At 68.6% G+C, this 57,027-nt stretch carries 55 protein-coding genes and 1 tRNA gene (2 of these 56 cut by a window edge); 30 read left to right on the plus strand and 26 right to left on the minus strand.

The window, feature by feature from the left end:
• From ABZX10_RS11420 to ABZX10_RS11450, 7 genes are all read left to right on the plus strand, one after another.
• Nucleotides 1-866: the 3' portion of a glycosyltransferase family 39 protein gene (locus ABZX10_RS11420; RefSeq protein ID WP_355538964.1), read on the plus strand. Its footprint begins 655 nt before the window's first position; only the last 866 of its 1,521 coding nucleotides appear in the window; its start codon lies off the left edge, out of view; its stop codon occupies nt 864-866.
• A 33-nt stretch (nt 867-899) separates the two neighbouring features.
• Entirely contained in the window at nt 900-1,913 is a 1,014-nt protein-coding gene (gene lgt, locus ABZX10_RS11425; protein WP_355538967.1) for a prolipoprotein diacylglyceryl transferase, read from the plus strand.
• 10 nt (nt 1,914-1,923) lie between these two features.
• A complete protein-coding gene (gene pyk, locus ABZX10_RS11430) occupies nt 1,924-3,345 on the plus strand; it encodes a pyruvate kinase (protein ID WP_355539319.1) in 1,422 nt (473 codons plus the stop codon).
• Nucleotides 3,346-3,369: 24 nt separating this feature from the next.
• On the plus strand, nt 3,370-4,260 hold the full coding sequence (locus ABZX10_RS11435; protein WP_355538970.1) for an acyl-CoA thioesterase domain-containing protein: 891 nt from the start codon (nt 3,370-3,372) through the stop codon (nt 4,258-4,260).
• The gene (locus tag ABZX10_RS11440; protein WP_355538973.1) at nt 4,257-4,817 is read left to right on the plus strand and encodes a hypothetical protein; all 561 of its coding nucleotides are present in this window, start codon (nt 4,257-4,259) and stop codon (nt 4,815-4,817) included. The genes ABZX10_RS11435 and ABZX10_RS11440 overlap by 4 nt, the downstream gene beginning before the upstream one ends.
• 80 nt (nt 4,818-4,897) lie before the next feature.
• On the plus strand, nt 4,898-7,636 hold the full coding sequence (locus tag ABZX10_RS11445; RefSeq protein ID WP_355538976.1) for an ATP-binding cassette domain-containing protein: 2,739 nt from the start codon (nt 4,898-4,900) through the stop codon (nt 7,634-7,636).
• 4 nt (nt 7,637-7,640) lie between these two features.
• A complete protein-coding gene (locus ABZX10_RS11450; protein WP_355538979.1) occupies nt 7,641-8,369 on the plus strand; it encodes a rhomboid family intramembrane serine protease in 729 nt (242 codons plus the stop codon).
• Here ABZX10_RS11450 and ABZX10_RS11455 read toward each other — a convergent pair whose 3' ends face one another.
• A complete protein-coding gene (locus ABZX10_RS11455; protein WP_355538982.1) occupies nt 8,370-9,341 on the minus strand; it encodes a cytochrome c oxidase assembly protein in 972 nt (323 codons plus the stop codon).
• A gap of 137 nt (nt 9,342-9,478) precedes the next feature.
• On the opposite strand from ABZX10_RS11455, the gene ABZX10_RS11460 reads away from it, so the two are divergent.
• Together ABZX10_RS11460 and ABZX10_RS11465 are read left to right on the plus strand one after the other, a co-directional pair.
• Nucleotides 9,479-9,787: a hypothetical protein gene (locus tag ABZX10_RS11460; RefSeq protein ID WP_355538985.1), complete on the plus strand. Its 309-nt coding sequence runs from the start codon at nt 9,479-9,481 to the stop codon at nt 9,785-9,787.
• 126 nt (nt 9,788-9,913) lie between these two features.
• Nucleotides 9,914-11,329, plus strand: a complete 1,416-nt coding sequence (locus ABZX10_RS11465; protein WP_355539322.1) for an alpha/beta hydrolase-fold protein — start codon at nt 9,914-9,916, stop codon at nt 11,327-11,329.
• Nucleotides 11,330-11,334: 5 nt separating this feature from the next.
• Here ABZX10_RS11465 and ABZX10_RS11470 read toward each other — a convergent pair whose 3' ends face one another.
• The gene (locus ABZX10_RS11470; protein ID WP_355538988.1) at nt 11,335-11,937 is read right to left on the minus strand and encodes a response regulator; all 603 of its coding nucleotides are present in this window, start codon (nt 11,935-11,937) and stop codon (nt 11,335-11,337) included.
• Between the two features lie 59 nt (nt 11,938-11,996).
• Here ABZX10_RS11470 and ABZX10_RS11475 point away from each other — a divergent pair, with 59 nt between their 5' ends.
• The 3 genes from ABZX10_RS11475 (at nt 11,997) to ABZX10_RS11485 (ending at nt 13,918) form a co-directional block, all read left to right on the plus strand.
• Nucleotides 11,997-13,112 carry an alpha/beta hydrolase gene (locus ABZX10_RS11475; RefSeq protein WP_355538991.1) on the plus strand — a complete coding sequence of 372 codons (1,116 nt, stop codon included), beginning with the start codon at nt 11,997-11,999 and terminating at the stop codon, nt 13,110-13,112.
• Nucleotides 13,113-13,149: 37 nt separating this feature from the next.
• A tRNA-Leu gene (locus ABZX10_RS11480) sits at nt 13,150-13,226 on the plus strand.
• 173 nt (nt 13,227-13,399) lie between these two features.
• Entirely contained in the window at nt 13,400-13,918 is a 519-nt protein-coding gene (locus ABZX10_RS11485) for a hypothetical protein (RefSeq protein WP_355538994.1), read from the plus strand.
• 112 nt (nt 13,919-14,030) lie between these two features.
• Here ABZX10_RS11485 and ABZX10_RS11490 read toward each other — a convergent pair whose 3' ends face one another.
• From ABZX10_RS11490 to ABZX10_RS11505, 4 genes are all read right to left on the minus strand, one after another.
• Entirely contained in the window at nt 14,031-14,264 is a 234-nt protein-coding gene (locus ABZX10_RS11490; protein WP_355538997.1) for a hypothetical protein, read from the minus strand.
• Between the two features lie 28 nt (nt 14,265-14,292).
• Complete coding sequence (locus ABZX10_RS11495) at nt 14,293-15,444, minus strand: phage integrase N-terminal SAM-like domain-containing protein (RefSeq protein WP_355539000.1); 1,152 nt, start codon at nt 15,442-15,444, stop codon at nt 14,293-14,295.
• 528 nt (nt 15,445-15,972) lie between these two features.
• Nucleotides 15,973-17,235: a hypothetical protein gene (locus tag ABZX10_RS11500; protein ID WP_355539002.1), complete on the minus strand. Its 1,263-nt coding sequence runs from the start codon at nt 17,233-17,235 to the stop codon at nt 15,973-15,975.
• Nucleotides 17,236-18,050: 815 nt separating this feature from the next.
• The gene (locus ABZX10_RS11505; protein ID WP_355539004.1) at nt 18,051-18,659 is read right to left on the minus strand and encodes a TetR family transcriptional regulator; all 609 of its coding nucleotides are present in this window, start codon (nt 18,657-18,659) and stop codon (nt 18,051-18,053) included.
• A 70-nt stretch (nt 18,660-18,729) separates the two neighbouring features.
• On the opposite strand from ABZX10_RS11505, the gene ABZX10_RS11510 reads away from it, so the two are divergent.
• Nucleotides 18,730-19,593, plus strand: a complete 864-nt coding sequence (locus tag ABZX10_RS11510) for an alpha/beta fold hydrolase (RefSeq protein ID WP_355539007.1) — start codon at nt 18,730-18,732, stop codon at nt 19,591-19,593.
• A gap of 66 nt (nt 19,594-19,659) precedes the next feature.
• Here the strand turns inward: ABZX10_RS11510 and ABZX10_RS11515 are convergent, their stop codons facing one another.
• From ABZX10_RS11515 to ABZX10_RS11525, 3 genes are all read right to left on the minus strand, one after another.
• Nucleotides 19,660-20,958: a KasA/KasB family beta-ketoacyl-ACP synthase gene (locus ABZX10_RS11515; protein ID WP_355539325.1), complete on the minus strand. Its 1,299-nt coding sequence runs from the start codon at nt 20,956-20,958 to the stop codon at nt 19,660-19,662.
• 139 nt (nt 20,959-21,097) lie between these two features.
• Nucleotides 21,098-22,234, minus strand: coding sequence for a hypothetical protein (locus ABZX10_RS11520; RefSeq protein WP_355539010.1), 1,137 nt, complete (start codon nt 22,232-22,234; stop codon nt 21,098-21,100).
• 4 nt (nt 22,235-22,238) lie between these two features.
• Nucleotides 22,239-23,162 carry a metal-dependent hydrolase gene (locus ABZX10_RS11525; protein WP_355539013.1) on the minus strand — a complete coding sequence of 308 codons (924 nt, stop codon included), beginning with the start codon at nt 23,160-23,162 and terminating at the stop codon, nt 22,239-22,241.
• Nucleotides 23,163-23,227: 65 nt separating this feature from the next.
• Between ABZX10_RS11525 and ABZX10_RS11530 the strand changes: the two genes are divergently transcribed.
• From ABZX10_RS11530 to ABZX10_RS11555, 6 genes are all read left to right on the plus strand, one after another.
• Complete coding sequence (locus tag ABZX10_RS11530; protein WP_355539016.1) at nt 23,228-23,845, plus strand: TetR/AcrR family transcriptional regulator; 618 nt, start codon at nt 23,228-23,230, stop codon at nt 23,843-23,845.
• Nucleotides 23,846-23,942: 97 nt separating this feature from the next.
• Entirely contained in the window at nt 23,943-25,388 is a 1,446-nt protein-coding gene (gene eat / locus ABZX10_RS11535; RefSeq protein ID WP_355539019.1) for an ethanolamine permease, read from the plus strand.
• A complete protein-coding gene (locus tag ABZX10_RS11540; RefSeq protein WP_355539022.1) occupies nt 25,385-26,800 on the plus strand; it encodes an ethanolamine ammonia-lyase subunit EutB in 1,416 nt (471 codons plus the stop codon). Before eat ends, ABZX10_RS11540 begins: the two co-directional genes overlap by 4 nt.
• A complete protein-coding gene (gene eutC, locus ABZX10_RS11545; protein WP_355539025.1) occupies nt 26,797-27,588 on the plus strand; it encodes an ethanolamine ammonia-lyase subunit EutC in 792 nt (263 codons plus the stop codon). The genes ABZX10_RS11540 and eutC overlap by 4 nt, the downstream gene beginning before the upstream one ends.
• Nucleotides 27,589-27,653: 65 nt before the next feature.
• Complete coding sequence (locus ABZX10_RS11550; protein WP_355539028.1) at nt 27,654-28,424, plus strand: hypothetical protein; 771 nt, start codon at nt 27,654-27,656, stop codon at nt 28,422-28,424.
• A gap of 94 nt (nt 28,425-28,518) precedes the next feature.
• On the plus strand, nt 28,519-28,785 hold the full coding sequence (locus tag ABZX10_RS11555; RefSeq protein WP_355539031.1) for a hypothetical protein: 267 nt from the start codon (nt 28,519-28,521) through the stop codon (nt 28,783-28,785).
• Here the strand turns inward: ABZX10_RS11555 and ABZX10_RS11560 are convergent.
• The gene (locus ABZX10_RS11560) at nt 28,782-29,546 is read right to left on the minus strand and encodes a helix-turn-helix transcriptional regulator (protein ID WP_355539034.1); all 765 of its coding nucleotides are present in this window, start codon (nt 29,544-29,546) and stop codon (nt 28,782-28,784) included. The genes ABZX10_RS11555 and ABZX10_RS11560 overlap by 4 nt on opposite strands.
• Nucleotides 29,547-29,623: 77 nt before the next feature.
• On the opposite strand from ABZX10_RS11560, the gene ABZX10_RS11565 reads away from it, so the two are divergent.
• Nucleotides 29,624-30,121, plus strand: coding sequence for a VOC family protein (locus ABZX10_RS11565; protein ID WP_355539037.1), 498 nt, complete (start codon nt 29,624-29,626; stop codon nt 30,119-30,121).
• Between the two features lie 16 nt (nt 30,122-30,137).
• Here ABZX10_RS11565 and ABZX10_RS11570 read toward each other — a convergent pair whose 3' ends face one another.
• Both ABZX10_RS11570 and ABZX10_RS11575 read right to left on the minus strand, forming a co-directional pair.
• Entirely contained in the window at nt 30,138-30,629 is a 492-nt protein-coding gene (locus ABZX10_RS11570; RefSeq protein ID WP_355539040.1) for a lipocalin-like domain-containing protein, read from the minus strand.
• Nucleotides 30,630-30,884: 255 nt separating this feature from the next.
• Nucleotides 30,885-31,385 (minus strand): LppP/LprE family lipoprotein, encoded by a 501-nt coding sequence (locus ABZX10_RS11575; RefSeq protein ID WP_355539043.1) that lies wholly within the window; start codon nt 31,383-31,385, stop codon nt 30,885-30,887.
• 128 nt (nt 31,386-31,513) lie between these two features.
• On the opposite strand from ABZX10_RS11575, the gene ABZX10_RS11580 reads away from it, so the two are divergent.
• Entirely contained in the window at nt 31,514-32,509 is a 996-nt protein-coding gene (locus tag ABZX10_RS11580; RefSeq protein WP_355539046.1) for a glutathione S-transferase C-terminal domain-containing protein, read from the plus strand.
• Between the two features lie 99 nt (nt 32,510-32,608).
• The gene (locus tag ABZX10_RS11585) at nt 32,609-33,022 is read left to right on the plus strand and encodes a hypothetical protein (RefSeq protein ID WP_355539335.1); all 414 of its coding nucleotides are present in this window, start codon (nt 32,609-32,611) and stop codon (nt 33,020-33,022) included.
• A 67-nt stretch (nt 33,023-33,089) separates the two neighbouring features.
• On the opposite strand, the gene ABZX10_RS11590 is transcribed toward ABZX10_RS11585, so the two are convergent.
• The 7 genes from ABZX10_RS11590 to ABZX10_RS11620 form a co-directional block, all read right to left on the minus strand.
• The gene (locus ABZX10_RS11590) at nt 33,090-33,881 is read right to left on the minus strand and encodes an SDR family oxidoreductase (protein WP_355539049.1); all 792 of its coding nucleotides are present in this window, start codon (nt 33,879-33,881) and stop codon (nt 33,090-33,092) included.
• A 115-nt stretch (nt 33,882-33,996) separates the two neighbouring features.
• Nucleotides 33,997-35,346 (minus strand): MFS transporter, encoded by a 1,350-nt coding sequence (locus ABZX10_RS11595; RefSeq protein ID WP_355539052.1) that lies wholly within the window; start codon nt 35,344-35,346, stop codon nt 33,997-33,999.
• A 542-nt stretch (nt 35,347-35,888) separates the two neighbouring features.
• Nucleotides 35,889-36,389, minus strand: coding sequence for a nuclear transport factor 2 family protein (locus ABZX10_RS11600; protein WP_355539055.1), 501 nt, complete (start codon nt 36,387-36,389; stop codon nt 35,889-35,891).
• Nucleotides 36,386-37,243: an alpha/beta fold hydrolase gene (locus ABZX10_RS11605; protein WP_355539058.1), complete on the minus strand. Its 858-nt coding sequence runs from the start codon at nt 37,241-37,243 to the stop codon at nt 36,386-36,388. The genes ABZX10_RS11600 and ABZX10_RS11605 overlap by 4 nt, the downstream gene beginning before the upstream one ends.
• A complete protein-coding gene (locus ABZX10_RS11610) occupies nt 37,240-38,700 on the minus strand; it encodes an MmgE/PrpD family protein (RefSeq protein ID WP_355539061.1) in 1,461 nt (486 codons plus the stop codon). The genes ABZX10_RS11605 and ABZX10_RS11610 overlap by 4 nt, the downstream gene beginning before the upstream one ends.
• A gap of 179 nt (nt 38,701-38,879) precedes the next feature.
• Nucleotides 38,880-39,707 (minus strand): IclR family transcriptional regulator, encoded by an 828-nt coding sequence (locus ABZX10_RS11615; RefSeq protein ID WP_355539064.1) that lies wholly within the window; start codon nt 39,705-39,707, stop codon nt 38,880-38,882.
• Nucleotides 39,708-39,936: 229 nt separating this feature from the next.
• On the minus strand, nt 39,937-40,755 hold the full coding sequence (locus tag ABZX10_RS11620) for an alpha/beta hydrolase (RefSeq protein ID WP_355539067.1): 819 nt from the start codon (nt 40,753-40,755) through the stop codon (nt 39,937-39,939).
• Nucleotides 40,756-40,852: 97 nt separating this feature from the next.
• Between ABZX10_RS11620 and ABZX10_RS11625 the strand changes: the two genes are divergently transcribed.
• Complete coding sequence (locus ABZX10_RS11625) at nt 40,853-41,275, plus strand: nitroreductase/quinone reductase family protein (protein WP_355539070.1); 423 nt, start codon at nt 40,853-40,855, stop codon at nt 41,273-41,275.
• Here the strand turns inward: ABZX10_RS11625 and ABZX10_RS11630 are convergent, their stop codons facing one another.
• On the minus strand, nt 41,276-42,754 hold the full coding sequence (locus ABZX10_RS11630) for an MFS transporter (protein WP_355539073.1): 1,479 nt from the start codon (nt 42,752-42,754) through the stop codon (nt 41,276-41,278).
• Nucleotides 42,755-42,858: 104 nt separating this feature from the next.
• Between ABZX10_RS11630 and ABZX10_RS11635 the strand changes: the two genes are divergently transcribed.
• Complete coding sequence (locus ABZX10_RS11635; RefSeq protein ID WP_355539076.1) at nt 42,859-43,521, plus strand: helix-turn-helix domain-containing protein; 663 nt, start codon at nt 42,859-42,861, stop codon at nt 43,519-43,521.
• On the opposite strand, the gene ABZX10_RS11640 is transcribed toward ABZX10_RS11635, so the two are convergent.
• From ABZX10_RS11640 to ABZX10_RS11655, 4 genes are all read right to left on the minus strand, one after another.
• Nucleotides 43,509-44,498 carry a HEAT repeat domain-containing protein gene (locus ABZX10_RS11640; RefSeq protein ID WP_355539080.1) on the minus strand — a complete coding sequence of 330 codons (990 nt, stop codon included), beginning with the start codon at nt 44,496-44,498 and terminating at the stop codon, nt 43,509-43,511. The two genes, ABZX10_RS11635 and ABZX10_RS11640, sit on opposite strands and share 13 nt — an antisense overlap.
• Before the next feature lie 20 nt (nt 44,499-44,518).
• Nucleotides 44,519-44,668 (minus strand): hypothetical protein, encoded by a 150-nt coding sequence (locus ABZX10_RS11645; protein WP_355539083.1) that lies wholly within the window; start codon nt 44,666-44,668, stop codon nt 44,519-44,521.
• 32 nt (nt 44,669-44,700) lie between these two features.
• Nucleotides 44,701-45,150: a hypothetical protein gene (locus ABZX10_RS11650; protein ID WP_355539086.1), complete on the minus strand. Its 450-nt coding sequence runs from the start codon at nt 45,148-45,150 to the stop codon at nt 44,701-44,703.
• Nucleotides 45,151-45,231: 81 nt separating this feature from the next.
• Nucleotides 45,232-45,417: a DUF1508 domain-containing protein gene (locus ABZX10_RS11655; protein WP_355539089.1), complete on the minus strand. Its 186-nt coding sequence runs from the start codon at nt 45,415-45,417 to the stop codon at nt 45,232-45,234.
• Nucleotides 45,418-45,562: 145 nt separating this feature from the next.
• Here ABZX10_RS11655 and ABZX10_RS11660 point away from each other — a divergent pair, with 145 nt between their 5' ends.
• From ABZX10_RS11660 to ABZX10_RS11675, 4 genes are read left to right on the plus strand one after another with little or no spacing between them, the layout of a single operon-like run.
• Nucleotides 45,563-46,678: an SPFH domain-containing protein gene (locus tag ABZX10_RS11660; RefSeq protein ID WP_355539092.1), complete on the plus strand. Its 1,116-nt coding sequence runs from the start codon at nt 45,563-45,565 to the stop codon at nt 46,676-46,678.
• A 2-nt stretch (nt 46,679-46,680) separates the two neighbouring features.
• Nucleotides 46,681-47,907, plus strand: a complete 1,227-nt coding sequence (locus ABZX10_RS11665; protein ID WP_355539095.1) for a hypothetical protein — start codon at nt 46,681-46,683, stop codon at nt 47,905-47,907.
• A 26-nt stretch (nt 47,908-47,933) separates the two neighbouring features.
• On the plus strand, nt 47,934-48,362 hold the full coding sequence (locus ABZX10_RS11670) for a hypothetical protein (RefSeq protein WP_355539098.1): 429 nt from the start codon (nt 47,934-47,936) through the stop codon (nt 48,360-48,362).
• A gap of 40 nt (nt 48,363-48,402) precedes the next feature.
• Entirely contained in the window at nt 48,403-50,343 is a 1,941-nt protein-coding gene (locus tag ABZX10_RS11675; RefSeq protein WP_355539101.1) for a glycosyltransferase family 39 protein, read from the plus strand.
• A gap of 101 nt (nt 50,344-50,444) precedes the next feature.
• On the opposite strand, the gene ABZX10_RS11680 is transcribed toward ABZX10_RS11675, so the two are convergent.
• Together ABZX10_RS11680 and ABZX10_RS11685 are read right to left on the minus strand one after the other, a co-directional pair.
• On the minus strand, nt 50,445-51,881 hold the full coding sequence (locus ABZX10_RS11680) for an amidohydrolase (protein ID WP_355539104.1): 1,437 nt from the start codon (nt 51,879-51,881) through the stop codon (nt 50,445-50,447).
• Nucleotide 51,882: 1 nt separating this feature from the next.
• Nucleotides 51,883-53,328, minus strand: a complete 1,446-nt coding sequence (locus ABZX10_RS11685) for an MFS transporter (RefSeq protein ID WP_355539108.1) — start codon at nt 53,326-53,328, stop codon at nt 51,883-51,885.
• A 112-nt stretch (nt 53,329-53,440) separates the two neighbouring features.
• Between ABZX10_RS11685 and ABZX10_RS11690 the strand changes: the two genes are divergently transcribed.
• Nucleotides 53,441-54,463, plus strand: a complete 1,023-nt coding sequence (locus tag ABZX10_RS11690; protein WP_355539111.1) for an Lrp/AsnC family transcriptional regulator — start codon at nt 53,441-53,443, stop codon at nt 54,461-54,463.
• Nucleotides 54,464-54,472: 9 nt separating this feature from the next.
• Nucleotides 54,473-57,027: the 5' portion of a DNA polymerase I gene (gene polA / locus ABZX10_RS11695; protein ID WP_355539114.1), read on the plus strand. Its footprint extends 196 nt past the window's final position; the window shows 2,555 of its 2,751 coding nt (coding positions 1-2,555); it begins with the start codon at nt 54,473-54,475; the stop codon falls past the right edge of the window.

Raw genomic sequence — 57,027 nt, forward strand, 5'->3', positions numbered from 1 at the left:
CCGCCGCGATCCTTCCGACCCTGTGGTGGCAGTCCGGCCACGACTGGGCGTACACCCGGATGGGCGCCGTGGTCCGGGCCGAATGGCCCGGCGGCACGGGCTTCGCGCTGGTCGGGCTGTTCGGGGCCGGCCTGCTCATCGGGCTGCCGCTCCTGCTGGTCGGCGTGGTCGCGCTGCTGCGCTCGCCCGCCCTGCGCCCGTACCGGTTCCTCGGCGTCGCGCTCGTGCTCGTCGCGGCCGCGATCGTGATCACCCACGGCCGCGCGTACTACCTGGCCTCCGTCTACGCGCTGCCGATGGCGGCGGGCGCGGTCGCCGTGGAGTCGTGGGCCGGCTGTCGCCGTCGCGGCGTGCGGAAGGCATGGCGGATCGTCGCGGTCCTGGCGCTCCTCGGCTCGGCCGCGAGCTGGATCGCGGCCGCGCCGGTGTGGCCGCCGGCGATGGCCGAACGCATCGGCACGCCGCCGTTCCGCGCTCCTGCGACGATGCTCATCGACGGTGACACCATGCTCAAGGGGCTGTCGGACACCGTCGTCGCGGCGTACCGGAGCCTGTCGCCCGCCGACCGCGACGGCCTGGTCATCGTCGCGGAGAGCTACCCCTTCGCCGCCGCGGTCGACTTCTACGGGCGCGACCAGGGCCTGCCGCGCGCCTACAGCGGTCACCGCGCCTACTACTACTTCGGCCGGCCGCCGGACGACGCTCGGTCCGTCCTCTGGATCGGCGACCCGTCGCCCGTGCTCGACGGGGCGTTCCGGCACCGTCGGGCGGTACCCGCGCCGGGCGAGGGCGACCCGGTGGTCCGGCTGTACACCGACCGGACAGTGGCGTGGCCCGTGCTGTGGCAGCGGCTCCGCTCGCAGTGACGCTCTCCGCCGCGGGTCAGTAGGGTGACGGGCGTGATCCTCGCGAGCATTCCGAGCCCCGCCCAGGGAGTGTGGCACCTCGGGCCCATCCCGATCCGCGCCTACGCCCTGTGCATCATCGTCGGCATCATCGTCGCCTGCTGGTGGGGTGATCGTCGGTGGGTCGCCCGCGGGGGCAGGCCCGGCCAGGTGATCGACGTAGCAGTGTGGGCCGTGCCCTTCGGCCTCGTCGGCGGCCGGCTCTACCACGTGATGACCGACTTCACGACGTACTTCGGCGAGGGTGGGCGCGGCTTCGGCGCGGTGTTCCGGATCTGGGACGGCGGCCTCGGGATCTGGGGCGCCGTCGCGCTCGGCGGCGTCGGCGCGTGGATCGGATGCCGGCAGATGGGCATCAAGCTTGGGCCCTTCGCCGACGCGATCGCGCCCGCGATCATCGTGGCGCAGGCCATCGGCCGCCTCGGTAACTGGTTCAACCAGGAGCTCTACGGCGCGCCGACCACGCTCCCGTGGGGGCTGAAGATCTTCGAACGGGCCAACACCGTCGGCGAGCGCGGCCCCGACGTGCTCGACGGGCACAGCACCGGTGTCGTCCTCGCCACGGTGCAGCCCACGTTCCTCTACGAGCTGGTGTGGAACCTGCTGGTCGCGGGCCTGCTGGTGATCGCCGACCGCCGCTTCCGCATCGGGCACGGCCGTCTCTTCGCGCTGTACGTCGCGGGGTACTGCCTGGGCCGCTTCTTCATCGAGCTCATGCGCGACGATCACGCCACCCACATCCTCGGCGTGCGGATCAACGTGTTCACCGCCGCGCTCGTGTTCGCCGGGGCGCTCGTGTACTTCTTCCTCGCCCCGAAGGGCCGGGAGGCGACGGTGCTCGTGGCCGGCCCGGAGCCGGACCCGGCGGAAAGGGTCACCGACCAGGAAGAACCGTCGGAGACCGCGTCGTTGGACGACGACGGCGATGACGCCGCAGAGGCCAATGTTCGTCAACTGGATACCGGCGGGTTGCCGAGAGACTCCACATTGCGGAATAAAGAGGACTAACGTGGTCGCCGTGACTCGTCGAACCAAGATCGTCTGCACTCTGGGCCCTGCTGTCGGAACCGAGGAGAGGGTGCTTGCTCTCGTGGAGGAGGGTATGGATGTTGCTCGCCTCAATTTCAGTCATGGTGAGCATGCTGATCATGCGGTGAATTACGACCGGGTGCGTGCGGCGTCGAATGCGACGGGGCGTGCTGTGGGGATCCTGGCGGATCTGCAGGGCCCGAAGATCCGTTTGGGGCGGTTCGCGGGTGATGGCCGCACGGTGTGGGAGACGGGTGAGACGGTGCGGATCACGGTCGATGATGTGGTGGGGACGCATGATCGGGTGTCGACGACGTACAAGGAGTTGGCGCAGGACGCCCGTCCGGGGGATCGGTTGTTGGTCGATGACGGCAAGGTCGGCCTGTCGGTGACGTCGGTGGACGGCACCGATGTGGTGTGTGAGGTCACTGAGGGTGGGCCGGTGTCGAACAACAAGGGTGTGTCGTTGCCGGGGATGAACGTGTCGGTGCCGGCGCTCAGTGAGAAGGACATCGAGGATCTGGAGTTCGCGCTGGGGTTGGGGGTGGATTTCATCGCGTTGTCGTTCGTGCGGTCGCCGGCGGATATCGAGCGGGTGCATGCGGTGATGGATCGGGTGGGGCGCCGGATTCCGGTGATCGCGAAGTTGGAGAAGCCGGAGGCGATCGAGAATCTCGAGGCGGTGATTCTGGCGTTCGATGCGGTGATGGTGGCGCGGGGTGATCTGGGTGTGGAGTTGCCGTTGGAGGAGGTGCCGTTGGTGCAGAAGCGGGCGATTCAGATCGCGCGGGAGAACGCCAAGCCGGTGATCGTGGCGACGCAGATGTTGGAGTCGATGATCGAGAACAGCCGTCCGACGCGGGCGGAGGCCTCCGATGTGGCGAATGCGGTGCTCGACGGTGCGGATGCGGTGATGCTTTCGGGTGAGGTGTCGGTGGGTAAGTATCCGATCGAGACGGTTCGGACGATGGCCAAGATCGTGCAGGCCGTCGAGGACGGTGGGCCGTCGGTGCCGCCGCTCAATCATGTGCCGCGGACCAAGCGGGGCATCATTTCCTACGCGGCTCGTGATATCGGTGAGCGGCTCAACGCGAAGGCTTTGGTGGCGTTCACTCAGTCCGGTGACACTGTGCGGCGCTTGGCTCGCTTGCATACCCGGCTGCCGTTGTTGGCGTTCACGCCGTTGCCGGAGGTGCGGAGTCAGCTTGCGCTGTCGTGGGGGACGGAGACTTTCCTGGTCGACGGTGCGGATAGCACCGACGCGATGATCCGGCAGGTGGATCAGTCGCTGGAGGGTATCGGTCGGTACTCGAAGGGTGATCAGGTGGTGATCGTCGCTGGTGCGCCTCCCGGGACCGTCGGCTCGACCAACCTGATCCAGGTGCACCGGATCGGCGAGGACGACCACTAGAACCCGCCCAGTAGGCTTCTCGTCATGACGGAGACACTCACCGACTTCGACGAGTTCCTCGGCACGCTCGACCTCGCGGAGGCGGGGGAGGACCGGTTCCTCGGCTCTCACCCCGCCAAGGTCGCGTCCCGTACCTTCGGGGGCCAGATCCTCTCGCAGGCGATCGTCGCGTCGGGCAACACCGTTCCCGGGTCCCGGGATTCGCTGTTCCTGCACGCCGCGCACACGCACTTCATCAACGGCGGCGAGGTCACCGCGGACCTGGAGTTCGTGGTGCGACGGCTGCGCGACACGCGGAACGTGGCGAACCGCCTCGTCTCGGTCGAGCAGGGCGGCACCGTCCTCGCGCTGATGCAGTTGGCCTACCAGACGGACGGGCGCAATCCGCTCGTCCACGGCGACCCGGCGCCGCAGGTGCCGGGACCCGAGGGCCTGCCGAACATCCAGGACACCCTTGAGGGCTACGAGGACGTCGTCACCATGTTCGTCGAGGCGCCGCAGCCGATGGACATGCGCTTCACCAACGACACCGCGTGGATCGCCAAGGGCAAGGGCCTGATCCAGGAGGACAACAACGTCTGGATCCGCACCGCCGGACCGCTGCCCGACGACCAGGTGATCCACGACGCCGCCCTGGCCTACGCCTCGGACACGACGATCCTCGACTCGATCATCACGCGACACGGCCTGTCCTGGGGGTACGACCGGATCATGGCGGTCACGCTCAACCAGTCGCTGTGGTACCACCGCCGCGTCCGGTTCGATCAGTACAACCTGTACTCCTCGCATTCGACGGTGGCCGACGGCGGGCGCGGGATGTCGAACGGGCAATTCTTCGATGCAGAAGGCATCCTGGTAGCAAGCACCACGCAGGAGGGTGTGCTCAAGTACTTCCCGTCGAAGGGGGCGAAGTGACCAGCCAGGACACGCAGGAGCGGGAGACCACGTCGGCGATACCGTCCGTGCCGGAGGGCACGCCGGGCCGCGACTCGCGTGCGGAGCTCCCGACGCCACTGCCGCCGGGCGCGCAGCAGCCGTGGCGCCGGCACGGCCCGGGCAACCGCACGTGGGTGGTCGTCGTCACCGCGCTCGCCGGGGTCGTCATGGCTGTGGTCGGTGTGTTCGCCGTGGGATTCGGCTTCGCCAACAACGCCTTCGACCGCACCGGCGCCGTCGTACTCTTCCCCACGGAGTACCGCGCCTCCGAGAAGGCGTGCTCGGGCGCCGGTGACGCGGCGGAGGTCAAGAAGGGCGCCAAGGTGGTGTTCCGCACGACCACGACGAGCTTCAACGCCACGCTCGGTTCGGGCGCCCTGCGCGGCGGCCGCTGCGTGTTCCAGTTCACACTGTCCTCGCTCGACGTGGACACGGACGTCAACTACCGGGTCACCGTCGGCGGCGTCGAGGGCACGCCCGTGAGCGGCGCGGAGCTGGCGAACTCGTCCGACCCCGTCGTCGTGTACGTGGGCTAGCTCTGGCCGAGACGACGGAGCGGGCGCCCTCGCGGCACCTCGGCGCCCGCCAGATCACCGAAGCCGCGGCGCTGGCCGACGTGGCCGCGGCCCTGGTCCTCATCTCGCAGGTCTTCCCCCTGGCTGCGGGTGTCGCCTTCGCCGCGGTCCTGCCGTTCGGGGTGATCGGCCTGCGGCACACCCTGCGCACCTGCGCGCTCGCGCTGCTGGTCGGCGTCACGATGGGCTTCCTGCTCGGCGGCACCGCGCCGGTGGTGCTGACGATCGAGACGGGCCTGGTGGGCATGCTGCTCGGCGCGTCCATCCGTCGGGGCTGGTCGACGCGCCGCCTCGTGCTGTACGCGCTGCCGTTGCTGGCGATCCCGTCGTCGGCGCTCGCGGTCGGCCTGTTGGTGATCTTCCCCGGCGTCCGGGAGCTCCTCTTCCGGATCACGGGTTCGACGGTGACCGGCCTCGCCCGGATCCTCGGGAACATCCATCTCGGGAGCCTCGGCCGGGCGCTGGTCGCGATCTGGGACTGGGCGCTGCGCTGGTGGCCGCTGACGGTGCCGCTGCTGCTCGTCGTCGCGGTGCTCGCGGTGGTCGCTCTCGCGCGGGTCGCGTTCGGGGCCCTGCTCTCCCGCGCCGACCGGGTGCTCCCGCGCGCGACCGGGCACCTGTCGGGCGTCCCTGCGGCGGAGGGCCCGATCGGTCCGGTACCCGTCCGGCTGGAGGGCGTGACGGTCCGCTACCGCGACCGGCTGGCGCTCGACGTGCCCGCGCTCACCGTCGAGCCGGGGGAGTACCTGGCCGTGACCGGGCGCAACGGCACGGGCAAGTCGACGCTGACCCGGGTGCTCGCGGGCACGCCACCCACGACGGGCGTCGTGGACCGGCCCGGCGGGCCCGGACTGGGAGAGCCGGGCGGCACCGCGGTGGTCTTCCAGCGCCCTGAATCGCAGGTCCTCGGCGTGCGCGTCGGTGACGACGTGCGGTTCGGCCGCGCCCTCGCGCCCGATGCCGATGTCGACGGGGTGCTGCGCCGCGTCGGGCTGTCGGGGATGGCCGACCGCGAGACCGCGACCCTGTCGGGCGGGCAGCTGCAGCGGCTCGCCGTGGCGGCCGCGCTGGCCCGCGAACCGGCGCTGCTCATCAGCGACGAGTCGACGGCGATGCTCGACGCCGAAGGGCGCGCGTCGGTGGTCGGGGTGATGCGCGACATCGCCGACGCGGGGACGGCGGTCGTGCACGTCACGCACCACGAGGCCGAGGCGGCCGGCGCGGACCGCGAGGTCCGGCTCGGGCCGCCGAGGGCACCGTCGGGCGCGGAATCAGGGCCTGCGGGCCCGACGGTGCCCGCGCGGACTAGCGCCCGCGGCACCGTCGAGCTGCGGGGCGTGACGCTGATCCGTGACGCCGGGACGCCCTGGGACCGCCCCGTGATCAGCGACCTGGACCTCGTCGTTCCCGGTGGCACCGCCCTCGCGATCACCGGCGACAACGGGGCGGGCAAATCGACCCTCGCGTGGATCATCGCGGGCCTGTTGCAGCCCACCTCCGGCTCGATCACGGTCGACGGTGCGCCCGTGGTCAACGGGCGCGGACGCGTCGTCATCGGGGTGCAGCACGCACGCCTGCAGGTCCTGCGCGACACCGTCGGCGAGGACGTGGCCGACGCGTCGGGCGCCGACGGGGCCGGCGTGCGGGCAGCGCTGCGCCTGGTCGGGCTGGACCCCGCCGACTTCGCCGACCGCCGCGCGGACGAACTCTCCGGCGGAGAGCAGCGGCGCGTCGTGCTCGCGGGTCTCCTCGCGTCGAACCCGCAGGTCCTGGTCCTCGACGAGCCGCTGGCCGGCCTCGATGACGAGGCGACGGCGCACATGACCGAGGCGCTGAGCGCGGCGAAGGCGGCCGGCACGACCCTGGTGATCGTCACGCACGACCTCGTGCCCCTGCGCGGCGTCACGGATCGCGTCCACGACGTCGCGGCGTCCGCCGAGGTGCCGCGACCGCGCCGCGCGCGCCCCGGGCGGCCGCAGTTCGGCGACGTGGTGGGCCGGCCCCTGCCCGGCGAGACCCCCGCGCACCGGACGTGGGTGGGTACCAAGCTGGCCGTGCTCGCGGCGATGGGCGTCGTCATGGGCGTTCGCACCGACTGGTGGAACATCGGCGCCTCGGCGCTCGTGTTGCTCGGGTGGTTCCTCCTCGCCGGCGCGCCGTGGCGGGCCTGGCCGCGCCTGCCCCGGCTGTTCTTCGCGTTCGGTTCCGTGAGCCTGTTCCTCACCGCGATGGGCTCCGGCGCGACCACGGGGCACCTCTTCGGGGTCGAGATCAGCCTGTCGGGGGTCGACGTCTTCTTCCGCGCCCTCGCGGCCCTGCTCGTCTCGCTGTTCGCGGCGCTGGTGTTCTGCTGGACCACCCCGCTCGGCGACGTCCCGGGCTTCCTGCAGACCTGCCTGGACCGGCTCGGCGGAATGGGACGGCGCGGCGTGGCCGCGGCGTCGGCGCTCGCGTTGGCGATCCGGCTGGGACCGTTGGCACTGGCGGAGGTCCGCACGATGTGGGGGCTCGCGCGGCAGCGGCGCCCGCTCCGGCCCAGTGGTCGGCCGCGCGGCGTGACCATCGAGACGATGCTCGAGCTGCTCCTACTGGCCACGGTCCAGTCGTGCCGCCGCGCGGGGGAACTCGCCGACGCGATCAGCTCCCGCGGCGGACTCGGGGCGGTCGCGCAGCCCGATCGCGGGCCCACGCGGCTCGACGGTGCCGTCGTGCTCGGCGTCGCGGTGGTCCTCATCACCGGGGTCGTGCTCGGGGAAGTGTTCCCCGGCATGGTGGACTAGCGGCATGACCGCACTCGGATCGACGACCCGTCGTGACTGGCAGCCCGTCCTGACCTACTCGCTGATCGCGGTGAACGTGATCGCCTTCGCGTTCAGCGCGAAGGCCTCGGGCAGCATCGAGCACAACATGTACTCCACCGAGGTGGCCAAGCTGGCGCTGTCGGAGTACGCCACCGCGACCGGTCGCTGGTGGACGGCGGTGACCTCGGGGTTCCTGCATTTCGGGCCTATCCACCTGCTGGTGAACATGTTCACGCTGTACGTCTTCGGCAGGAACATCGAGCAGGCCCTGGGCCGGGCGCGGTTCGGCGCGATCTACGCCCTGTCGTTGCTCGGCGGCAGCGCGGCCGTGCTGTGGTTCGGGCTGGAGAACACCGTCACCGTCGGCGCGTCCGGCGCGATCTTCGGGCTGATCGGGGCCGAGCTGATCCTGTTCCTGCGGATGAAGATGGACCCGACCTCGCTGCTCGTGCTGATCGGCGTGAACGTGGTCGCGTCGTTCACCCTGTCCGGCATCTCGTGGCTGGGCCATGCCGGCGGCTTCGTGGCCGGCGCCGCGGTCACCGCCGGCATCGTCTACGCCCCGGAGCTGCTGCCGCGTGACAAGCGCACCCGGGGGCGGGTGGAGGCCGTCGGCTGGTCGTGCGTCGGAGTGATCGCCGCAGTCCTGGTCGCGGCCATCGCGATCCGGTTCGGCACGTATCCGCGGGCGCAGGTCTACCCGCTGGGCTGATCAGCGCCCGCGGTTCATCTCCCGCAGGCGCGCGTTGTAGGCGGCCAGCGCGGCCTCGTCGTCGTCGACGTCCACGTCGTCGCCGCCCTCGCCCATGAGCTGGCCCCGCCGTGCGGAATCGAGCCACGAGCCCATGCTGCCGCCGCGCTTGCCGGTGGCCTCGGCGGTGATCCACTGGAAGGCGACGACCAGGAGCAGGATCATCATCAGCCCGTCGCCGCCGAACCACATGATGGCGCCGGCGGCGGCCTGGTCCTCGAGCCCGGTGGGGCCCCAGCCCGCGCGCGACGCGGAGTAGCCCGGCGCCAGCTCGCTGGTGGTCATCATCAGCGTCACGCCGACGAGCGTGTCCGGGCCCATGGCCAGGAGGAACGACGCGAACCGCAGCGGATGCGAGAGTTTGGTGGGGCCGCACAGCTCGTTGCCGATCAGCGGGAGCATGAAGACCCAGCCGATGACGAAGTAGCCGGTGTACTCGAGCTGCTTGAGCCACGGGTTCTCCAGCGCGAGGTCCTGGAACCCGGTGAGGTGGGTGCTGATCAGCGCGAACGCGTACAGCGGCAGACCGACGATCGGGCTGGTGATCAGCCGGACCACCCGGTTGCCGAGGAAGGCGCGCACGCGGCGGTTCCCGGTCTCCCCGGTGGCCGTGGCGAGCAGTCGGATCGGCTCTGCGAGCACGAGGAACATCGGGATCACGGTGATCAGGACCAGGTGCACGAGCATGTGCGCCCAGAACAGGTGCTTGGCCAGCTCGGCCATGACGCTGTTGACGGCGAACACGAGCAGCGCCATGGCGGCGAACCATGCCACGACGCGCGTCAGCGGCCACGCGGTGCCGGCGCGTCGGGACCGGACGACGCCGTAGACGTAGAGAACGGAGGCGACGACCATGAGGGTGGTCACGACCGGCGTGAAGACCCAGGTGTGGAGCGCGTCGGGCTGCTGGGTCAGTACAGATGAGGGATGCATCGATGCCCGTTGTACCACCCCTGGCAAACTAATCCAACCGGCGTGTAACAAACCACGGCAGACGGTCGATGTACGCCACGAACGCCCTTAACAGCCTGCCTGGGCACCCGCCCCGGGCTAGAACTCACGGAGTAGAGATGCCGAAGGTCCCCGAGCCCACGCCTCAAGAGGTCCGCGACTTCCTCAGCCCGATCTCGCACTGGTCGCACCTGAAGGCGAACGCGGAGGAGCAGTACCGCAAGACCATCCTCGCCGCGTACGCCGCCCGCATTCCGATCGTCCACATCGCGCGGTACACCGGCACCTCGCCGCAGGCCGTCAAGAAGGTCATCGATCGGCAGAACGACAAGGCATCCGGCGACGCCCCCGCGTTCCCGAACATGCCGCGCACCGGCTACTACCGGGGCCAGCAGCTGCCCCCGTCGCGCCCCGTCCGCGCGGTCTGACCGCCCGACGGTGACTGTGCCCTCCCGCGGGAGGGCGGCGCACCGTCGGACGGGTGATGCCTGACAGCGCGCTGCCGGTCCGTTCACAGCGTTCTCCCGGGAACGCCGGGAATCCTCGGTCGGGTGATGGACCATCGCGACGGAGTATCGCTGCTCACCGGCTGGCTGCCCCTGTCCGTGTTCGTGCTCGCGGCGGTCGCCGCCGCGGTCGTCCTGCTCGGCCGCGGGCGCTGGTTGCGGATCGGGCTCCCGGTCTGCCTCGCGCTGGGGGCACTGGCCGCGTGGGGTGCCGATGCGGAGATGGGTGCGCAGGGCGTCGCGGGGGAGCCCGCGCCGGTCATGCTGTGGGTGTGGCTGGGTCTGACGGTCGCGACCCTGATCGCCGCGATCGTCCGGTTCCGGTCGGGACGATGGCGCGGACGGATCGTCTCCGTGGCGGCGGTGCCGCTGCTCCTGATCGCGGCGCTGCTCGTCGTGAACCAGTGGGTGGGCTACTACCGCACGGTGCAGGTCGCATGGTCGGCCCTGACCGCCGGCCCGTTGCCGAACCAGACCGTCCTCGACGATCTGCCCGGGTTGCGGGACACCGTCCAGAAGCAGGGGCGCGTGGTCCCCGTCGACATCCCGGACGACGCGAGTGGCTTCGCGCACCGCACCGAGTACGTCTACCTCCCGCCGGCGTGGTTCACGGGGAAGACCCCGCCCGCGCTGCCCGCGGTGGAGATGATCGGCGGCGAGTTCAACACCCCCGCCGACTGGATCCGGCTCGGCTCGGCCACGCAGATCGCCGACCAGTTCGCGGCCCAGCACGGCGGCCAGGCGCCGATCCTGGTGTTCGTCGACTCCGGCGGCAGCTTCAACAACGACACCGAGTGCGTCGACGGTCCCCGCGGTGATTCGGCCTCGCACCTGACGAAGGACGTGCGGCCGTACGTGATCTCGACCTTCGGGGCGGCGTCGGACGCGGCCCACTGGGGCGTCATCGGCTGGTCGATGGGTGGGACCTGCGCCGTCGACCTGACGGTGATGCACCCGGAGCTCTTCAGCGCCTTCGGCGACATCGGCGGCGACCTCCGGCCGAACGCCGGGAACCAGGCGCAGACCATCTCCCGCCTGTTCGGCGGTGACGCCTCGAAGTGGGACGCCTACGACCCGCAGAAGGTCATGGCGCAGCACGGCGCCTACCAGGGGGTGGCCGGGATCTTCGTCGACGCGGCCGGGCATCCGCAGCGCCCGGGCGGGCCGGGAGGCAAGCCCCGTCAGGGTGGCGGGCAGCACCCGGGTGGCCAGTGGGGCGGGCAGGGCGGCGGCGGAGGAGCCGGCGGCCGCGGCTACGAGCCCGACCCGTACTCCGCCGGCGCGTCGCAGACCCTGTGCACCGCGATGAAGAAGGTCGACATCGCCTGCACCGTGCAGGCGTCGAGCCACGGGCACACGTGGGATTCCGCGACGCAGGCGCTGACCCCGGTGTTGGCGACGGTGGCGGGGCACCTGACGGGCACGCCGGCCCTGACGGGCACGCCGGCACCGTCGGCGCACTGACGGGCTCAGGGCTGGGTCTTCCCGCCCAGCGTGTCGATCACCAGGTGCGCGACCGTCTTCATATCGGTGCGCCGGTCCATCGCCGTGCGCTGGATCCAGCGGAACGCCTCCGGCTCGGTCACATGGCGCGACTGCATGAGGATGCTCTTCGCGCGGTCCACGAGCTTGCGGGTCTCGAGCTGCTCGGAGAGGGAGGTGACCTCCTTCTCGAGGGCGGCGAGCTCGGCGAAGCGGCTGATGGCGATCTCGATCGCCGGCACCAGGTCGGCCTTGGTGAAGGGCTTGACGAGGTACGCCATCGCGCCCGCCTCGCGGGCCTTCTCCACGAACTCGCGCTGGCCGAAGGCGGTGAGCATGACGACGGGGGCGATCCGCTCCCGGGCGATGTCCTGTGCGGCCTCGAGTCCGTTGAGCACGGGCATCTTCACGTCCATGATCACCAGGTCGGGCCGCAGTTCGCGGGCCTTGTCGAGGGCGACCTGGCCGTTCTCGGCCTCGCCGACCACGTCGTAGCCCTCCTCGCGGAGCATCTCGGTGAGGTCCATGCGGATGATCGCCTCGTCCTCGGCGACGAGCACGCGGTGCGGTGTGGGCGCGGTGTCCTTCATCGGGGGGTACGTTACCGGTCGACGGAAATCGGCCGCGACGTGCGCGGTACCGTAGGACCATGAACGTATTGAGCCTGACTCAATTGCGCGAGCGTGCCGGCACCCTCTGGGCCCTCACGCTCGGCGACGGGATCCGTCCCGTCGCGCGCACCCCGCACGTCGTCGTGGCCGACGGTGCCCACCGCACCCTCCGGCGGTTCGCGTCGGATTCCGAGCGCTCCGCGGCGGCGGTCGCCGGGGCCGCGCCGGTTCTGTTGGTGCCGCCCATCGCCGCGCCCGCGACGTGCTACGACCTCTCGCCCGAGACCTCCGTCGTCGCGCATCTGGCCTCGACGGGGCGCGTGCCCTATGTGGTGGATTTCGGTGAGATGACCTACGCCGATCGGAAGCTCGGCTTCGAGGACTTCGCCCTCGACATCATCCCGCAGGCCATCGCCCGGGCCCTGGACGACTTCTGGGGCGGGGAGGTGCCCGACGGTGCCGGCGTCGACCTGTACGGCTGGAGCCTGGGTGGCACGCTGTCCTTCCTCGCCGCCGGTGCGTCGACGGCCTCGATCCGGTCGATCGTGTCGATCGCCACGCCGCTGAACTACGCCGTGCAGCAGCCCTATCCGCTGGTGACCTCGGTGATGAAGCCCGTCGACGGGTTCGGCCCCGGCGCGCTGATCGCGCTGCTCGGTGGCATCCCCGCGCCGATCGTCCAGGTGGCCTACCGCGCCACCTCGTGGGACCGGGAGCTCAAGAAGCCGAAGTTCGTCCTCGAGAACCTCGGCGAGCCCGAGAAGCTGGCTCGCATGGAGGTCATCGACCGGTTCCAGCGCACCTTCCCGGGGTATCCCGGCAAGCTGGCGACGCAGCTGTGGGAGCGGCTGATCTTCCGCGGTGAGCTCGCTGCCGGTGAGGTTCAGCTGGGGGAGCGCACCATCGACCTGCACTCCATCGACGTGCCCGTCCAGCTCTTCGGTTCGCACCGGGACGCCCTGTGCGCGTGGGACACCGCCCGGCACGGCGTGGACCTGTTCACCGGCTCGCCGCGGGTGGAGTTCGCGACCGTCGAGTCCAGCCACCTCGGCCTCGTCGCCGGCCCCGACGCCGTTCGCGAGACCTGGCCCGTGATCGACGCCTTCCTCGCGTCCGTGGACGCCGGGTCCGAGGCCGCCGACCCCGCCCGGTAAGCTTGAGCGGCCGGCCGTTTCCGACGGTCCGCCGGACGCCCCCGTAGCCCAATTGGCAGAGGCAACGGATTCAAAACCCGTCCAGTGTCAGTTCGAGTCTGACCGGGGGCACCACATCGCCGCAGGTAGGCGGCTTGCCAAGCTGGTTCAGCCGCCTGTTTGCCGCCCTCTTGCTACCCCGGTGCTACCCAACCGGCGTGCGTGGCTCGCCTGGGTGAGTGCGCTCTGGTGCGAGCGCAGTTCTGATCGTGCGATACTGCACGCGGCAGGAAAGGGGGAGCACGTCGGTGGTTTGGAACTGGCTCGAGTGGACCAATGCGGGGCTGTCGATCCCCCTCGCGCTCGGCGGATTTGGATTCGCGTACTGGCAGATCCATAAGACGAAGAAGGCTGCGATTGCGGCGCGTGACGCTGCCAACAATGCCAGCCAGAGCTACCGTTCGCTCGCGACGGCGTCGGTTCTTCCGCAGCTTGTGAATCTCGAGAGCGCCCTCGATGTCGCTGTGGATAACAAGTCGACAGTGCTTCTGCGGCATGTGATTCAAACTTGGAAGTGGCAAGCGGGCGCGTGCCGCCACTTTCTTGAATTGTCCGAGCAAGAGCATGACCAGGCAATGAAAGTAATACAAAGGTCAATTTCCGCAGCAACGGCGCTTAAGCAGGATGCTGCGAAGTTTTCTGGGACAACGGACTGGTCCGATGCAACGGAACGTCTTCGAAAAGCTATTGGCGACGTAACTGCCGAGCTCGGAGCCATCTCGGCGAAGCAATCTCTTGACACGACCAATGGAGGCGGTAATGGATAGTCTCGATCGGCGTCTCACGGCGTTGGTGAGCGGGCTCACTGAGCAGGCTCTCGCGCCGCCCGACCCTTGGACTACCTGGGAAATGACTGGTCCTGATCAGTTTGAACTATCTCTAACGAAGAGTACTATTAAGATCCGAGCCGCCGATAATGATGGAGTTTACCCATTCATTTTCACCATCTTGGATCAGGACGGTCGTATCGTAGAGAATATAGTGGCCGCCAACGGTAATGATGACCAGCACAACTTGTGGGGTCTCTATTCCGCCATCGTTCGGAGTACCCGGGGGATCGACCAGAAACTTACCGAGATAATGGGTGAACTGAAAATTGATGAGAGTAGTCACCTTCCGGCTGAGCCCCCGCCATTTTGAGTTAGCGTCCGAATAGCTGAATGACCGTAGCGAGCTCTGGCTCGGTTGTCGGCGCGGTGTCCGCGACGGGAGCCGGAGCGGGCAGGCTGTTGAGCGCGCCGCCGTCCTGGCTGGGAATCCAGTCGCCGTAGGTGTCGAGGGTCAGGGTGTACTGCGCGTGGCCCATCCACTGGGAAACGAGCATGAAGTGGACGCCCGCCGAGAGCTGCATGGTCGCGAAGGTGTGACGGCCAAAATCGTGGAGCCGGACGCCGCGCACGGCTGGCTGCGCAGGGATTGCCGGGGCGGACTCGGTGGCGGGCTTCGCCGGTCGAGCGGGTCGGCTCACCGGTAGTCCGGCCTCTACGAGGGCCGGGGCGAGGATGGTCTCGAACCACGTCCCCAACTCGGGCGGTTGCGTCCAGTCCAGCGGCATCACGGTGCGCTCGCCCTTGACGCGGTAGCCGCCATTCTTACGGCTCGGCCACAGGGGAGCGGTGGCGTCGTAGTCGCCGCTTTCGGGGCCGTGCGGGTGGACGTCGCGGAGGTAGGCGTGCATCCGCTCGGCGAGCCAGCCTGGCAGCGGCACCGAGCGGCGTGACTTCCGGCTCTTGGGCGTGCTGGAGGTCCACGCGCCGCCCTTGCGGTCCTTGGTCCGGCGAACGTGCACCACGCACTGAACGGGGGAGTCGGTGCTGTGATTGGCCGCGCTCGCTGGCCGCGTAGTGAACTCCAGGTCTTGGACTTCGAGCCCGGCGCACTCGGCCTTGCGGAGACCCGAATAGGGGAGGAAGTACGCCAACAGCTCGTAGACCGGGTACAGCTTGCCGACGGCCTGCGCGGTGGCGGCGACCTGCTCGGCGGTGAGCGGGTGGTGCTGGAACTTCTCTCGGTCGCCTACGGCGCGGCCGGTGTTGAAGTCCACCTGCTCGCAGGGGTTCGCGGGGATCGCGCCGTGACGAGTGGCGTACGTGAGGACGTTCTTCAATCCGAGCCACGCGTGATTCACGGTCTTGGGGGCGAGCCTGCGGGCTGCCAGGTCTGCGAGGAACAGCTCGCAGTCTCGCGGGGTGAGACTGGCGACGGCCTTCGCTGCGAATCGGTCCAGGGCGTACCGCTTGACGACGCGCTCGTAGTCGTCGAGGGTGCGCTGCTTCAGTCGGCCCTGCGCCACCTTCAGGGCTTGACTCTCGATCCACGCCTGCGCGTAGTGCCCGAACGGTAGATCGCCGGCGATCCGCTGATCGGCGAGCGCGGAGGTGCCGTTGGTGTGGCGGGGCTGCGTCCAGTCCGGGGCATCACGGTGCGCTCACCCTTGACGCGGTGACCGCCGGTTCTTGCGGCTCGGACATAGGGGAGCGGTGGCGTCCTATTCGTCGCCGTCGTGTCCGGGATGCCAGGATCATCCAAGGCGTCGTTGATCAGCTCCTTGGCGAGCGTGTCCGCTGCCATCTCCAACCGGACAGGAGCCTTCCGCTTCACCTGCGGCGCGAGCCTCCGTGGGTACCCGCACGCGCGAATCTTGCGGCCGTCCTGGGTACTGCGAGGACCTCGACTTCAGACGCCGGAAGGTGCCTCGCTTGTTGGTAGGCCCGGTGCTCGCCAGGTTGTGGCAGGAGGCTGACTGGCATCCTCAGTCTGTAGCGGGCGTCCGCCCTCGTCGAGATCTGATGTGATGTGGACTGAAGCATGTGCAGGCCAGCTAGGACAGATTTGCCCAAGAGTACGACTGCCATGCGTTCTCTAGGATTGGATTACTGGCGCCCTCGCTCACCCCAAGGTCTTGTGTCGAGATGCTCCCGCGGGATGTTGACATCTGCTCGAGCAGGAGCGACTCGACATCGTTTCCTTGGGACACGAGGGCTTCGATATCCCGTGCGCTTGCCACTCCGACGCGAACATCTGGGATACCTTCGCACTTGATAGTCGTCTTGTCGTGATCGAGGAGGTATGCGCCCGCTGAGTAGAACGGTTCTGCTGTCACGATGAGTCCAAGGATTGGACGATCAGTAGGAACCTGCGAAAATGCAGGATGGCCCTCGGCGAGACGGTGAGCCGTGTTCTCGAGCTGCGACCGTGCACGGGTGAAGGTGTCCTTGAGTGAATCAATGAGTACCTCGTCGCCGGCGCGAGCTGCGGCGCTAAGACGTCGCGACTTCACTTCAACCATGACCACGAGATCTGGGAATATGACGAACCAGTCAACGCTCTTGTTGCCACTTCCCTTGCCGTACGCGATCTCTGGCTCAATCTGTGCGCCTGGAAGGAGCTTCAGCTGTCGTCCAATGTAGTGCTCGAAGAGGTGTCCAAGATCGTTCGCGAAGTCGCTGCCATACTTCTGTATACCAGCATGGTAAAGGCCGCCTGGGGTTACCGTGCGAAGGATGAGCCTGGTCGCGGGGGCGACCGGGATCCCGTCGCCCATGTCGACGAAGGGGTTTGCGATCAGCGGGTTGTAGTCGTACCTGGCGATAAGTTGCTTCCCAGTTGCGGCTCGCTGGTAGTCCTTGCGGTACTGGTCGGGGGTGGTGGTAAGGCGCTGCGCCATTGTCTCGATGGTAGAGCGCGGGAAGACATCCAACACGTCACGGAAGTTTTCTTGATTAAGCCAGTCGGGGTTGTATTGGCCCTTATTCTGCGTGGCTCCAACTTGGAGGACGATCGTCGCGCCGATCGCCTCTTGTAGCGTGAGGCCGTCAAGTACTTGCGCCAGAGATTCATGATTGATCACCTGAGTCTCAATTTCGCCGATTCCTTCGACGAGCCAGGCGTGTGAGCGTGCCAGTTCTTCGAATATTGACTCCTGATATGGGAATTGCTCGTGGGCGGCTCTCGTGAGCATCTTCGTGAGAAAACCGGATCTCTTGCTTGCGGACTCGAAATCGATCGCGAGCCCGAATTTGTACATGAGTCTGAGAAGTGCTCTGTCATCGGCGGTTTTTGTGCGGTGCTCATTCCCGTACAAGAGTGACTCTCGGGCTGCTGCAGCCAGGCCCCAGGGCGGCATCTTCTGGAGGACCTCAACAGAGTACGGTGGTTCCCCGATCGCGGCGGACCATTGGGCGAGAGCTGGTAAGAGTTGGCTCGGCGGGAACGCGCGACATGCTTGTCGAAACTCGCGGTAAGGGAGACTCGGATACGGTGAGTACGTCACTTGCTCAGTATGACTCGATTCGGTGGCCCGTAGGGGTGTGGAGCGTACCTTGTGGTCGTTATCGTCGCGAATGATCGTAGAGGTCTGCTTTCGGGTGGCCCAACAGGTTTCCTATCGGCGGCATCTATCTGCCAACGTCCGTTGCTGACTTGCCTAACACGTCCGGGAGGCTGGACGATGGACAGGGGTGTCGATGTGCCGATGGGCTCGGCGCTGGGGTTTAGCAGCTGCCCGGAATCGGGCCAGTGTCGAGCTCTGCGCCAATCTTTCGATATGTCGTGCCGCGCTCAGGCAGGCGATGCACTTCCGTTGCCTTGATGAGGTTGAAGGCGTGTTCACGGTCTAACGTCGCCTGTCGGCATCCGGACTCGGCATGGGGCCTCGCTTCTCCCCTGTGCGTAAGGTTGCAATGAGTGAAGCTATTTCAGGTTTGTTGCCGACTTAGGCAACGCCTGCTTGAAGAAAACCTTCAGCCGTGCGGGCCCAATCTCGCCGCCGTGCCCACACCATGCCCACAGTGACAGTGAGCACATCCGTGCGCACCGCGACCCTGTCGACCTCGACCGACTCCGGCAGCAACGCGCTGCCGAGGCTCTCGAGCGCCTCGGGCGTGACCTTACGGCGCTTCAGTTGTCGCGTAGTCCTTTGAGGAATGCGGCGAATACGGGGCGGATCGGTGCATCCGTATCGACCGCTGTGCGGTGGAAGGTCAGTGAGTCTGCAAGACGAATCAATGTGTCGACATCACCATTCGACGTTGGGAGTCCGGCGAGGTCCAGTGCTGAGGAGACGATGGCGCGAGCCGTTCGGTGGACCTCTGAGTCTGTCGTCAGCTTTGCGTGCAGAGCGGGTGAGTCGTGAAGTTCGAGGATCAATGCGTACCGCGCGCGCATGTCGTCGCGCCGGGAAGCGAGCGATTCGACGAGTGTCGTCAGCAGATCGGCAAGCTCGTCGATCGAGAGGCTGCCGCGATCGGCGAGGTGTGCCAGCGACGCTGAGGTTTCGTCGGAATCGACAAGAGTTCGTTCGGACAGCGTGTTCACGACGAGTGTCAACAGCGCTTCGCGGGTGCGTGCCACATGGGAGGTCGACCCCGGCGGCAACCCTGCGGCAGCGTCGACCGCGCGATGGGTCAGCGCTCGGATGCCGTCTCTGGCGAGGATCCGGATCGCGCTGGCGCGGATCACGTCCCGCCGGCTCTCGATCGCTGGTGATTCGCTGACTTCGTCGACCACGACATCGATGCTACAGGTGTAGCCTCACGTGTGGGCTACACCTGTAGCGAACCGTCGAGGAGGCTACGTCATGTTCATCGATTTCACGCCCGACCGTGGCCTCTTTCCCTTCGAGGCTCGGTGGTTCAGTACGAGTGCGGGCACGATGCACTACGTCGACGAAGGGACCGGCCCCGTCCTCCTCTTCTGTCACGGAACGCCGACGTGGAGCTTCATCTACCGCCGGATCATCGGCGCGCTGCGGGGTCGCTATCGCTGTATCGCAGTTGACCACCTCGGGTTCGGGCTGTCCGAGCGGCCTGAAGGATTCGGCTACACCATCCCCGAGCTCTCGGCTGCTCTCGGCGAACTGGTCGATCACCTGGGGTTGAGCGAATTCGTTGTGGTCGGGCACGACTGGGGTGGTCCGATAGCTTTCGGTACAGCAGTGAAGCGCTGCGACCGGGTCCGCGGGACCGTCCTGGCGAACACGACCTACTGGCCGAACACGGCTCTGGCGAAACGACTGTTCAGTGCGGTCATGGGCTCCGGCGTGATGCAACATCAGATCGTTGAGAAGAATCTGATGGTCGAGCGGATTCTCGTCTCCGAGCTCGGGCGGGTGCTGAATCATGAGGAGCTCGAGCACTATCGCGCGGTCCAGCGGACCCCGGAGGCGCGCACCGCTCTGGCAGTGATGCCTCGTGAGATCCGTGACGCGGCTCCGTTTCTTGCAGAGCTGGAGAAATCGGTTGCGGCGAAGCTCGGAGATAAGCCCGCGCTCGCGATCTGGGGTATGCGTGACAAGGTTTTCAGGCCGCGGGACTACTTTCCGGGGATCGACCGCGACTTCACAGATGTCGAGTTCGTGGAGATCGCAGGCGCCGGGCATGCGGTGCAGGAATTCGCGCCGGGGGAATTCGCCTCAGCCATCGCCACCCGATTCCCAGCATAGGCATCGTCGGAAACGACAGAACCGGCGGCCGGGAAGAATCCCGACCGCCGGTCCTGGTGAAGAAGATCAGTACTTGCCGAAGGCGAGTGCCACGTCGTGGCCGCCGAAGCCGAACGAGTTGTTCAGCGCGTACTTGTAATCACCCTTGCGCGCCTCGCCGTGCACCACGTCGAGCTCGATCTCGGGGTCCTGGTTGTCCAGGTTGAGGGTCGGCGGGATGATGCCGTCGCGCAGCGACAGCACCGTCAGGGCGGCCTCGAGGGCGCCGACGGCGCCGATCGAGTGGCCCAGCGCGCCCTTCGGGGCGTAGATCGCCGCGTCGGTGCCGACGACCGCGTTGATGGCCTTGGCCTCGGCGGTGTCGCCGATCGGGGTCGCGGTGGCGTGCGCGTTGATGTAGTCGATGTCCTCGCGCGTGAGGCCGGCCGTCTCCATCGCACGCTTCATGGCACGAGCGGCGCCGCCGCCCTCTACGTCGGGGGAGACCATGTGGTAGCCGTCGGAGGTGATGCCGGCGCCGAGCAGGCGCGCGATGGGCTTCGCGCCGCGGGCCAGCGCGTGCTCCTCGGTCTCGATGATCATCAGGCACTGCGCCTCGCCGAAGACGAAGCCGTCGCGGTCCTTGTCGAACGGGCGCGACGCGTGCAGCGGATCGTCGTTGCGGGTCGAGAGGGCGCGCATCATCGCGAACGGGGCGATGACGGGGCTGTCGATGCGTCCCTCGATGCCGCCGCAGACGGCGATGTCGGCGTCGCCCATGACGATCTGGCGCCAGGCGTGGGCGATGGCCTCGTTGCCGGTCGAGCACGCGGAGACGGGGGCGATGGCACCGGCGCGGGCGCCGATCTCCAGGGCCGAGACGGCGCAGGCGCCGTTCGGCATGGCCATCTGCACGGTGAACGGCGAGACCTTGCGGACGCCGTGATCGCGCAGTGCGTCGACGGCCTCGACCATCGACTCGCCGCCGCCGAGGCCAGTGCCGACGACCGCCGCGAGGCGGTTGTGGTCGACATCGGGACGGCCGGCGTTGTCCCACAGACGCTTGGTGATGACGTGCGCGGCCTGCTCCACGTAGGACATGCGGCGCTTGCTGACGTGCTGCTTGCTGATGTCGCCCGCGTACTTCCGGTCGGGACGCTCGGGGACCTCCGAGGTGGGGTCCTCGAGGAGCTGGCCGCCGAAGCGGACCGGGAGATCGGCGATGTCGACGCCGATGAAGTCGCCCTTGAGCTCGCGGATGCCGCTCTTGCCGGCGAGGAGGCCCTCCCACGTCGACTCGGTGTCGGTGCCGATCGAGGTGGTCATCTCGATCGAGGTGACGACGACGTTGGGGAACTGTCCGCCGAGCGTGCTGAAACTACGGATGTCTGCCATGTCTTCCATGAAACAGGATCGGACGGCCCATCCGCCTGTTGTCAGGTGAGAAGTTCACAGCCGTCTCTTGTGGGATCGTCACGAACCGTTCGGTTCACCCTCAGACCTCGTCCGTGACGGACGCCACAGATCACACCCCCATAGTGCTCCCGATCGGCTCGGGCGCAACCGGTTCGCGATCGCGGACGACGAAGGTCAGAGCGACCGCAGCGATCCCGATCACGAAGCAGAGCAGCGTGAAGGGCAGGCTCCCGACGGGGTCTTCCGCCGCCGTCAGGCCGCCCTTCGCGGCGAGGAAGTCGGGGAGCGCCGCGATCCACAGCCCCGCGAACACCACGAGGTAGAGCGCGGCGTACGCCTGGACCAGACGGTTGCGGTGTGCCGGGAACGACGGTGCGCCGGGCCCGGGGGACAGGCACCGTCGGGCCGCGTACAGCGCGGCCCCGGCCATGAGGGCCAGTTCCAGGGCGTAGACGGTGCCGCGCACCGTGTCGCCGGCCAGGCCGACGATCGTGGCGGGCAGGGGGAGGACGAACGTGCCGACGGACGCCGCGAGGCCGATGACGACGGTGCGCCACACCAGCTGCGGGCCGGTGAACCGGACGCCCGCGTCGACGTGTCGGCCGACCAGGAACTGCACGCACAGCGCCAGCGACATGGGCCAGAGCGCCGCGAAGACCACCACCGATCCCATCGGAACGGAGGTGAAGAAGGGCAGGTTGATCGGATTGTCGGGTGCCCACTCCCACCAGCGCAGTTGCGGACCGAGGTGGTCGAAGATCTCGTAGAACGCGCCGTGCACGAGTCCGACGGTGCACGCGCCCAGGAACGTGCCGCATCGCCGGAAGACGCCCAGCATGCGGACGATCTCGAAGGACATCGTGGCCATCAGCGGGTAGATCGCCACGATGTAGAGCGGCAGCCGGCCCCAGAGGAACTCGACGGTGAACAGATTGTGCGCGAACATCGTGTCCACGTGCCCCGCGAGGCCGAACGCGCCGGGGAAGTACAGCGGCGGCTCGATGACGAACAGGTAGGCCGTCGCGCCGAACCAGACCGCGAGGTTCGTCGCATCGCCGCGCCGCCAGCGCCGGAAGGCGTGCATCAGCATCAGCACCGAGCCGACGATGATCGTCAGCTCCAGCACGGGCAGCGTCCAGTTCTCGAGGTGGAACGGGCTGCGCGCGGAGAACAGTCCGCCGGTGTCGTCGCAGGTGAAGCCCATGCGACGCGCGAGGGCATCGAAGGTGGGGGTGCACAGGTCCATCGCGTCAGACCCCGATCGCCGCGTCCGACGTGTACCAGCGGGTGCAGTCGACCCCGCTGTCGTAGCGGCGCAGCCACTCTCCGGCCAGGACGGGCAGGTTCTCGTGAGCGGGATCGTGCAGCGGCATCTGGCTACGGATGATGCCCTTCATCGCGACGGCCTGCTCGGCCTTGGGGAGCACGTCGAAGGCGCGGGGCATGGCGCCCTTCGTCAGGTGCGGCGCCACCGCGACCAGCACCTTCTGCTTGAGCCGGTAGCGACCGAACATCGAGAGTGCGTCGACCTTGCGGTCTTTGAGCGGCACGTGCTGGTTGAAGCCTGCGCACGCGATGCGGATCACCTTGAGCACGTGCGCGAAGATCGACGGTGCCATCCGCATCCGGTAGACCTCGCTACCCACGATCGCGTTGTAGATGATGAGCGCCGAGCTGCGGTGCTCCACCTCCTCGACGAAGTGCCACAGGAACATCGACGCCACCCGGTCATCGCCGGGACGGAACAGCGCCTCCTCGTTATCGAGCATGAGCTTGAAGACGGGCGTGAACGTGGCCTCCAGATCGGCGGTGTAGGCCAGCCGGTAGTCGGTGGAGGTGGCCTCGGTGAGGAGGTCGAACTCGCCGATCACCGCGTCGAGGGTGTTCTCCAGGCCCGGGTACTGCGCGATCAGCGCCTGGACGTGTCGACGGTGCGCAGTGGAGTGGTGCCCCTCCTGCTGCATGAAGGCGTTCGCCTCGGCCGCGACCTCCGGGTCGGCGAACTCCTTGCGCAACTGCAGGATCAGCTTGACGATCATCTTCTCGAAGCCGACGGCGAGGAAGCTGACCGCGTTCATCATCGACGAGAAGGCGGGATTGTCGGGGTTCCACAGGAAGGGCACGGGCGCCTCGTCGAAGTGGAAGTCCATCTTGCGGGGGTGCAGGTCCGTCATGACGTGAACATACACATAGAACACGTTCTGTATGTTGAGAACGCGCGAAGCTGTAGCCTGGGCCGATGGCACGCAGGGGATGGGGTGGCTCGCCGCCGACGAGCGACGAGGAGGCGTCGTCGCGCATCGTGGCCGCCGCGGTGGACCTGATCGGGCTGCGCGGCACCACGTCGATCGCGGAGGTGGCGGACGCGCTCGGCGTGATCCGGCAGACCGTCTACCGGTACTTCCCGACCGTCGATGCGCTGCTGCAGGCCGCAGCCGTGCGGTCGGTGGGCGCGTTCCTCGACCGGCTCGCCGCGCACGTGGGCGGGATCGGCGACCCCGCCGACGCCGTCGTCGAGGGCATCGTCTTCACGCTCGATCAGGTGCCCCGCGCCCCGCACCTGCGCTTGATGCTCGCGGGGGAGCACTCGCACACCGAGGCCATCGCGTCCGGCCAGGCGATGGCCTTCGGCATGACGATGATCCAGCGGTTCGACGTGGACTGGTCCGCCCACGGCTACGACGAGGCGCGGTTGCGCGAGCTCGTCGAGTTCCAACTGCGGATCATGCAGTCCTTCTTCATCTCCCCGGGCGACCCGCCCCGCTCGCAGGCGGACCTGCGCGCCTACCTTCGTCGATGGGTGGCACCCGCAGTGGCCGACCTGCGCTGCAACCCCGCTGCAACGCTTGACTCGTAGTGTTCCAGATCACACCGACAAGAACCGTCGGTGAAACACGCCGACACCACCCGGCAACACGCCGGGAACAGGATCGACCGTGATCAGGAAGGCCCACATGAGTACTGAGCGCCCGGCGCCGAACCCGCTCCACCACGACGGGGTGGACGCGACCATCGAATCCGACGACTATCTCGCCAAACGCACCCTCCGCTCGGGCTCGGCGGGATGGGTGCTGCTGGCGGGCCTCGGCGTGAGTTACGTGATCTCCGGCGACTACGCGGGCTGGAACAACGGTCTCGCGCAGGGCGGCTGGGGCGGCCTGGCGATCGCCGCGGTGATCATCGCGGGCATGTACCTGGCGATGGTGCTGGGCATGGCGGAGATGTCCTCGGCGCTGCCCGCGGCCGGCGGTGGGTACACCTTCGCGCGCCGCGCGATGGGTCCGTGGGGCGGCTACGCCACCGGTATCGCGATCCTCATCGAGTACTCCATCGCGCCCGCGGCTATCGCGACCTTCATCGGCGGCTACGTGCAGTCGCTGGGTCTGTTCGGGATCACCGACGGCTGGTGGGTGTACCTGTTCGTCTACGCGCTCTTCATCGGGATCCACCTGACGGGTGCCGGTGAGGCGCTCAAGGCGATGTTCGTCATCACCGCGATCGCCCTGGTAGGGCTCGTGATCTTCGCGGTCTTCGCCGTCGGCAAGTTCGATGCTCACAACCTCACGGACATCGCCGCCACCGGCGCGGTCGGCGCGTCCAGCTGGCTCCCGCACGGCTATCTCGGGATCTGGGCGGCCGTGCCCTTCGCGATCTGGTTCTTCCTGGCGATCGAGGGCGTGCCGTTGGCCGCGGAGGAGGCGCGCGAGCCCGAGAAGAACGTGCCTCGCGGCATCATCGTGGCGATGCTGATGCTCGTCGTCACCGGTGCGACGGTGTTCTTCCTCGCCCCGGGCGCCGTCGGCGCGCAGGCGATGTCCACCTCCGGCAACCCGCTGGTCGAGGCCCTCGGGGACGGCACCGCGGCCAAGGTCGTCAACTACATCGGTCTCGCCGGCCTGGTCGCGAGCTTCTTCTCCATCATGTACGCCTACTCGCGGCAGACCTTCGCGCTATCCCGCGCCGGCTACCTCCCGAAGAGCCTGTCCGTCACCAACTCCCGCAAGGCCCCGGTGTTCGCGCTGGTCGTCCCGGGCGTGATCGGCTTCGCCCTGTCGCTCACCGGCAAGGGCGCGATGCTCCTGAACATGGCCGTCTTCGGCGCGGCCCTGAGCTACGTGCTCATGATGATCAGCCACATCGTGCTGCGCCGCCGCGAGCCCGACATGCCCCGCCCGTACCGCACGCCCGGCGGTATCGTCACCACCTCGTTCGCCCTGGTCATCGCCTGCATCGCGGTCGTCGCAACCTTCCTCGTCGATCCGAAGGCGGCCGGCCTGACCCTCGCGGCGTTCGCGGCCTTCCTCGTGTACTTCGGGGTCTACAGTCGACATCACCTGGTGGCGAACTCGCCCGACGAGGAGTTCGCGGCCCTCGCCGACGCCGAACGGGAGCTCACATGATCCGCAGCCAATCCGTGCGCGGGGAGACCTTCACCTTCACGTCGATGGCGGACCTGCTGGCCAAGGCCACCCCGCTGCGCTCCGGTGACCAGCTGGCAGGTTGCGCCGCCGCCTCGGATGCCGAGCGCGCGGCCGCGAAGTGGGCCCTCGCCGACGTCCCGCTGACGGCGCTGCTCGAGGAACTCGTCGTGCCCTACGAGTCCGACGAGGTCACCCGGCTCATCATCGACAGCCACGACCGCGCCGCGTTCGCGCCGATCGCGCACCTCACCGTCGGGGACCTCCGGGACCTCCTCCTGCGGATCGCGATCGCCGACGATGCCGGTGCCCGGCTCGCCGCCCTCGGTCCGGCGCTCACGCCGGAAATGGTTGCGGCGGTGAGCAAGCTCATGCGCAACCAGGACCTCATCGCGGTCGCGCGGGCGGTCCGGGTCACCGCCGGTTTCCGCACGACGGTCGGCCTGCCCGGCACGCTCGCCACCCGCCTGCAGCCCAACCACCCGACGGACGATCCGCGGGGCATCGCCGCCGCCACCCTCGACGGTCTGCTGCTGGGGTGCGGCGACGCGGTGATCGGGATCAATCCCGCGACCGACTCACCGCACGCCACGTCCGACCTGTTGCACCTGCTCGACGAGGTGCGCACGCGGTTCGACATCCCCACGCAGTCGTGCGTGCTCAGCCACGTCACCACGACGCTCGGCCTCATCGAACAGGGCGCGCCCGTCGACCTGGTCTTCCAGTCGATCGCGGGCACGGAGGGGGCGAATTCCGCGTTCGGCGTGACGATCTCGCTGCTCGACGAGGCCAATGCCGCGGCCCGGGAGCTGGGGCGCGGCACCGTCGGGAACAACGTCATGTACTTGGAGACCGGGCAGGGCTCGGCGCTCTCGTCCGGCACCCACCTCGGCACCGACGGCGCACCCGTCGACCAGCAGACCCTCGAGACGCGGGCGTACGCCGTTGCGCGGCACCTGGATCCGCTGCTGGTGAACACCGTGGTCGGGTTCATCGGGCCCGAGTACCTCTACGACGGCAAGCAGATCACCCGCGCCGGGCTCGAGGATCACTTCTGCGGCAAGCTCCTCGGCCTGCCGATGGGCGTCGACGTCTGCTACACCAACCACGCCGAGGCCGATCAGGACGACATGGACGACCTGCTCACGCTGCTCGCGATCGCGGGCGTGTCCTTCGTCATCACCGTTCCGGGTGCCGACGACGTCATGCTCGGCTATCAGTCGCTCGCCTTCCACGACGCGCTCTACGCGCGCCGGGCGCTCGGCCTGCGGCCCGCACCCGAGTTCGACGCGTGGCTCGCCCGCCAGGGCATGACCGACGAGTCGGGCGGCCTCCGCGACGTGGCCGTCGAGGCCTCTCCACTCCGCGAACTCGCGGCGGGAGTCGGGCGGTGAGCGCGCCGGAGCGGTCCGACGGTGCCTTCTGGGACGCCCTGCGCACCACCACCCAGTCGCGGATCGGGCTGGGCCGCACCGGCGATGCGCTGCCGACGCGCCGGGTCCTCGAGTTCTCCGCCGCCCACGCCGCGGCCCGCGACGCCGTCCACCAGCCGCTCGACGTCGGCGAGCTCGCGTATCGCGTCCGCGAGCTCGGGATCGGCGACCCGATCGCCGTGACCAGCCTCGCCGGCGACCGCGGCGAGTACCTGCGCCGCCCGGACCTCGGCCGGGTGCCCGCCGACCTGTCCGCCGTCCCGACGGTGCCCGACGCGGACGTCGCGATCGTCCTCGCCGACGGGCTCTCGCCCAAGGCGCTCACCGATCACGGCGCGGCGCTGGCCCGCGCGATCCTCGAAGCCCTGCCGCCCGACGTGACCCTCGCGCCCCCGGTGATCGCGACGCAGGCTCGGGTGGCGCTGGGGGACCACGTGGCGCGAGCGCTGGGAGTGCGCACCCTGCTCGTGCTGATCGGGGAGCGGCCGGGCCTGTCGGTGGCCGACAGCCTGGGTATCTACCTGACCCACCGGGCCGATCCCGATGACTTCGCGGTGGGCGTCACCGACGCGCATCGCAACTGCATCTCCAACATCCACCCGCCCGAGGGGCTCGGCTACGCCGATGCGGCGCGGATCGCCGCCGGCCTGGTCGTCGGGGCTCGCCGTCTGGGTCGTTCCGGCGTGGATCTCAAGGACACCTCCCGCGCCGAGCTGGGTGGCGGCGCGGAGCGGCCGGCCCTGGGCTGAGGCGCGGCGGCTGTCGTCCGTTCGGAGTATTGCGGCGGCGGGGGTTGCGGGGTGAGAATGCGCTGGTGCAGCCGCCCCAGCAGCCCCCGTTCCCCGGTCAGCCGCAGCAGCCCGGCCAACCGCAGCAACCGGGATGGCCGAACCAGCCGCAGCCCGGCTGGCAATCTCCGCAGTACGGCGGCCCCCAGTACGGCGGCCCCCAGTACGGCGGTCCTCAGTACGGAGGGCCCCAGCTCGGGCCGCCGCAGCAGCCGCCGAGGCGGAACAGGCAGGCGCTGTACTGGTCGCTCGGCGCCGTCGCGGCCGTCCTCGTCGTCGCGGTGATCATCGTGCTGGCGGTGCAGCCGTGGAAGAAGTCGGGTGGCGGCGTGCAGACCTTCGAACTCGACCGCGCGATCACCGTCGAGGTCCGGGTGCCGAGCGGGTGGACGGCGAAGGAGGCGTACGACGACGGCGACAGCCTCGTGCTGATTCTGCCCGCGGGCGACGACCGTACCCTCCAAGAGATCAACACGGACTTCACGAACCTCCGGAACGGCCGCTCCGGCAAGCCGATCCACGCGGTCGTCGTCAACGCAGGATCGTGCTCGGGCGCAACCGCGTCGTCCTGGGATGTCGGTGACCTGGACAAGGGCAGCGTGGGCGACGCCACGAGGCTGGGGCGCCGCGCGCTCTGGAACGTGTGGAGCAGCGACTGTGCGCGGATGTACAGCACCGACATGGACAGCGGCAAGCCGGAATCGACCGCCAGCGACCTGCTCGTCTCGCTCGCCGGGTCGAACGCGGTCGTTCCGCGTCACGACGGCACACGACCCTCGATCCGTCCGTCGAGCTAGCGAATCGCCCTCTCGGTCCCGTCGGGTTCCGAGATCGACTGCCGCTCGACGTGCGGCTGGCTACGCTGACGGGATCGAAGGCTGAGGAGGCACCATGGTCGTGAAGCGGATCCAGGACAACATCGACGCTGCGGCGAGGATCGCCACGAACTCCGTGCACAAGGCGGGCGACATCGTGGAGGGCGCGGCGCAGGTGCTCAAGGGTGACGTGCGTGGCGGCGCGGGCAAGATCGCCGCGAGCGCGGCGGACATCGCCGCGACAGCGGCGTCGGAGGGCGTGAAGATCGCGAGCCAGAACCTCGACGGCGTCCGTGAGGCGGCGGACTCCGTCGCCGACGAGGTCGACAAGCGGCGCGATTAGATCTCGCCCCGGCGGTACCCGCCGGGCGTGAAGCCGAGTACCTTCCGGAAGTCCCGGACCAGGTGCGGCTGGTCGGCGTAGCCGAGGTCGGCGGCGATCCGGGAGACCGAGGTGTCCGGCTCGGTGCTCAGCAATTGGGCGGCGTGCTGGAGACGGCGGCGATGGATCAGCGCCAGGGGAGTCAGGCCCACGAACCTCCGGGTCAGGCGCTGCGCGGTCCGCACCGAGACGCCGATCGACGCGGCCGCGTCCTCCACCGTGAGAATCGCCCCGTCGTCTTCGATCCGGGCGACGAGGCGGTTGGCCAGGTCGGCCTCGTCGGTCACCGTCGGAACCCGTGCGGCGAGCCAGGATTCGACGGCGAGGCAGGCGGCCCCGAGGTCTCCTCGCCGCATCGCGGCGGACGTTTCGGCGTGCAGTTCGGGCTCGTCCAGTTCGACGTACAGGTCCAGGATCGACGGCGCGTCGTCGGTGACCGCGGCCGTCGCGGCGGGGCGGAGGAGTGCACCGACGACCCACCCGGTCCCCGTGAGGTCGCGATGACTCCGGCCCGTGCTCGCTCCGGCGAGCCCCACCAGCTCCGACTCGACGGCCAGATTCAGCGCCGGGAACGGCAGCACGTTCTGCCGCGACGTGCGGCCGGGCGCGACGTTCCACTGCGAGATCCAGAACCACCGCACCAGAGGCTCCGCCGCGGGGGAGGGCGCACGTCGTTCGAAGGTCGGCAGTTGCGCCGGGTAGAGGATGCCGCGGGGGTTCACGGATCGATCGTAGGCGCCGTGGGATCTGTCGCGAATCTTCAATTCTCCGCCAGGCCGCGGCTCGTAGCGTTGGGGTCATGACAGAGCACACCGCCGCCGCGAACGGCGCATACACCACGAACGGCGTCCCGCACTCCTTCTCCTCGCTGACGCCCTTCCTCTCGATTCCGAACGCCAAGGGGGCCATCGACTTCTACATCTCCGTGTTCGGTGCACGCTCCCTCGGCGTCACCGAGATGGGCGGTGTGGTCGCCCACGCCGAACTCGACTTCGGGAACGGCCGGCTCCAGTTGGGCGAGCCCAATCCGCAGTTCGGCCTCATCCCCATGCCGGAGGGAGACGCTGACTGCTACTCGCTGGGCCTGTACTGCGCCGACGTCGACGACGTGGTCGCGCGGGCGGAGGCCGCGGGCGCGACGGTCCGCGAACCGGTGATGAATTTCGTCTCCGGCGACCGGTTCGCAAGCATCCGCGATCCGTTCGGCGTGCGCTGGTCGATCATGACCCGGGTCGAGGACCTCAGCGATGAGGAGAGCGCGGCCCGCGTCGAGGAGTGGGCGGCCGCGCAGGGCTAAGGGCTCATCAAGGCGTCTACGATGCAACCACTCCGGCGCGGCGCCAGACCACCGCGGCGTTCCATGTCTTCCCTGACGTCCGTTGGGGCGCAGACGTGAGCGTGAGGTCGTTATCGTTCAGTCGGGTGATGTGCCTGGTTCGGTCCGTGTCGATCCAGTTGGGGAACAGCGATGCGCGAACACGGTGTCGCACAGTGTGGCCGTCGTTCTCGATCTGGTACTGCCCGGAGTAGGCGAGATATCCACGCGCTGCGGCGACGATCTCGTCCTGCGTGCCCGAGTGCACGCCGGGCGACGCGAACTGCGCCCTGCTTGCTGACATCAACTGCGCCGACATGTATCCGTCGGTTGTGTACATGATCAGGCCGGTCGCATCCGGACCGAGGGGATAGTAGACCTCCTCATCCGACGCCGTCATCGAGTACCTGACGAGTTCCCATGTTCCAACGAGGCGGTCACGGACGGATGGTGTCGCGGCATCTCCGATCGGCAAGGGGTGAGGTCGCAACCCTCATGTTGTTCGTAGATTGATCTATACAGACCCGGTCAAGCGGACAGCTCTTCGTTCGTCAAGTGTGGAGTAGATCTGCTGTATCACAGCACTACTACGCACTCATGTGTCGCTGGAGTATTCACCGCTGAGTGATTCGGTCGCCTATTCGGCGAATGGAGCGATCGCTCCAGCGATCGACAGTGTCGTATGCCGATCCTTGTCGACGAATCTTCCGCCCTTCGCCTGGACCAAGACCGCCGAGCAGGACCGCTAGTCGGCGACCTGTGCCGGGATCGGGTCCAGGGGCTGCGGGGTGTCCTGGGGCATCGTCTGGAACCGCACGTCCGCGGAGCCCGACGGTGCCGCGCTCGGGTCTCCGGGGTTGAGCCACTTGAACCGCACGGTGATCTGGCCACGGCCGTTGCTGCCGACGACAGAGGTGAAGGCGTCGCCCTTCGGGGTCGGCGTCCCGGCGAACTTCTGGTGGTCGAACAGCAGGATCTGAACGGGGGAGCTGCCCGTCCCGCGATCGGTGTCGAGGCGCACCCAGTTGAGGGTGCAGTCGATGGAGCCGCCCATCGCGGTGACGCGCCACGGGACTCCGGGCAGCGGTGGCGCGATCGTGCGGATCGCGCTGTCGATGCGGTCCTGGGGGAGCTCGGGACAGGAGATCGGAGCGGCCCCGGCCGCTCCGATCCCGACAGTTGCGGAGCCGAGGCCGGCGGCGACGACCGAGGTCGAGAGGGCGAGTGCGATCACAGGCTTGCGCATGGGTTCGTTCCTTCCGTCACGGGAGGTCGACGTCGGCTCCATCGACTCGGTAATCGTTGTATCGAGTAACAACCTCGGCGCGTTACGACCACCGGCGCCGACGGCGCGTCGCGCATAGGCTGGTCGGCATGAGCGAGGATCAGGGCAGCTACGTCACCGCGGATCAGCCGTACGAGCGCGACACCCGGTACATCGAAACCCGTATCACCCGCGACGGGCGCGACGGCTATCCCGTCGAAGCGGGCCGCTACCGGCTCGTGGTGTCGTACGCGTGCCCGTGGGCCACCCGCACCATCATCGTGCGCCGACTGCTCGGCCTCGAGGACGCGATCTCGCTGGGGATCTGCGGCCCCACGCACGACAAGCGGTCCTGGACCTTCGACCTCGACGAGAACGGGCTCGACCCGGTCCTGAAGATCCCGCGCCTCCAGGACGCGTACTTCAAGCGCGTCCCCGACTATCCGAAGGGCATCACCGCGCCCGCGATCGTCGACGTGGCCACCGGTGCCGTCGTGACCAACGACTTCCCGCAGATCACCCTCGACTTCTCGCTCGAGTGGACGGACTTCCATCGGCCCGGGGCGCCTCAGCTCTACCCCGAGGACCTGCGCGCCGACATCGACGAGGTCAACAAGCTCGTCTACCGGGACGTCAACAACGGTGTGTACCGCTGCGGCTTCGCCGGCTCGCAGGAGTCCTACGACGCCGCCTACGACCAGCTGTTCGGGCGGCTCGACTGGCTCACCGAGCGCCTCGCCACTCAGCGGTACCTGGTCGGCGACACCATCACCGAGGCCGACGTCCGGCTCTTCACGACCCTCGCGCGATTCGACCCGGTGTACCACGGCCACTTCAAGTGCAATCGGGAGAAGCTCGACGAGATGCCCGTCCTCTGGGCGTACGCGCGGGACCTGTTCCAGACGCCAGGCTTCGGCGATTCCACGAACTTCGACCACATCAAGCGGCACTACTACGAGGTCCACCGTGACATCAACCCGTCCGGCATCGTCCCGAAGGGTCCGGACCTGACGAACTGGTTCACCCCGCACGGTCGGGAGAAGTTGGGCGGCAGCCCGTTCGGCGCCGGCACCGCGCCCGCGCCGCTCCCCATCCCCGCGGGGTGAGCCCATGACGGAATGGATCGAGGTCCTCAAGGTCCAGGTCGACGGTGTAGGTCGTCTACGGAACCCTGATCAGGCCGCTTGCTTCGGTGCGGTGGATCGGTGGATGTGTCCGGTGGGGGTTCGGGTTTCGACGGTGTGCCGCCCGGATTCGTCGTCAACGGTTGCGCTGCGCCAACCGGGGGCTTCTTCGGCGTCGACCACGTGAGCGTCCCCGACACCTCGGTGACCGAGCGGGTGACGTTCACCCGGCGCCGCAGCAAGTCGAAGTCGTGCACCCGCGGCGCGGCCATCTCGCCGTACCGCAGCTCGGTGTACGCGAGGAAGTACACACCAACCCGTTCCGTGCCATGGCATCGGCTAGCAGGATTGGGGAGAATCAATGAGCCGCAGTCACAGCCAGATCCACGATGCGAGCGCCGCTTCGAGCTGATCGGCCGCCGTTCGCTCAAGGTGCAGCGGCTCGCCGACTCGGACGGTACCGCGCAGGATTCGTCGATCGTGCGCAGGGTCTGACGCTTGCGAACATCGCGTCCTATCGGTTCTGAGGAGTGAGATCGGTCGGTCGGGACTGAGATGTCGGTCAGGAGCCGGAGCTGGGGCGGCCCGGAATATGACTGAGGATCGAGGAGGAGAAGCCGCCGTCGACGCAGATGTCCTGTCCTGTAACGTAATCCGACAGCGGACTCATCAGGAACTCGATGACGTTCGCAATGTCCATCGGTTCCCCGATTCGCGATAGGGGAATGATGGCTTCCCGTTCCGTCTTGATCTGGGGGTCGGCGTACATCTTCTCAGTCATCGACGTACGGGTCATGCCGGGGGAGACCACGTTCACTCGGATGCCGTCGGGCGCCCACTCGAGCGCGAGTGTTCGGGCCAGCATCGTCAATGCCGCTTTGCCGGGGCTGTAGGCACCTGAGCCGGCATGGGGTAGCCGACCCGACATCGACGAGGTGAAACATGCCGCCCCGCGGCTGTCCTTCAGGTGCGGGTAGCTCGCCTTGGCCAGGAGCCAGGCGCCACGGAGGTTGACGGAGAACATGTGGTCCCAGTCCTCGAGAGAGACCTCGCATATCGAGCCGGGACTGGTGATTCCGGCGTTGGCCACCAGCCCGTCCAGGCCGCCGAACTCGGCGATCGCGGCTTCGACCAGCTGACCCGGCACTTCCGGGTCCCCCAGGTCACCCGTCAACCACAGGGCAGTGCCTCCCAGTGACTGGATCGCGCGAGCAACGTCCTCTTGCCCGTCGTTCGACCCGTGTCCGCAGACCGCGACCATCGGGTGAACGCCACGTGCCAGAGCCGCCTCGGCGAGCCTCACCGCCGTCGCGGCTCCGATGCCGCTGCTCGCTCCGCTGACCAAAGTTCTCATTGAGCATGCTCCTTCCATGGGGATTGATGTCGTGCACCGTTGCTGGGGCGCATCAGGCCGACGCCCGCACCGGGGCAGCCCCCACGCCGGTGGTGTGCCTGCGTTTCGGCGAAAGTCATTCCTTGGGGTACACGCTGGCCCCGGCCATCTCGCGGCGATCCCGGTTCCGAAGGGCGACCACTAGGCCGACGGCGCACGCGAGCGTGACGAGCAAGAGAATGTTGATCCAGTTGTACAGCTTCTGTGCGCCGATCTCATTGACTAGGAAGCCGCTGATCAACGGCGCGAGGATCGCGCCGAGGCGGCCGACACCCAGCATCGCTCCGTAGCCCTTGGCCCGTGCCGTGGGCGGATAGACCTCGGGCACCAGCGCGCTGAACGACGAAATGCTCCCGAAGACTCCGATGCCGACGGTGACGGCAGTGACGTAGAGCCAGATGTTGGGCGCCCCGGCACCGGGGAAGAAGTTCGCGAAGCCGAGCATCGACACCACCGCGATCGTGCTGTAGGCCGCGGCCAGGCGAGGTGCACTGATCCGTAGGCCGATGGTGGCCATCGAGATCCCGCCGAGAAGGCAACCGAGGCTCATCCACAGACCGACGTTCTGCCCGGTGGTGCGGGCCACTGTCGTGGCCGTCGCGACCGCTTCCTTTGGCGCGTCCGGATCGATCGCCGCGACCATGGCGCCCTTGACGAAGTCGGGAGTGAGTCCAGCGGCGAAGTTGAAGACACCGGAGACGGACATGTATCCCGCGCAGAGGAGCACAGTGAATATCACGAGGCTCGCGCCGAGCAACGCCTGCGGCTTCCGGTCCAGCGACGGCGCGGCGTGCTCGGATTCGAAAGTCCGCTCGGCCGCCTTCACCGACTCCGGGAGCCCGATGAACGCCGCGATCAGCGCGATGGTCCCGAGCCCAGCCCCAGTCAGGTAAAGCGCCTTCCAGTTCTCACCGAAGGTCGAGGTGATCGCGTTGGTACTGAACGCGGCGAGCACGCTGCCGAGCGGGTACCCGATCATGACCAAACCGGTGGCGAGGTTGCGGAACTTCGGCGCGGCAGCCTCCTGTGCGGCGACCACGATAACCACACTGATCATTCCGATGCCCACACCGGTGAGGAACCGCGTCCCCATCATGAACTCGGCGCTCGGAGATATCGCGGACAGTAGTAGCCCAGCGATATTGATCGCGCCACCGACGAGGGCGATAAGCCGTCGGCCGTATCGATCTGCGAACCGGGCCAGCCCGATCGCACCGACCGCCATACCTACCAGTGCGAAGCTGACGATGAGCCCCTTTTCGCTTGCGGTGGCGAAGCCCTTGGGCAGGTTGGGCAAGACGAAGCCGACGATGAGTAGATCGAACCCGTCGACCAGGTTGAGGAACATGCAGAGCGCGGCGACGCTGAGCCCGCTCTTCTTCGCGGTGGCGTTTCGCCCGCCGTCCGCGAGGACGGTTACATTCATGGTTTGCCTTTCGAAGGGATGCCGGCGGAGTCGCCGACGGTGGCGGAGATGGGCATTCAGGCGCCCGGAGTCAAGGGGCGAGCAACGGCGTACCGGCGAGTGCCAGGAGCGAGGCGGTCATCACGCTGCAGGCGGCTCGATCAGCATCGCGGCGGCGATGCCGAGGCCGACCTGCTCCGACGCGCAACCCGATCGCATCGTGGTCAGACGGGCGTCAGCGTCGAAGACGAGGGGCCCCGGCCGTTCGCCCGGCTCGCTCGACAACGGAGCCCAACGGGCCTGGAAGACGCCACCAACAAGCGCTCGCGAGCCTGGCGCGGACGCACCGTGGACGAGGTGCCGCCTGGAGAGGGGGAAGCTCGCGTAGTCGCCGCGCCGGACGTACCCGTACCGGCCTTCGGGATCGTCGCCGCGGGCCCGGAGTTCGCGTCCATCGAGGGGCGGTGCGGGTGCCGCGCCAAGAGAGAATGCCCTGGGCGAACGGCAAATTTCAACGACTCGACCGCACCCACCCTGCGTCCGTCGCACGGAGTCCGGGGGCGTCATGTCCACCCCTCGGAGAGGAAAGCCGTCGCCGGATCATCGGGACCGAACGCGCCGCGAGACCAGTCCGGGCCACTCGGTACGTCCGGCATCTCGGACAGCGCATTCTCCCAGTCCAGAACAACAGTCCGGTCGACGATTCCCCACCGCCCCTGACGCTTTTCCAGCTTGTCCAGATACCGCAGACCCTGCATCACCGCGCCCGGCTCCCCTACCGTTTCCCGACGGTAGAACGAGTACGTCACGCACCGGGCGATGTGGCCCTGCTGGACCACGTAAGGCATGCCCATCATGTGAAACGTCCCCGCGAGCTGACCGAATAGGGCGTCGATCCGCTCGAAGACCTCGTCGATCGGCCCGCTGAACCGCCCGTGGTCGTCATGCGCGTCGTCGTGATAGCAGCTCCGTGCGGCCGCTAGATCCTGACGGTCGACCGCGTGGCTGTACCGCCCCAACAGATCGTAGATCGCGAACCGATCGTCCGCGTTCAGGTCGCTCATTTCGCAGTGACCTTCTCCCCGTGGGTGACCGACTGCAACCAGTCGAGTACTCGGTCAGCGATGCTCTCGGAGCCTTCCTCCAGGATGAACATGTGCCCATGTCCGGGAAGCCCCCAGTCGTGATCCAGCCGGACGGGCTCCACCCCGATCGCGCGCGCGGTCGCTCTCCCCGCCGACACCGACACCGTGCGGTCGTGCTCGGCGAGCACGAACAGGGTCGGCGTGGTCCGCCACACCCCAGTCTTCGCGGGATCGATCCGGAGTTCCCCGGTGACTCCTGCGCCGGCGTTCCGCAAGACGGGGCTGTAGGAGACGATTCCGGCGTACCAGGTGTCGAACCATTCGTCAGGGAAGCGGGGAGAGCCGGCTACGTGATGGCGCGCCACTTCTCGAGACATCTTGACCAACACTCCCGGCGCGGCCTCGAGTACGTCCGGATTACGAACCTCGACAGGAGCCGGCGCGGCGAGTACCACGGACCGCACGAGGCCGGGCCAGCGTTCGACCGCCTTGATGCCGAGCGCCCCGCCGATGCTGTGTCCGACGACGACCGCGGGGCCGGTCTCCTGCAGGATCAGCCCGATTCCGTCCAGCACCTCCTCTGGGCCCCGGTCGAGCTTCGGGTACTCGCGACCGATATCGATATAGTCGACCAGGGTTACCTCGTACCCACGATCAAGGAACTGCGCGGCCCAGCCCGGCCGACCGTCGGGTGTGTGGGTCCAGCATTCAGACGTCTGCGAGCCTCCGTGGATCATGATCACGGGCACAGCTTCGCGGTCTGGCAACCGATGAGTGCGACACCGCAACTGAGACGGCGGCTCGCCGACATACCACTCGGTGCTGTCGATCATTGCACCGTCACCGCGCCGGACGCTGCGGTCAGCGCATCGATGACCTCCGCCACATCGCGAACGTTCTCAAGGTCGGCGACCACGGAGATGACGCGCTCGACCGCTCGCTCGTCGACCGGCACCGCGGCGTTCTGCGCGCAGTCCCGGAACTTGTCCGCGAGTTCCGTCCAGCCGACCGGATTGTCGGGCCCCCCCTTCGCGCCATTGACGAGGGGACGCGAAGTATGGACGGCACCGTCGACGGTGGTGATCTCCACCGCGGGATGGTTCGCGTAGCCACCCGATGAGCCGAGCATGTTGCCCTCGGCGAACGCCGCGGCCAGCGCGGGATCGGGGCTGGCGGAAATCCTGGAGGTCATCGCCAGAACTTCGGGATCAGTGATTCCGTCAGGCGTGAAGTTCCCGATCGTCGGGTTACCCCGGAGCACGGACACTGCGACGGTATAGATCGCGCTGAACTGAGCATGGACCGTCTGTCGAGGGGTCCGCCGGATGTCCAGCGGCGCTGTGAGAAAGAATTCCTCGTTCGGAACGAACAACCGGATGGCGGCGATCCGGTCTGGCGTGATTCCGTGGTCGCGAACGAGTTGCAGTGCGGGATCAATGAAGTACTGCGTGGCGCGGCATGCCGGCGTGATCTTGAAACTGAGCCCCATGAGTTCGAACCGCTCACCGATCTCGTCAACCACCATTGATCGGTCGTAAAGGCCACGGTGATACACGTTGTACAGTCCGTACTTGCCCTCCAGACTCTTGCGTGCGCCCGTGAGCCCCTTTTCAGCGAGTAGTGCGGCGAGCACACCGCCCTGCGCCGCGAATCCGACCTGCAGCCGCTTGCTGAGTGCTCCTTCGCCATCCATGATGCATTGGGTATTTCCCGAGGACTGGCTGTACGCGATTCCCAGCGCATCGAGTGTCCTGGTCTCATCGAGTCCGAGCACCTTCGACGCGGCCAGGGCCGAGCCGAAATAGCCCTGCGTGGCGGCGGGGTGCCACCCCGTGATGAACGGAGTCTCCTCGAGCGCGAGTGCCAGCCGGCACATCAATTCCTCGCCGTACGCGATTGCGGTGATGAGTTCCTGCCCACCGACGCCGCCCCGTCGCTCGGCGCAGGCGAGCGCTGCGGGAACCACAGACGAGGAAACATGCGTGGGCCCCTCGTCGAGGGTGTCGTCGAAGTCGAGTGCGTGGGCCATGGTCCCGTTCATGAAAGCCGCGGCCGGTGCCGGGAGCCTGTCACCGAACCCGAGAACCAGGGTTTCCGGGGCGCCGCCGAACTCGTTCTGCAGCCGGTGGACGCCGTCGATACCGTCGGCCCGGCTGCCCGCGATCGCATTTGCGCATGCATCGAGAACATTGCGCTTGACCTGGGCGACGACGCTGTCGGGGAGGGCGTCGAAGCGCGCGTCGACGGTGCTCTGCGCCCAGAGCGCGGTCGCTTCGGTGGGTACGGACATGGGCCACTCCTGGATTCACGCATGGCCCGGCGTGCACCGGGCCGCGACTGGTTACGGGGTTCGACCGGACCGCGCCGTGTGGACGCCGGACCGTGGGGCGGATCGCTTCGCCCGAACCGATCGTGACGGGCGAGCGCACAGTCGGGAACCGCCAGTCTCGCTCACCGAGATGGCAATCCTCAGAGGCGCTCGGTCGCGTGGAGCACCTTCTTGGTCAAGAGAAGAGCTCGGGGGTCGTAGTCGTATGCAGGGGACGTCTCCGCTTGTAGCCCCCTTCCGATCGCGCGCGCCGTTACCCGCATCGCGGGCAGTAGATGCAGCGGCGCGCCGTCCGCCGACGGCGTGGTCACTGACAGCGCCGCGACCGCGACGCCGCCCGGCGCGAGTACGGGTACCGCCGTTCCTGTCGACCCGGGCGACATCCAACGCTCGGCGATCATGCAGCCGCGGGCGCGGGCGTCATCCGCGATGCGCCTGAGCTGATCTCGGTCGGTCTCGGTGTATTCGGTGAATCGCGTGATCTTGCCCGAGGTGAGTATCCGCTCACGCAGGTCCGCGGGGGAGTGGGCGAGAAGGATCATCCCCGGCGATGTTCCGAGCATGGGGAGCCGCATCCCGGGCCGCGAGATGTTGAACACATCGCTACCACGCGGCGCGACCGTATCGACGTTGACCATGTCGTCGCAGTCGAAGATCGACAGTAGTATCGGCACGCACACCGCATCACGCAGGTCCTCGAGGTAGGGCCGGGCGACCTCGCACAGCGTCGGCACGCGCGCCGAGCGGGTGACGATCTCCCACAACCGCATCCCTGGTCGTAGCCGGCCGGCAGCGTCACTCTCCAATACTCCGAGATCACGGAGTTCACCGGTGATTCGATACGCCGAAGGCAGGGGAATCCCCGTAGCACGAGACACTTCAGGAACCGATATCGCGCGCCCGTGAACCTTCGATGCCTCGAGGATTCGCACCACACGGGCGATCATGGATTCGTCGCGCACGGGCATCAGGCACCTTCCCTTCGAGGCAACATATCGCGAGTCCATCCGGATACGGGAGCGCTTCGGCGTGAAGCCGAACCGGACGAACGGTCGGGGCGCTCACCTGAGACGCGGTGGACCGCCGATCGCCGGGGCAGGCCGCGCATCTCGGCTCGCCATATCCCGCATAATATGTTCCGTGGACCATCATTCGGGCCGCTTCAGGGTGTCCTGATTCGAACAGATTCTGTCCTCGCTACGACGCGCCGTGGTGACCCTGCAGGAACTCGATGATCGCCCGCGCGGTCGGCTCCGGTTCCTGCTCGGCCGGGTAGTGCCCGGACTCCTCCAGGACGACGCCGCTCACATCCGCCGCCAGAGGGCGCAGGCCCTCCGCGACGGCGGAGCCCATGGCGTACCGTCCGCCCATGGCCAGGACCGGCGCGCTCATCGGCGCGACTCGGAGCTGCGCGACGTCGGCGAGGTCGTCGGCTCGGCTCCGGTAGTGCGCCAGTCCGGTCTCGAGAACGCCGGGGGCACGATAGGTGTCGATGTAGGAGCGGAGCACCGCGGGGTCGAGACCCGCAGGCCCCGCGCTCTGTCGCAAGAACGCACCGTAGTAGGCGTCCTCCCGGCCCGCGACCAGGGCCTCCGCGAGACCCGGGGCACGGTTGAACGGCCCGTGCCAGTCCGGGTAGTGCGTACTCCCGGGCGTGGGGATGGACACGTCGATCCCGGGCAGGATCTCCTCCTCGATGACGAGCGCGGTGACGGCCTCGGGTGCTGTCGAGGCCAGGAACGCCGCGACCGTGCCGCCCCAATCGTGCCCGACCACCGCGAACCGCGTGAGCCCCTGCGCCGCAAGTTCTTCGCGCAGGCGCACCGCGAGATCGCGCTTGCGGAAAGAGGCGGCACCGTCGGGCCCGATGCCGAGGCCGGGCAGCGTGACCGGGACCGGGTCGAAGCCCGCGTCGCGGAGTCGGGGAACGAGGAAGCGCCAGTGCTGGTCCGTGACCGGCCATCCGTGCAGCAGGACCACGGCGGTCACATCGCGCCGGGAATCGAGGGGATCCACGGCATCCGAGCCTATCCGGGTGCACGATGGGCGAATGAGCGACGACGGGGATCGGCCTTCGGTGGCGATGGCGCGGGTGCGGGCGCATGATGAAGCGGTGAGCGACTTCAATCAGGGCATCATCGACGAATTCCGCGCCAACAACGGCACCGTGACCGCCATGGGCTTCGGCCGGGCTCTGGCGCTCGTGCACAGCGTCGGCGCCAAATCCGGCGAGCCGCGGGTGAATCCGCTCGCCGCCATCCGGGACGACGAGGGGTGGCTGCTGCCGGCCTCCGCGGGCGGTTCGCCGAAGAACCCGGCGTGGTACCACAACCTCAAGGCGAACCCGGAGATCGAACTCGAGTACCCCGACGAGCAGGGCGGTATCTCCACTGCGAAGGTCACGGCGCACGAGCTGACCGGATCGGCGCGCGACGAGGCGTGGGACCGGTTCAAGGCCCGCTCGAGCGGCTTCGCCGAGTACGAGAAGGCCGCGCAGGGGCGAGTGATCCCCGTCTTCCGGCTCACGCCGCGCTGATCAGCAGCTCACGGGCTCCGGTGCGGGCGTCCGATCCCGCATCACCACGAACGCCGCCACGGCGGTGGCGACGAGCAGCACGCTCGAGACACCCACAGTCGTGCTGACCGCCTCGACCCATGCGGACCGCGCGGTCTCGGCGAGCGCGGCACCGTCGGACTCCGAGAGGGCCTCCGCGCGGGCGAGCGTGTCGCCGAGCGTGCGGGACATCCCGTCGTGCCGGGTGAACACCGCCGTCGCGACCGAGCCGAGCACCGCGAGTCCCAGGGCGGTGCCGAGCTCGAAACTCATCTCGGACATCGACGACGCCTGACCCGCCCGCTCCGGCGGCGCGGCGTCGAGCGCCACGGCCGAGACGAACGTGAACAGGGTGCCGTAGCCCACGCCCGCCACGACGGTGCCGAGCACGTACAGCCACGACGGTCCGCCCGTCCCCAGCCCGACCAGCAGGAGCTGGCCGGCGGCGGCGAACAGCAGCGATGCGACGAACGTGGCGCGGCGGCCGAGGTACTGCTCGATCCACGGCGCGCGCATCGAGAAGTAGGCCACGACCGCGGCCGCGGGCAGGCCCAGCAGGGCGGCCGCGAGGACGTCGAACCCGACGACGGACTGCAGGTAGATGCCGGTGAGGTAGCTCATCGAGCCCAGGGTGGACATCGCGAGGATGGTGCCGGCGATGGCCATGGCGAAGGTCCGGTTGCGGAAGAGGTCGAACGGGATCAGCGGGCACTTGGTGCGCCGCTGCTGCGCGATGAACGCGACGAGCATCGCCGCGCCCACCGCGCCGGCGACCAGGGTGGAGGCGTGCACGCCGTGGCCCGCGGCGGACTTCACTGCGTACACCAGCGGGAAGATCGCGGCCATCGACAGCGCGACGCCGGCCAGGTCGAAGGGCGTCGAGGTGCCGCTGCGGAACTCGGGGATCAGCAGCGGACCCGCCACCAGGAAGGCGAGGAACACCGGCGCGTTGATCAGGAACACCGATCCCCACCAGAAGTGATGCAGCAGAACCCCGCCGATCACCGGGCCCACGGCCATGCCGAACGAGAACGCCGCGGTCCAGATGCCGATCGCGATGCCGCGGGCCTTGGGATCGCGGAAGATGTTCGCGATGAGCGCCAGGCTGGCGGGCAGCAGGGTCGCGCCGCCGACGCCCATGAGGGCGCGCGCCGCGATGAGCAGGCCGGGCGTGGGGGCGAACGCGGCGATGACCGAGGCGACGCCGAACAGCCCCGCGCCCCAGGTCATCAGGCGCCGCCGCCCCCACCGGTCGCCGAGGTTGCCCATGGTGATAAGCAGGCCGGCCAGCATGAACGGGTAGATATCGAGGATCCAGAGCTGCTGCTCCGGGCTCGGGTGGAGCGCCGACGTCAGGTGGGGCATCGCCAGATAGAGCACCGAAGCATCCATCGACACCAGGAACACCGGCAGGAGGAGGGCGGCGAGGCCGGCCCAGGCGCGGCGCGGGGTGGTGGACACGGGTGACTCCTTGAAGCAGCAGCAAGCGCGTACGGTGTACGCACGATGACTGGGTACACTGTACGCATCCCCGTCCTGGCCGGTCAACGGAGAAAGGCGCGCACGTGTCCGAGACCACCCTCACCCGGGAATCCATCGTGGCCGAGGCGATCCGCCTCGCGGACGAGGGCGGCCTGGAGAAGGTCTCCATGCGCCGGATCGCCGACGCCCTCGGGGCGGGCGCGATGTCGCTGTACCGGCACGTCCCGGACAAGGACGCCCTGGTCCGCGACATGGCCGCGGCCGTCGGTGCGGAGTACCTCTACCCGGCGGAGCTGATGGGCGACCCCGACTGGCGCACCCGCACCCACATTGCCGCCGAGGCGGACATGCGGCTCTACCTCCAGCACCCCTGGGTGCTGCTCGCGCACTCGATGCCCCGTGCCGCGATGGCACCGTCGGCGATCTCGTGCTTCAACTGGCTCGTCGAGGCCTTCACCCACCTCACCGGCTCCGTCGCCGAATCCGCCGAACTCACCCTGCACGTGTGGAACCACGTGCAGGGAGCGGGGATCGGTGCGGTCGGGCGGCTGTTGCTGGCCCCGGGCTCGTCCCTGGAGGGCGCGGGCTTCGTGGCCGATCTCGCCGACAACCCGCTCGTCGAGGAACTCCCTCTGCTGCGGGAGCTCGTCGAGGTCGACCGACCGGACCTCTGCGCCGCGATGCCCCTGCTGCACTCCGGCATCGACGCGCTGTGCGAGGGCTTCGCCGCTCGCTACGCCCGCTGACTCTGCTGCAGGATGAACCAGGCCGTGCTCGAGATCCGCGGGTCGGCGTCGGTGGAGAGGCGGCGGAGGGCGGCCTCCGCACCCGCGGTGGGGATCTCCGCGAGTGCCTGCACCGCCCGCTGGCGCACCGCGTAGTCCTCGGTTCGGTCGGCGATCGCGGCGAGCTCCGCGCTGATCGGCTCGTCGTCCGGGGCGGCCGCCGCGATCGCGCCGAGCGCCTCCGCGGCGTCGACGTCCTTCTCGCCGTCGCGCACCATGCGGAGCAGCTCCGGTGTCGCAGCGGGATCGCCGCGCGTGCCCAGCGCGACCGCGGCGATCACCCGGACCGCGGCGTCCTCGTGGTCGAGCGCCGCGCGGAGGGTGTCCTCCTGACCGGGCATCTCGGCCAGGGCCTCGGCGGCGCGGCGGCGCACCGTCGGGTCGGGGAAGGCGAGGGCATCGATGAGCGGTGCCGGTTCGGGATCCCCGGCCTGCGCGAGCGCCCAGCGCAGGGCGCCGGCCACGTTGGTGCTCTCCTCCCGCAGCAGGGCCTCGGTGAGCGCGTCGACGGGGGCCCGGCCATCGGCCGTGAGCGCCGCGAGCTGCCGCGCCCCGGGCGAACCGGTGTCGAGCTCGGTGAGCAGGGCCACCACGGACAGGACCCTGTCCCAGTCGGCCGCGCCCGCCGCCGCGACGTGCTGCAGCCGCTCCAGCAGCTCCGTCTCGAGCCGAATCCGCTCCCGGCTCCGGGCGATCATGTCGGCGACGAGGAGGTCCGGCGCGAACGACGGATCGTCCAGGGCGCGGCCGATCTCCGCCAGCGAAAGGCCCAGCGAGCGCAGGCTCTCCACGTGGAAGATCCGCCGGATGTCCTCCTCGGCGTACATCCGGTAGCCGGTGGAGGACCGCCCGGACGGGCGGACGAGGCCCAGCGCGTCGTAGTGCCGCAGCATCCGCGCGCTGATCCCCGTCCGCGCCGCGACCTCGCCGATCCGCATGTCCGAGTGCGACCTTCCGCTCAGTCCGTGGGACCCAGCGCCGCCACGCGCCGCGCCTCGTGCACCGAGCCCGCGAACCCGGAGTCCGGGTCCTCGAGCAATCGGAGCGTATCCGCGACGTGCTCGCGGACGGCGTCCGTCGTCACGGACACGGCCTCCAGCGCCGCCACGCCCTCGTCGCCGAGCCCGAGGATCGCGCGGCTCAGGCTGCGCCGGGTCTCCGCGTCGCCGCGCCCGAGCTGCCGGGCCAGGGCGAGCGCGGCGGGCCGGAGGACCGACGGTCCGCCGCGAGGGCGACGACGGTGCGCCACGCGGCCTTCGCGACCTCGTCGTCGGCGTCGGCGACGAGCCCGAGCACTGCCGGCCGCGCGCCCGCGGCCCCGGCGCCGCCGATCTTCGACAGCGAATGCAGGGCCTGGCTGCGGGCCTGCGCGACCGGCGAGGTCAGCTCCGCGCGGAGCAGCGGAACCGTCGCCGCGGCGGGCAGCCTGGTCAGCGCCCAGGTGAGCATGTCGCGGACGAAGAAGTCCGGCTCCACGGCGCACCGCGCCACCAGCGCCGCGGCGACCGCGGCATCCGCGACCGACCCCGCGTCCAGCGCTGCGCGCAGGCGGATCGAGGGGTTGGTGTGGTCGAGCGGGTTCTGGGCCATCGGGGCCACCTCCTTCATGCGTCGGTGGCTCGATTGCAGACCTTGTCACGGTGTCAAGGTCAAGCCCTGCAGGTCAGCGACTCACTCCTTGTCGACGTCGACCACCTTCGCGCCCTCGGCGGCGCGCTGCACGGCGGCGGCACCGTCGTGGGCGCCCTTGCGTGAGGCATAGGCCTGGCCCGACGCCACGACCTCGCCGTTGCCGGCCTTGAGCCGGAACCGGAACTTGCCCGCGTTGTCCTCGTACACCTCGAACTTGCCTGCCATGGAAAGCACCTTTCTCAGCGGAGATCCCCGTGGTGGGGCCGGATGCAGCCTATGCGCAAAGTACAGGATCAGCGAGCGCTCAGCCGTCGCCAAGTCGCATGGCTATCGTGGATTCCGACAACCGCGACGGAGGGTGGCAGCGCACATGGGGATCATGGACAGGGTCCGCGGCGAGCTCGTCGACATCATCGAATGGCTCGACGACAGCAGGTCGACGATGGCGTGGCGCTTCCCGCGCTACAACAACGAGATCAAGAACGGCGCGCAGCTCATCGTGCGCGAGGGCCAGGAGGCGCTGTTCGTCTACCGCGGTCAGCTGGCTGACCGGTACGGACCCGGCAACTACCAGCTGGTCTCCGAGAACATGCCGATCATGTCCACGCTGCAGGGCTGGCCGCACGGTTTCAAGAGCCCGTTCCGCAGCGAGGTCTACTTCATCAACAGTCGCCCCATCACCGACCTGCGGTGGGGCACGCCCAATCCGATCACGATCCGGGACAACGACTTCGGCATGGTTCAGGTGCGGGCCAACGGGCTGTGCGTCGTGCGCGTCGTCGACGCGCCCACCTTCCTGCGCCAGGTGATCGGCACCGACTCGAACGTCGACTCCGACGAGATCGCCGAGCTGTTGCGCCGCACCATCTCCACCGCCTTCTCCGAGATGCTCATCGAGACCGGCGTCGGCGCGATCGACCTACAGGCCCGCCAGCGCGAGCTCGCCGCGAAACTGCAGGAGTACGTGCAGTCGAAGATCGCTCAGCAGTACGGCCTCGCCTGCGAGGCGGTCGAGATGAACATCTCCCTGCCGGACGAGATCACCCAGGCCATGACCCGCGGCGTCGCGCGCGGCGTGGAGGAGAAGGGCTACTACGGCAACGTCGGCGACATGAACCGCTTCCAGCAGGGCAGGGCCGCGGACTCGATGCTCGGCGCCGCCACCAACGAGGGCGGCGGGGGAGCCGGCCAGTTCATGGGCGCCGGCATGGGCATGGCGATGGGGCAGCAGTTCGCCCAGAACCTCCAGAGCCAACAGGGGGCTCCCGCGACACCTCCACCGCTGCCGAACGCGCAGCTCTTCCACGTCGAACAGAACGGGCAGTCCGCGGGCCCCTTCCCACTCGAACAGCTGCGCGGGATGAACCTCACGCCGCAGACCCTGGTCTGGTCGCCGGCTCTCACGGGCTGGACGCCCGCCGGACAGGTGCCCGCGCTGGCGGCACTGTTCGGGCAGACTCCGCCGCCGCTGCCTCCCCGGGCGTAGCGATGACGATGCCGCCCCCGCTGCCCGGCCGGCAGCCCGCGCACCCGCCCGAGCCGCCGCGCACCGTCGGGCCGGATCCGGCGCGACCCCGGCAACTGGTGCCCGGCGTACCGTCGGCGAACGACCGGGAGATGCTGCAGGTCACCGAGCAGACCCGCACGTACCCGTGCGCGAACTGCGGCGACGCCCTGGTCTACGACCCGGCGATCGGTAAGCTCCGCTCGCCCAGCTGCTGCAGCACCTACCCGGTCCTGCTCGATACCAGCAAGGTGCTGCGGCCGCACCCGCTCGGCCCGACGATGAACGCCCTGTACGCGCAGGCGCGGACCGCGGCGCAGGTGCAGGTCGTCGACCGCGAGGTGGTGTGCCAGAGCTGCGGCGGTCACACACTGTTCAGCGGCACCCTCACGGCCACCCGGTGCCCGTACTGCAACACCCCGATCCAGCGGACGGACGTGCAGGTCGCGCCCGCGCGGCTCCCCATCGACGGGATCCTGCCGCTGCGCGTCGGTGACGACCGGGCGCGCGCGAACATCGAGGCGTGGGTCAACAGTCGCTGGTTCGCGCCCCGCGAGTTCAAGAAGTACCGCGTCCTCGGGTCGTTCAGCAGCGTGTACCTCTCGTACTACAGCTACGACGCCGAGGTGACCACCGACTACTCCGGTGCGCGCGGCACGCACCGCACGCGGCGCGACAGCGACGGCAACATCGAGACCTACACCGACTGGTGGCCCGTCAGCGGCCGAGTGCACGACAGCATTCGGCAGCTAGCCGAATCCGCGAACACGGGACTCGACTCCGAGCGGGTCCGCGAGCTCGAGCCCTGGCCCGCCGAGCAGGCCGTCACGTACACCCCCGAGTTCGTCGCCGGGCACCTCGCCCGGACGTACGACGGTGACGCGGCCCAGGTCTTCGAGGCCCAGGCGCGGCCCCGGATCGAGGGCATCATCGAGAACACGGTGCGCCGTGACATCGGCGGCGACGAGCAGCGGGTCAGCCGGATGAACCCGGTGTACCAGTCGATCGACTTCCTCTACCTGCTGATGCCGGTGTGGCTGCTGACCGTCACCTTCGCCGGGAAGCCGTTCCAGGTGTTCGTCAATGGTGTCACCGGCGAAGTGCAAGGTCAGCGCCCGTGGAGCGCGATCAAGATCGCCTCAGCGATCATCGCGGGCTTGCTGTTGATCGGGATGGCGGTGTACCTGTACATGCAGGTCCGCGGCGGGTAGCGGCCGCGGCCGCGAGGAGGAACTTCATGTCGTGGATCATCGTGGCGCTGTTGGCGCTCGTCGTGCTGGCCGTGCTCGTGGCGACCGGATTCGCGATCGCGCTGGTCCGCAACAGCCGGCATCAACAGCGGGCGGAGGCGGCGATGCCCTTCCCGTCGCGCGCCCCGTTGTCCTGGTCCGGCTCCCACGTACCCGAGGCGCGGCTGCACCGGCGCATCCGCCGGGCGCTGCGGGCCTTCGAACAGCCGGCGGGTGTGCTGTCGGCGGCGCAGTTGGACGCGCAGGTGACGCTGACCGTCAGCGCGCAGGAGATCGACGACCGGCTCGTGACGATCGCGGCGCTGCCCGAGGCGGAGAAGGCCTCAGCACTGAAAACGGTCACGGCGGACGTCTCCGACCTGGAACGACGCATAGCGGACACCGTCGTCGTGCGTCCACAGCTACCTCCCGGGTAGATCCCAGGGACGGGGCAGACCGGCGCCCCACGCTGATCGGGTGACTGTGAACGCGGCCGTGCGCCGCCACCTGCCGCTCATCGTGCTGCTCCTGGCCACGGCCGTGATCTACCTCGTGGGGATCACCCGGAACGGGATGGCCAACGACTTCTACGCCGCGTCCGTGTGGGCCGGGAGCGAGAACTGGAAGGCGCTCCTGTTCGGCTCGCTCGACCCGTCGAACTCGATCACGGTGGACAAGCCGCCGCTGTCGATCTGGGTCATGGGCCTGTCCGCCCGGATCTTCGGCTTCTCCAGCGCCTCGATGCTGATCCCGCAGGCGCTCATGGCCGTCGCGTCCGTCGGCCTGCTCTACGGCGCCGTCCGGCGGCTGGCGGGCGAACCCGCCGGGCTCATCGCGGGCACCGTCCTCGCCCTGACCCCGGCGGCTGCGCTGATGTTCCGCTTCAACAACCCCGACGCGGCGATGGTCCTGCTCATGGTGGCCGGCGCCTACTGCACGGTGCGCGCGCTGCAGGGACGGGGCGGCCGGTGGCTGGCACTGGCCGGGGTCGCGCTCGGCCTCGCGTTCCTGGCGAAGATGCTCGAGGGGCTGCTCGTGCTGCCCGCGCTGGGACTGGTGTACCTCGTCGCCGCGCCGGTGGACTGGCGCCGCCGCGTGCTGCACCTGCTCGGCGCTGCCGCGGCGCTCGTGGTGAGCGCCGGGTGGTTCGTGGTCCTGACCATCCTGTGGCCCGCGGACTCGCGGCCCTACCTCGCGGGCTCGACCGACAACTCGTTCATGGACCTCGTGCTCGGCTACAACGGCTTCGGCCGCGTGCTCGGCCAGAACCACAAGGGCGGCGGTGGAGGCGGTTTCGCGGGAATCCCGCAGGACTGCCTCACCGCGCTGCAGGACCGGTTCGGGGGTGGCCACGGCGGTCCGGGCGGGCACGGTGGCGGGCACGCCGCCTTCGGACAGCAGCCGGGCCTGATGCGGCTGTTCACGGGCGAATGGGGCCTGGAGATCAGCTTCCTCCTGCCGGCCGCCCTCGTCGCGCTGGTCGTGGTGCTGTGGCTGCGCCGGGGCGAGCCCCGCACCGACCTCGTGCGCGCCGGCGCGATCCTGTTCGGCGCCTGGACCGTGGTCGACGGGCTGCTACTGGCCGAGATGAAGCAGGCGGCGCACCCGTACTACAGCCTGTCCGTGGCGCCCGGCATCGCGGGGCTCGTCGGGATCGGACTGTGGACGGCCTGGCAGCGCCGCGGCGACCGGTCCGGTCTGGTCGCGCTCGTGCTGCAGATCGTCGCCGGGGGCGGGTGGGCATTCGCGTTGCTCTGCCAGAACGACGGTGCCGCACTCCGGGCCCGGTGGGTCGTGCTCGGCGCGACGGTTCTCGCGCTCGGTGCGGTGTGGGTGACCCGCCGCGACAACGGGCCGCGGTGGCGGGAGGCGATCACCTGGTGCCTGATCGCGGTGTCGATGCTGCTCGGGCCGGCGGTCTACGTGTGGTCCGGCATCGCGCATCCGCAGACCGGCGGCAGCCCGATGGTCTCGACCTCGGGCGAGCACTGGGGCGGCGGGCGCGGCGGAGCGTCGTCGTCGCAGCTGACGGCCCTGCTGCAGGGCACGGACACCACCTGGGCGGCCGCGACGAACGGGTCGTCGTCGGCGGCGTCGATGGAGCTGGCGTCGCGCCGGCCGGTCCTGGCCGTCGGCGGGTTCACCGGGTCCGACCCGTCGCCGACGCTCGCCCGGTTCCAGTCGGACGTGCAGCAGGGCCGGATCCGTTACTACATCGCCTCGTCGCAGGGGCGCGGCGGGCCGGGCGCGATCCTCGCGGACCTGCCGGAGCAGTGCCGCGACCTGGATCTCGGTGGCAAGGGCGGGACGACCGGGAGCATCGCGGCCTGGGTGCAGCAGAACTACGCGGCGCAGAAGGTCGGGAGCGCGACGGTGTACGACCTGACGAAACCTGTTGGTCGCTCAGCGGGCCGGTAACCGGCTCGATGCTGGGCATCCTGGGAGTGCTGTACCCGCCACGCGGCCTCGAGGTCGATGTCAGGACGACCTCGAGGCCGCGGGGTAGATCATCCGCCGTGTTACCGGTTCGGCGGTGCGATCACTCCGTCGGGGATCGGACTGTCGTACGGAGTCGCGGAGGTGACGTCGGCGTACTCGGCTCGCGCTCGAGCGAGCGTGACGTGGTCCGTGATCAGCGTCGTGGCCGTGGACGCCATGACCTTGGCGGCGTAGATCATTCCCTTGTGGGCCGCAGGAAGCTTTCCCTGGGTGACCCACTGCCAGGAGTGCGGTGGGGCGCCCAGAGTGAAGCAGGGCGAGAAGATCTGCACTGTGGGTGTCACCCAGCTGACGTCCCCGACATCGGTCGAGCCGTGCTCGCGGTGTCGGGGCACTGACGTGATGAGAGCCGGCACAGTCGAATCGAGGATGCTGCGATCGGACGAGGGAAGCCCCGAGCGGGCGCGATCGGCCGCGATGCGCTCCGACTCGTAGGTTGTGGCGATTCGTTCCCCCATGGCGATGTCCTGGGCATCGAACGGCACGCCGCCGAGACGCGCGGCATGGCCGTGCAGCACTGACTCGAGAACCACGTTGGGCAGCACATGCGACGAGGCACCGTCGAACTCCACGGTGAGGACGGTATCCGTCATCAGTGCCGCGCCCTGGGCGACGTGAAGGACACGCTCGTAGAGCTCGCGCATCTGCCGCACGTCCGCAGCCCGTACGATGTAGTAGGCAGTGGCGTGCGCCTGCACCACGTTGGGAGACTGACCTCCGGAGTCGGTGATCGCGTAGTGGATCCGCGCATCGTCCGCAATGTGCTCGCGGAGGAAGTTGATCCCGATGTTCATCAGCTCCAGCGCGTCGAGGGCACTACGTCCGTGCTCCGGAGCCGAACCGGCGTGTGAAGCGACTCCGGTGAAGCTGAAATAGGCCTGCGTGTACGCGAGGAACTCCATCTGGCGGGTCACCATTCGCGTGAACGGGTGCCAGGTTATCGCGGCGTCGACGTCGGCGAACGCGCCGGCTTTGACCATGAAGGACTTACCTGCGGCCGCTTCCTCGGCGGGGCATCCGTAATAGCGAACCCGTCCGGGTAGACCGGATGCCTCCAGCGTCCGCGCGGTCGCCACTGCGGCGAGAAGCGAGCCGGCGCCGAGCAGGTGGTGACCGCATCCGTGACCGGCGCCGGTCACGTTCGCCGGGTCCGGCGTGGGTGCGAGTGCCCCCGATTCCTGTGACAGGCCGGCGAGTGCGTCGTACTCACCGAGGAAGGCGATGACGGGACCGCCGGTCCCGAATTCTGCGGAGAACGCGGTGGGAATCCCTCCGACGGCTTCCGTCACCGTGAATCCGTGTTGGCGGGCGGTCTCCGCCTGCAAGCGCATGGATGCGGTCTCCTGCCAGCGCAGTTCCGGTGCGTCCCACAGCCGGTCGGCGACGGCGGTGAACTCGCCGGCGAGTTCGTCGACAGTGGGAATCGGTGTCAGATCCTGGTCCGGGGTGATCGTCATGTCAGTTCCTCACTGCGTTGATGGTCTGGAGGGAATCGGTAGCGCTCGCGGTGCGGTTCGTGGCCACGACGAGGACGACGCCGGCCGTGCTCAGGGCGGCCGCGACGAGCCACACGGTGATATAGCCCGCCGATGTGACGACTCCGGAGGCCGGTGTGTGAGCGGCCAGGACGATGGCGATGATGGCGCCCATGACGCTGCCGCCGAGTGTGCGGACGACGTTGTACATACCGGCGGAGATCCCGGCCGAGTCAGCGGGCAGCCGCTCGAGGATCATGACCGGCAGGGTGGCGACCACGAGCCCTTCAGCCAGACCCACGAAGACGATCGCCGCGGCCATGGTCGACCAGTGCGCCTGTGCGAGCGGCAGGACGGCGAACCCGATGGCGCCGCAGACGAAACCGGCCATGACCACTCGATGCTGTGGCCATCGTCGAGCGGCTCGCGGGGCGATCACCGACGCGAGGAACACGCCCGCTCCGAGGGTCGTCAGGAACAGTCCGAGCAGAACTCCGTTCAGCGACAGCCCGTAGCCGGTCGACCGGGGCGTTGCTGCGAACGTCGAGAACGCGGTGAGTGGCCCGAACGAGACCATCCCGACGAGGAAGGCGGACAGATACAGCGGAAGGACGTTCGGCCGGGCGAGCTCACGCACCGATACGAGCGGACTGCGCTGTCCGAGCTCGATGCGGAGCCACACCGCGAGCACAGCGATTCCGCCGATCAGGAGCCCGACGACGAGGGGACTGGTCCACCCCTGTTTGGGGCCGAAGGCGAGCGACATCATCACCGCACCGAGGCCCACCGTCAGAAGGCATGCGCCGGTCCAGTCCATTCCGGCCGGAGCGCGGTTCGTCGTGGACGATTCCGGGACCATGGTCATAGGGGCGAGTATCACTAGCACGGTCGCCGCGGCCGGAATCAGTAGAGCGTGTTGTGCCGACCACGGGAACTCGAGCAGCACGCCCCCGAGGACGTATCCGAGCGAGAAGCCGGCGGTCAGGACTCCGAGCAGGACGGCGATCGCGGACCGCGCCCGCTCGGGGTCGAGGCGGTCGCGCACCAGTGCCATCTCCAGCGGGAGACATGCGAGCAACGCCCCCTGGAATGCCCGGCCGAGCAGAAGCACAGCGAAGTTCGGCGCCACTGCGACCAGGACGGATCCGAGCGCGAGGAAAGCCACCGCGATGCGAAGCAGACGTCGATGCCCGTACTGATCTCCGAGCTTGCTCAGCACCGGTACCCATACGACGGAAGACAGGAGGAAGATGCTGCTGATCCAGTTCAATGCGGCCGTCGATACGCCCAGCTGTTTCCCGAGCGCGGGTGTCATCGTCGGCACTATGCCTTGGATCAGGCCGCTGACCAGCTCGACCATGAGCAGTCCGCTCAGGACTGTTCGGTACCCCAGAGTTGTGGGAGTACCACGCGTCGACTCATCGTTCATGTGGATCACTTTCTTGTCGGACTGGAATTGCGCTGGATGTCGACAGGGACGGTATGTGTGATATGAAGCACGTTCGCTGATCTGCTGGATTCGAACACGGTGAGGGGGCGCGATGGCGAAATCCGCCGACGAACTCGATCTCAGGCTGATTCACGCCCTGCAGATCGCGCCCCGCGCACCGTGGGTGCAACTGGCGAAACCGTTGGGCCTCAGTGCCGCGACTGCCGCCCGTCGTTGGGAGCGCCTGGTGGAACGCGGCGAGGCCTGGATCTGCGGGTACAACTCCGCACGGGGTTCGGACGGTGGTGCCTTCATAGAGATCGCCTGTGAAGCCAACAGGACGGACGCTGTGGGCGATCTGATCGCGGCATCGCCGCAAGTGCTCGCCCTCGACTCCCTCCCGGGGCCCACCGACCTCTTCGCGACGGTCGCGGTCGAGGACATTTCCGCCTTCGCGACGTTCACGGCGGCGGTGCGTGCCGTCCGCGGCGTGCGATCTGTGCGTGGACGGCTCATCACCGGTGTGTACTCGAACGCCGCCCGGTGGCGGCTGGACGCGCTCGATCCGGCGGAACGCACGGCCGTCGAACGGCTCGTCCCGATCGAGCGATCGGCGCGCCCGGTCGTGATGGACGAACTCGACAGGCGCCTCGTCGTCCACCTCGGCGGTGATGGCAGGGCCGCGGCGACGGACCTCGCCAATGCCCTCGGGGTGTCGATCACCACGGTCCGTCGTCGGATCGACCGGCTCATGGACTCGAGTGTTCTAGACGTCCGCTGTGAGGTCTTGCCCACCGTGACGGGGCACGCCGTGTCCGCGGTGTTCTGGATCAGGATCCCGGCGCCGCACGTCGCCGCAGCCGCGGCTCGGTTGTCCGTTCTACCGGAGGTCCGGCTGGTCGCGGGCGTCACGGGACCCGAAAACCTCCTCGTTACGGCTTGGCTCCGTCACGCCGCGGACATCGAGCGCTTCGAGGCAGACATCGTGGTGCAGATCCCGACCGCGATAGTGGCCGATCGATCTGTGAAGCTCGGTATCAGGAAACTGACCGGCCGGATGATAGGCGCGGACGGCCGAGCGAACGACGTCGTACTGATGGATAGCTGGTCCGTCGGTGTCGGTGGTCGTCACTAGACTGCTGGTGTGACTGCACCGAACCCGTCGACCGCCGCCGCCCACGCTTCCGAATCGCCTTCGGAGGGCGGCGCGAAGCCCACGATGCTGTTGATCGACGGGCATTCGATGGCCTTCCGCGCCTTCTTCGCGCTCCCGCTCGACGGTGGCCGCTTCCGCACCAAGTCGGGTCAGCCCACCAACGCGGTGTACGGCTTCACCTCCATGCTGATCAAGCTGCTCAAGGAGGAGGCGCCGGGCTACGTGGCCGCGGCGTTCGACGTCTCGCGGCAGACCTTCCGTGCGGAGATGTACCCCGAGTACAAGGCGCAGCGCAGCTCCGCGCCGGACGATTTCCGCGGCCAGGTCGACGTGGTCAAGGACGTGCTCGCCGCGATGGGCATCCCCACCATGGCGCAGGAGGGCTACGAGGCTGACGACATCATCGCCACGATGACCACCCGGGCCCAGGAGCAGGGCTTCAAGGTCCTCATCGTCACGGGTGACCGAGACGCGTTGCAGTTGGTCAACGACGACGTGACGGTCCTCTACCCGCGCAAGGGCGTCTCCGACCTCACCCGCTTCACGCCGGAGGAGGTGGCGGCCAAGTACGGTCTGACGCCGGCGCAGTACCCGGACTACGCGGCGCTGCGCGGCGACCCGTCGGACAACCTGCCCGGCATCCCCGGCGTCGGCGAGAAGACGGCGGCCAAGTGGATCCGCGAGTACGAGAGCCTCGAGGGCCTGGTCACCAATGTCGACAAGGTCAAGGGCAAGGTGGGGGATTCGCTGCGCGAGAACCTCGCGACGGTGCAGCTCAATCGGCAGATCACCGAGATGGTCCGGGACATGACGCTGCCCTACGAGCCGCAGGACCTGGCGCTGCAGCCGTGGAATCGCGAGGCGATCCACCAGCTGTTCGACGATCTCGAGTTCCGGGTGCTGCGTGAGCGGATCTTCACCGAGTTGGCGTCGTCGGAACCCGAGGCGGAGGAGGGCTTCGAAATCTCGGGCGGCATCGTCGCGCCCGGCACCGTCGCCGAGTGGCTGGCCGAGCACGGTGCCTCAGGCGCGCGGTCCGGCCTGGGCGTGATCGGCCCGGAGGTCGTGGTCGACGGTGACGCGGAGGCCGTCGTGATCGCGGCCCCCGACGACGAGGGCGGGTACATCGAGCTCGCCTCGCTGACCCCCCACGACGAGGCCGCGCTCGGGGCGTGGCTCGCGGACGACACGCAGCCGAAGGCGGTGCACGAGGCCAAGTGGGCGATGCACGCGCTGTCCAGCCGCGGGTGGTCGCTGGGTGGTCTCACCTCGGACACCGCAATCGCGGCGTACCTGGTCCGGCCGGGTCAGCGCACCTTCAACCTGGACGACCTCTCGGTGCGCTACCTGCATCGCGAGCTGCGGGTCGAGGCCGCAGGTGACGACTCGCAACTGTCGCTACTCGACGATCCCGACGATTCCGCGGGGGAGAGGGCGCAGCAGGCGATTCTGCGGGCACGCGCCGTCGTGGACCTCGCGGAGGCGTTGGACGCCGAGCTCGACAACATCGAGTCGCGGCCGCTGCTCGCGGAGATGGAGCTGCCGCTGCTGCGGGTGCTCGACGTCATGGAGACCACGGGCATCGCGGTCGACACCGACCACCTCGAGTCGCTGCACGGCGAGTTCAGCGAGCGGATCCGCGCCGCCGAGGCCTCGGCCTTCGAGGAGATCGGGGAGCAGATCAACCTCGGCTCCCCGAAGCAGCTGCAGGTGATCCTGTTCGAGAAGCTGGGCCTGCCGAAGACGAAGAAGACGAAGACCGGCTACACCACCGACGCGGCGGCGCTCGAGGCCCTGTACGAGAAGGAGCCGCATCCGTTCCTGCAGTATCTGCTCGAGCACCGCGACGCCACCCGGCTCAAGGTCACCGTCGAGGGGCTGCTGAAGACCGTCGCCTCCGACGGGCGCATCCACTCCACGTTCAACCAGACGGTGGCGGCCACCGGGCGGTTGTCGTCGACGGACCCGAACCTGCAGAACATCCCCGTGCGCACCGAGGCCGGCCGGCAGATCCGCCACGCCTTCGTCGCGGGCGAGGGCTACGAGCGCCTCATGACGGCCGACTACAGCCAGATCGAGATGCGCATCATGGCGCACCTCTCACGCGACGCGGGGCTCATCGAGGCGTTCAACACCGGCGAGGACCTGCACAACTTCGTCGGATCCCGGGCGTTCGGCGTCCCGATCGACGAGGTCACGCCCGATATGCGCCGCCGGGTCAAGGCGATGTCCTACGGTCTCGCGTACGGTCTCTCGGCGTTCGGGCTCGCCGCGCAGTTGAAGATCTCGCGCGACGAGGCCAAGGATCAGATGGAGGCGTACTTCTCCCGCTTCGGCGGCGTGCGCGACTACCTGCAGGACGTGGTCGTCGAGGCGGGGCGCAACGAGTTCACCGAGACGATCTACGGCCGCCGTCGGTACCTGCCGGACCTGACCTCGACGAACCGCATGCGGCGCGAGGCGGCAGAGCGGATGGCGCTCAACGCGCCGATCCAGGGCAGCGCCGCCGACATCATCAAGGTCGCCATGATCCGGCTGCAGGC

Source organism: Tsukamurella sp. NPDC003166, from assembly GCF_040611135.1.
GTDB lineage: Bacteria > Actinomycetota > Actinomycetes > Mycobacteriales > Mycobacteriaceae > Tsukamurella.

Excerpts from the sequence above, each read along its gene's own strand:
- ABZX10_RS11435 (WP_355538970.1), top strand. The coding sequence starts at position 3,370 with ATGACGGAGACACTCACCGACTTCGACGAGTTCCTCGGCACGCTCGAC.
- ABZX10_RS11450 (WP_355538979.1), top strand. The coding sequence starts at position 7,641 with ATGACCGCACTCGGATCGACGACCCGTCGTGACTGGCAGCCCGTCCTG.
- ABZX10_RS11455 (WP_355538982.1), bottom strand. The coding sequence starts at position 9,341 with ATGCATCCCTCATCTGTACTGACCCAGCAGCCCGACGCGCTCCACACC.
- ABZX10_RS11460 (WP_355538985.1), top strand. The coding sequence starts at position 9,479 with ATGCCGAAGGTCCCCGAGCCCACGCCTCAAGAGGTCCGCGACTTCCTC.
- ABZX10_RS11465 (WP_355539322.1), top strand. The coding sequence starts at position 9,914 with ATGGACCATCGCGACGGAGTATCGCTGCTCACCGGCTGGCTGCCCCTG.
- ABZX10_RS11470 (WP_355538988.1), bottom strand. The coding sequence starts at position 11,937 with ATGAAGGACACCGCGCCCACACCGCACCGCGTGCTCGTCGCCGAGGAC.
- ABZX10_RS11475 (WP_355538991.1), top strand. The coding sequence starts at position 11,997 with ATGAACGTATTGAGCCTGACTCAATTGCGCGAGCGTGCCGGCACCCTC.
- ABZX10_RS11510 (WP_355539007.1), top strand. The coding sequence starts at position 18,730 with ATGTTCATCGATTTCACGCCCGACCGTGGCCTCTTTCCCTTCGAGGCT.
- ABZX10_RS11520 (WP_355539010.1), bottom strand. The coding sequence starts at position 22,234 with ATGGACCTGTGCACCCCCACCTTCGATGCCCTCGCGCGTCGCATGGGC.
- ABZX10_RS11525 (WP_355539013.1), bottom strand. The coding sequence starts at position 23,162 with ATGACGGACCTGCACCCCCGCAAGATGGACTTCCACTTCGACGAGGCG.
- ABZX10_RS11530 (WP_355539016.1), top strand. The coding sequence starts at position 23,228 with ATGGCACGCAGGGGATGGGGTGGCTCGCCGCCGACGAGCGACGAGGAG.
- eat (WP_355539019.1), top strand. The coding sequence starts at position 23,943 with ATGAGTACTGAGCGCCCGGCGCCGAACCCGCTCCACCACGACGGGGTG.
- ABZX10_RS11540 (WP_355539022.1), top strand. The coding sequence starts at position 25,385 with ATGATCCGCAGCCAATCCGTGCGCGGGGAGACCTTCACCTTCACGTCG.
- ABZX10_RS11555 (WP_355539031.1), top strand. The coding sequence starts at position 28,519 with ATGGTCGTGAAGCGGATCCAGGACAACATCGACGCTGCGGCGAGGATC.
- ABZX10_RS11565 (WP_355539037.1), top strand. The coding sequence starts at position 29,624 with ATGACAGAGCACACCGCCGCCGCGAACGGCGCATACACCACGAACGGC.
- ABZX10_RS11575 (WP_355539043.1), bottom strand. The coding sequence starts at position 31,385 with ATGCGCAAGCCTGTGATCGCACTCGCCCTCTCGACCTCGGTCGTCGCC.
- ABZX10_RS11580 (WP_355539046.1), top strand. The coding sequence starts at position 31,514 with ATGAGCGAGGATCAGGGCAGCTACGTCACCGCGGATCAGCCGTACGAG.
- ABZX10_RS11590 (WP_355539049.1), bottom strand. The coding sequence starts at position 33,881 with ATGAGAACTTTGGTCAGCGGAGCGAGCAGCGGCATCGGAGCCGCGACG.
- ABZX10_RS11595 (WP_355539052.1), bottom strand. The coding sequence starts at position 35,346 with ATGAATGTAACCGTCCTCGCGGACGGCGGGCGAAACGCCACCGCGAAG.
- ABZX10_RS11600 (WP_355539055.1), bottom strand. The coding sequence starts at position 36,389 with ATGAGCGACCTGAACGCGGACGATCGGTTCGCGATCTACGATCTGTTG.
- ABZX10_RS11605 (WP_355539058.1), bottom strand. The coding sequence starts at position 37,243 with ATGATCGACAGCACCGAGTGGTATGTCGGCGAGCCGCCGTCTCAGTTG.
- ABZX10_RS11610 (WP_355539061.1), bottom strand. The coding sequence starts at position 38,700 with ATGTCCGTACCCACCGAAGCGACCGCGCTCTGGGCGCAGAGCACCGTC.
- ABZX10_RS11615 (WP_355539064.1), bottom strand. The coding sequence starts at position 39,707 with ATGCCCGTGCGCGACGAATCCATGATCGCCCGTGTGGTGCGAATCCTC.
- ABZX10_RS11640 (WP_355539080.1), bottom strand. The coding sequence starts at position 44,498 with ATGCGGATCGGCGAGGTCGCGGCGCGGACGGGGATCAGCGCGCGGATG.
- ABZX10_RS11650 (WP_355539086.1), bottom strand. The coding sequence starts at position 45,150 with ATGGCCCAGAACCCGCTCGACCACACCAACCCCTCGATCCGCCTGCGC.
- ABZX10_RS11655 (WP_355539089.1), bottom strand. The coding sequence starts at position 45,417 with ATGGCAGGCAAGTTCGAGGTGTACGAGGACAACGCGGGCAAGTTCCGG.
- ABZX10_RS11660 (WP_355539092.1), top strand. The coding sequence starts at position 45,563 with ATGGGGATCATGGACAGGGTCCGCGGCGAGCTCGTCGACATCATCGAA.
- ABZX10_RS11665 (WP_355539095.1), top strand. The coding sequence starts at position 46,681 with ATGACGATGCCGCCCCCGCTGCCCGGCCGGCAGCCCGCGCACCCGCCC.
- ABZX10_RS11670 (WP_355539098.1), top strand. The coding sequence starts at position 47,934 with ATGTCGTGGATCATCGTGGCGCTGTTGGCGCTCGTCGTGCTGGCCGTG.
- ABZX10_RS11680 (WP_355539104.1), bottom strand. The coding sequence starts at position 51,881 with ATGACGATCACCCCGGACCAGGATCTGACACCGATTCCCACTGTCGAC.
- ABZX10_RS11685 (WP_355539108.1), bottom strand. The coding sequence starts at position 53,328 with ATGAACGATGAGTCGACGCGTGGTACTCCCACAACTCTGGGGTACCGA.
- ABZX10_RS11690 (WP_355539111.1), top strand. The coding sequence starts at position 53,441 with ATGGCGAAATCCGCCGACGAACTCGATCTCAGGCTGATTCACGCCCTG.